This window comes from Mucilaginibacter sp. dw_454, assembly GCF_018449775.1.
GTDB lineage: Bacteria > Bacteroidota > Bacteroidia > Sphingobacteriales > Sphingobacteriaceae > Mucilaginibacter.
Genome location: NZ_JAAVVB010000003.1, coordinates 230,687 through 288,357 on the forward strand (window position 1 = coordinate 230,687; position 57,671 = coordinate 288,357).

General features: G+C 42.7%; 57 protein-coding genes (2 of these 57 running past the window's edge). 38 read left to right on the top strand and 19 right to left on the bottom strand.

The features are described 5' to 3' along the window. The 15 genes from HB679_RS11440 to HB679_RS11510 form a co-directional block, all read left to right on the top strand. Positions 1-154: the end of a DUF3341 domain-containing protein gene (locus HB679_RS11440; protein ID WP_214072117.1), read on the top strand. It extends 383 nt beyond the left edge of the window; 154 of the gene's 537 nt are visible here — the last part of the coding sequence; its start codon lies beyond the left edge, outside the window; its stop codon occupies positions 152-154. Continuing rightward, entirely contained in the window at positions 147-722 is a 576-nt protein-coding gene (locus tag HB679_RS11445; RefSeq protein WP_346345153.1) for a cytochrome c, read from the top strand. The genes HB679_RS11440 and HB679_RS11445 overlap by 8 nt, the downstream gene beginning before the upstream one ends. A 12-nt stretch (positions 723-734) precedes the next feature. Continuing rightward, positions 735-1,994 (top strand): quinol:cytochrome C oxidoreductase, encoded by a 1,260-nt coding sequence (locus HB679_RS11450; RefSeq protein WP_214072119.1) that lies wholly within the window; start codon positions 735-737, stop codon positions 1,992-1,994. A 48-nt stretch (positions 1,995-2,042) separates the two neighbouring features. Further along, positions 2,043-3,227, top strand: coding sequence for a cytochrome c oxidase subunit II (locus HB679_RS11455; protein ID WP_214072120.1), 1,185 nt, complete (start codon positions 2,043-2,045; stop codon positions 3,225-3,227). 9 nt (positions 3,228-3,236) lie between these two features. After that, a complete protein-coding gene (locus tag HB679_RS11460; protein ID WP_214072121.1) occupies positions 3,237-5,120 on the top strand; it encodes a cbb3-type cytochrome c oxidase subunit I in 1,884 nt (627 codons plus the stop codon). Between the two features lie 153 nt (positions 5,121-5,273). After that, positions 5,274-6,335 carry a COX15/CtaA family protein gene (locus tag HB679_RS11465; RefSeq protein WP_214072122.1) on the top strand — a complete coding sequence of 354 codons (1,062 nt, stop codon included), beginning with the start codon at positions 5,274-5,276 and terminating at the stop codon, positions 6,333-6,335. Next, on the top strand, positions 6,332-7,222 hold the full coding sequence (cyoE, locus tag HB679_RS11470; protein ID WP_214072123.1) for a heme o synthase: 891 nt from the start codon (positions 6,332-6,334) through the stop codon (positions 7,220-7,222). The genes HB679_RS11465 and cyoE overlap by 4 nt, the downstream gene beginning before the upstream one ends. After that, positions 7,222-7,803: a cytochrome c oxidase subunit 3 gene (locus HB679_RS11475; protein WP_255547589.1), complete on the top strand. Its 582-nt coding sequence runs from the start codon at positions 7,222-7,224 to the stop codon at positions 7,801-7,803. Before cyoE ends, HB679_RS11475 begins: the two co-directional genes overlap by 1 nt. Before the next feature lie 25 nt (positions 7,804-7,828). Continuing rightward, the gene (locus tag HB679_RS11480) at positions 7,829-8,554 is read left to right on the top strand and encodes a cytochrome c oxidase subunit 3 (protein WP_214072124.1); all 726 of its coding nucleotides are present in this window, start codon (positions 7,829-7,831) and stop codon (positions 8,552-8,554) included. Positions 8,555-8,576: 22 nt separating this feature from the next. After that, on the top strand, positions 8,577-8,924 hold the full coding sequence (locus HB679_RS11485; protein ID WP_214072125.1) for a cytochrome C oxidase subunit IV family protein: 348 nt from the start codon (positions 8,577-8,579) through the stop codon (positions 8,922-8,924). Positions 8,925-8,965: 41 nt separating this feature from the next. Further along, entirely contained in the window at positions 8,966-9,625 is a 660-nt protein-coding gene (locus HB679_RS11490) for an SCO family protein (protein ID WP_255547590.1), read from the top strand. Positions 9,626-9,733: 108 nt separating this feature from the next. After that, entirely contained in the window at positions 9,734-10,309 is a 576-nt protein-coding gene (locus HB679_RS11495; RefSeq protein WP_214072127.1) for a DUF420 domain-containing protein, read from the top strand. A 122-nt stretch (positions 10,310-10,431) separates the two neighbouring features. Then, positions 10,432-10,707 (top strand): hypothetical protein, encoded by a 276-nt coding sequence (locus HB679_RS11500; RefSeq protein ID WP_214072128.1) that lies wholly within the window; start codon positions 10,432-10,434, stop codon positions 10,705-10,707. A gap of 73 nt (positions 10,708-10,780) precedes the next feature. Then, positions 10,781-11,440, top strand: a complete 660-nt coding sequence (locus tag HB679_RS11505) for a DUF2461 domain-containing protein (protein WP_214072129.1) — start codon at positions 10,781-10,783, stop codon at positions 11,438-11,440. A 22-nt stretch (positions 11,441-11,462) separates the two neighbouring features. Further along, positions 11,463-12,311: an OmpA family protein gene (locus HB679_RS11510; protein ID WP_214072130.1), complete on the top strand. Its 849-nt coding sequence runs from the start codon at positions 11,463-11,465 to the stop codon at positions 12,309-12,311. A gap of 161 nt (positions 12,312-12,472) precedes the next feature. On the opposite strand, the gene rfbC is transcribed toward HB679_RS11510, so the two are convergent. Genes rfbC through HB679_RS11525 form a run of 3 tightly spaced genes read right to left on the bottom strand, consistent with a single transcriptional unit; the run spans position 12,473 to position 15,179 of the window. Continuing rightward, positions 12,473-13,027, bottom strand: coding sequence for a dTDP-4-dehydrorhamnose 3,5-epimerase (gene rfbC / locus HB679_RS11515; RefSeq protein WP_214072131.1), 555 nt, complete (start codon positions 13,025-13,027; stop codon positions 12,473-12,475). A gap of 3 nt (positions 13,028-13,030) precedes the next feature. Then, positions 13,031-13,333, bottom strand: coding sequence for a DUF4286 family protein (locus HB679_RS11520; protein WP_214072132.1), 303 nt, complete (start codon positions 13,331-13,333; stop codon positions 13,031-13,033). A gap of 43 nt (positions 13,334-13,376) precedes the next feature. Then, positions 13,377-15,179 (bottom strand): tetratricopeptide repeat protein, encoded by a 1,803-nt coding sequence (locus HB679_RS11525; RefSeq protein ID WP_214072133.1) that lies wholly within the window; start codon positions 15,177-15,179, stop codon positions 13,377-13,379. A gap of 155 nt (positions 15,180-15,334) precedes the next feature. On the opposite strand from HB679_RS11525, the gene HB679_RS11530 reads away from it, so the two are divergent. The 3 genes from HB679_RS11530 to HB679_RS11540 are packed head-to-tail and all read left to right on the top strand — an operon-like array spanning position 15,335 to position 19,576. Further along, entirely contained in the window at positions 15,335-17,224 is a 1,890-nt protein-coding gene (locus HB679_RS11530; protein WP_214072134.1) for a prolyl oligopeptidase family serine peptidase, read from the top strand. Between the two features lie 12 nt (positions 17,225-17,236). Then, entirely contained in the window at positions 17,237-18,880 is a 1,644-nt protein-coding gene (locus HB679_RS11535; protein WP_214072135.1) for a HAMP domain-containing sensor histidine kinase, read from the top strand. 3 nt (positions 18,881-18,883) lie between these two features. Next, complete coding sequence (locus HB679_RS11540; RefSeq protein WP_214072136.1) at positions 18,884-19,576, top strand: response regulator transcription factor; 693 nt, start codon at positions 18,884-18,886, stop codon at positions 19,574-19,576. A 135-nt stretch (positions 19,577-19,711) separates the two neighbouring features. Here HB679_RS11540 and HB679_RS11545 read toward each other — a convergent pair whose 3' ends face one another. The 5 genes from HB679_RS11545 to HB679_RS11565 form a co-directional block, all read right to left on the bottom strand. Then, complete coding sequence (locus tag HB679_RS11545; RefSeq protein ID WP_214072137.1) at positions 19,712-20,335, bottom strand: class I SAM-dependent methyltransferase; 624 nt, start codon at positions 20,333-20,335, stop codon at positions 19,712-19,714. A 29-nt stretch (positions 20,336-20,364) separates the two neighbouring features. Then, positions 20,365-21,246 (bottom strand): UbiA family prenyltransferase, encoded by an 882-nt coding sequence (locus tag HB679_RS11550; RefSeq protein WP_214072138.1) that lies wholly within the window; start codon positions 21,244-21,246, stop codon positions 20,365-20,367. Between the two features lie 26 nt (positions 21,247-21,272). Beyond that, positions 21,273-22,535 (bottom strand): metallophosphoesterase, encoded by a 1,263-nt coding sequence (locus tag HB679_RS11555; protein ID WP_214072139.1) that lies wholly within the window; start codon positions 22,533-22,535, stop codon positions 21,273-21,275. A gap of 8 nt (positions 22,536-22,543) precedes the next feature. Next, positions 22,544-24,049 (bottom strand): sigma 54-interacting transcriptional regulator, encoded by a 1,506-nt coding sequence (locus HB679_RS11560; RefSeq protein WP_214072140.1) that lies wholly within the window; start codon positions 24,047-24,049, stop codon positions 22,544-22,546. A gap of 84 nt (positions 24,050-24,133) precedes the next feature. Then, a complete protein-coding gene (locus tag HB679_RS11565) occupies positions 24,134-25,231 on the bottom strand; it encodes a VWA domain-containing protein (RefSeq protein ID WP_214072494.1) in 1,098 nt (365 codons plus the stop codon). A 593-nt stretch (positions 25,232-25,824) separates the two neighbouring features. On the opposite strand from HB679_RS11565, the gene HB679_RS11570 reads away from it, so the two are divergent. Together HB679_RS11570 and HB679_RS11575 are read left to right on the top strand one after the other, a co-directional pair. Continuing rightward, positions 25,825-26,106, top strand: a complete 282-nt coding sequence (locus HB679_RS11570) for a GNAT family N-acetyltransferase (RefSeq protein ID WP_214072141.1) — start codon at positions 25,825-25,827, stop codon at positions 26,104-26,106. Positions 26,107-26,108: 2 nt separating this feature from the next. Then, the gene (locus HB679_RS11575) at positions 26,109-26,477 is read left to right on the top strand and encodes a hypothetical protein (RefSeq protein WP_214072142.1); all 369 of its coding nucleotides are present in this window, start codon (positions 26,109-26,111) and stop codon (positions 26,475-26,477) included. A 1-nt stretch (position 26,478) separates the two neighbouring features. Here HB679_RS11575 and HB679_RS11580 read toward each other — a convergent pair whose 3' ends face one another. Beyond that, the gene (locus HB679_RS11580) at positions 26,479-27,354 is read right to left on the bottom strand and encodes a carbohydrate kinase (protein ID WP_214072143.1); all 876 of its coding nucleotides are present in this window, start codon (positions 27,352-27,354) and stop codon (positions 26,479-26,481) included. A 54-nt stretch (positions 27,355-27,408) separates the two neighbouring features. Between HB679_RS11580 and HB679_RS11585 the strand changes: the two genes are divergently transcribed. Further along, positions 27,409-27,834, top strand: coding sequence for a DUF4440 domain-containing protein (locus HB679_RS11585; protein WP_214072144.1), 426 nt, complete (start codon positions 27,409-27,411; stop codon positions 27,832-27,834). A gap of 654 nt (positions 27,835-28,488) precedes the next feature. On the opposite strand, the gene HB679_RS11590 is transcribed toward HB679_RS11585, so the two are convergent. The 7 genes from HB679_RS11590 to HB679_RS11620 all read right to left on the bottom strand — a co-directional run bounded on the left by HB679_RS11590 (position 28,489) and on the right by HB679_RS11620 (position 33,810). Next, the gene (locus tag HB679_RS11590; RefSeq protein WP_214072145.1) at positions 28,489-29,367 is read right to left on the bottom strand and encodes a cupin-like domain-containing protein; all 879 of its coding nucleotides are present in this window, start codon (positions 29,365-29,367) and stop codon (positions 28,489-28,491) included. A gap of 231 nt (positions 29,368-29,598) precedes the next feature. Further along, positions 29,599-30,480 (bottom strand): cupin-like domain-containing protein, encoded by an 882-nt coding sequence (locus HB679_RS11595; protein ID WP_214072146.1) that lies wholly within the window; start codon positions 30,478-30,480, stop codon positions 29,599-29,601. Positions 30,481-30,687: 207 nt separating this feature from the next. Continuing rightward, complete coding sequence (locus tag HB679_RS11600) at positions 30,688-31,230, bottom strand: fasciclin domain-containing protein (RefSeq protein WP_214072147.1); 543 nt, start codon at positions 31,228-31,230, stop codon at positions 30,688-30,690. A 154-nt stretch (positions 31,231-31,384) separates the two neighbouring features. Beyond that, complete coding sequence (gene hemW, locus HB679_RS11605; RefSeq protein WP_214072148.1) at positions 31,385-32,506, bottom strand: radical SAM family heme chaperone HemW; 1,122 nt, start codon at positions 32,504-32,506, stop codon at positions 31,385-31,387. Positions 32,507-32,621: 115 nt separating this feature from the next. After that, positions 32,622-32,948 carry a metalloregulator ArsR/SmtB family transcription factor gene (locus HB679_RS11610; protein ID WP_214072149.1) on the bottom strand — a complete coding sequence of 109 codons (327 nt, stop codon included), beginning with the start codon at positions 32,946-32,948 and terminating at the stop codon, positions 32,622-32,624. Next, a complete protein-coding gene (locus HB679_RS11615) occupies positions 32,929-33,378 on the bottom strand; it encodes an SRPBCC domain-containing protein (RefSeq protein WP_214072150.1) in 450 nt (149 codons plus the stop codon). Before HB679_RS11615 ends, HB679_RS11610 begins: the two co-directional genes overlap by 20 nt. Positions 33,379-33,384: 6 nt before the next feature. After that, a complete protein-coding gene (locus tag HB679_RS11620) occupies positions 33,385-33,810 on the bottom strand; it encodes an SRPBCC domain-containing protein (RefSeq protein WP_214072151.1) in 426 nt (141 codons plus the stop codon). A 150-nt stretch (positions 33,811-33,960) separates the two neighbouring features. Between HB679_RS11620 and HB679_RS11625 the strand changes: the two genes are divergently transcribed. From HB679_RS11625 to HB679_RS11700, 16 genes are all read left to right on the top strand, one after another. Beyond that, positions 33,961-34,974, top strand: coding sequence for a LacI family DNA-binding transcriptional regulator (locus HB679_RS11625; protein WP_214072152.1), 1,014 nt, complete (start codon positions 33,961-33,963; stop codon positions 34,972-34,974). Positions 34,975-35,175: 201 nt separating this feature from the next. After that, positions 35,176-36,558, top strand: a complete 1,383-nt coding sequence (locus HB679_RS11630; RefSeq protein WP_214072153.1) for a sugar porter family MFS transporter — start codon at positions 35,176-35,178, stop codon at positions 36,556-36,558. Between the two features lie 132 nt (positions 36,559-36,690). Continuing rightward, positions 36,691-38,169: a family 43 glycosylhydrolase gene (locus HB679_RS11635; RefSeq protein WP_214072154.1), complete on the top strand. Its 1,479-nt coding sequence runs from the start codon at positions 36,691-36,693 to the stop codon at positions 38,167-38,169. Between the two features lies 1 nt (position 38,170). Further along, on the top strand, positions 38,171-39,136 hold the full coding sequence (locus tag HB679_RS11640) for an ROK family protein (RefSeq protein ID WP_214072155.1): 966 nt from the start codon (positions 38,171-38,173) through the stop codon (positions 39,134-39,136). 232 nt (positions 39,137-39,368) lie between these two features. Beyond that, positions 39,369-40,955, top strand: coding sequence for a glycoside hydrolase family 172 protein (locus HB679_RS11645; RefSeq protein WP_214072156.1), 1,587 nt, complete (start codon positions 39,369-39,371; stop codon positions 40,953-40,955). A gap of 46 nt (positions 40,956-41,001) precedes the next feature. After that, on the top strand, positions 41,002-41,811 hold the full coding sequence (locus HB679_RS11650; protein WP_214072157.1) for a hypothetical protein: 810 nt from the start codon (positions 41,002-41,004) through the stop codon (positions 41,809-41,811). A gap of 79 nt (positions 41,812-41,890) precedes the next feature. Next, positions 41,891-42,859 (top strand): DUF4271 domain-containing protein, encoded by a 969-nt coding sequence (locus tag HB679_RS11655; RefSeq protein ID WP_214072158.1) that lies wholly within the window; start codon positions 41,891-41,893, stop codon positions 42,857-42,859. Between the two features lie 23 nt (positions 42,860-42,882). Then, positions 42,883-43,641 carry a uroporphyrinogen-III synthase gene (locus HB679_RS11660; RefSeq protein WP_214072159.1) on the top strand — a complete coding sequence of 253 codons (759 nt, stop codon included), beginning with the start codon at positions 42,883-42,885 and terminating at the stop codon, positions 43,639-43,641. 271 nt (positions 43,642-43,912) lie between these two features. After that, entirely contained in the window at positions 43,913-45,268 is a 1,356-nt protein-coding gene (locus tag HB679_RS11665; RefSeq protein ID WP_214072160.1) for an SUMF1/EgtB/PvdO family nonheme iron enzyme, read from the top strand. A gap of 47 nt (positions 45,269-45,315) precedes the next feature. Then, positions 45,316-46,119 (top strand): gliding motility protein GldL, encoded by an 804-nt coding sequence (gene gldL, locus HB679_RS11670; RefSeq protein ID WP_214072161.1) that lies wholly within the window; start codon positions 45,316-45,318, stop codon positions 46,117-46,119. A gap of 51 nt (positions 46,120-46,170) precedes the next feature. Beyond that, positions 46,171-47,709: a gliding motility protein GldM gene (gene gldM / locus HB679_RS11675; protein ID WP_214072162.1), complete on the top strand. Its 1,539-nt coding sequence runs from the start codon at positions 46,171-46,173 to the stop codon at positions 47,707-47,709. Between the two features lie 6 nt (positions 47,710-47,715). After that, positions 47,716-48,708 carry a gliding motility protein GldN gene (gene gldN, locus HB679_RS11680; protein WP_214072163.1) on the top strand — a complete coding sequence of 331 codons (993 nt, stop codon included), beginning with the start codon at positions 47,716-47,718 and terminating at the stop codon, positions 48,706-48,708. A 187-nt stretch (positions 48,709-48,895) separates the two neighbouring features. Next, positions 48,896-49,639 (top strand): 3-oxoacyl-[acyl-carrier-protein] reductase, encoded by a 744-nt coding sequence (gene fabG, locus HB679_RS11685; RefSeq protein WP_214072164.1) that lies wholly within the window; start codon positions 48,896-48,898, stop codon positions 49,637-49,639. Positions 49,640-49,787: 148 nt separating this feature from the next. After that, positions 49,788-50,342 (top strand): hypothetical protein, encoded by a 555-nt coding sequence (locus HB679_RS11690; protein WP_214072165.1) that lies wholly within the window; start codon positions 49,788-49,790, stop codon positions 50,340-50,342. Positions 50,343-50,433: 91 nt separating this feature from the next. After that, positions 50,434-52,521, top strand: a complete 2,088-nt coding sequence (locus tag HB679_RS11695) for a hypothetical protein (protein WP_214072166.1) — start codon at positions 50,434-50,436, stop codon at positions 52,519-52,521. Between the two features lie 177 nt (positions 52,522-52,698). Further along, a complete protein-coding gene (locus HB679_RS11700) occupies positions 52,699-52,917 on the top strand; it encodes a hypothetical protein (RefSeq protein ID WP_214072167.1) in 219 nt (72 codons plus the stop codon). A 76-nt stretch (positions 52,918-52,993) separates the two neighbouring features. Here HB679_RS11700 and gldB read toward each other — a convergent pair whose 3' ends face one another. Beyond that, complete coding sequence (gene gldB, locus HB679_RS11705) at positions 52,994-54,028, bottom strand: gliding motility lipoprotein GldB (protein ID WP_214072168.1); 1,035 nt, start codon at positions 54,026-54,028, stop codon at positions 52,994-52,996. A 67-nt stretch (positions 54,029-54,095) separates the two neighbouring features. Here gldB and HB679_RS11710 point away from each other — a divergent pair, with 67 nt between their 5' ends. After that, positions 54,096-55,745, top strand: coding sequence for an NAD+ synthase (locus HB679_RS11710; RefSeq protein ID WP_214072169.1), 1,650 nt, complete (start codon positions 54,096-54,098; stop codon positions 55,743-55,745). Positions 55,746-55,882: 137 nt separating this feature from the next. Here the strand turns inward: HB679_RS11710 and HB679_RS11715 are convergent, their stop codons facing one another. Both HB679_RS11715 and HB679_RS11720 read right to left on the bottom strand, forming a co-directional pair. Then, positions 55,883-57,040, bottom strand: a complete 1,158-nt coding sequence (locus HB679_RS11715; protein WP_214072170.1) for a TlpA disulfide reductase family protein — start codon at positions 57,038-57,040, stop codon at positions 55,883-55,885. Positions 57,041-57,094: 54 nt separating this feature from the next. After that, positions 57,095-57,671: the 3' end of a formimidoylglutamase gene (locus tag HB679_RS11720; protein WP_214072171.1), read on the bottom strand. Its footprint extends 605 nt past the window's final position; the window shows 577 of its 1,182 coding nt (coding positions 606-1,182); its start codon lies off the right edge, out of view; it ends in the stop codon at positions 57,095-57,097.

Consider the following 57,671-nt stretch of genomic DNA (forward strand, 5'->3'; position numbering starts at 1 on the left):
AAGGGTAATGGACCTGAGAGCAACTAACGACCGTTTCGTGATAGCTATTGATGCTAAAGGAAGTACTCCGCACGAAGACATTACTAATATCCTGAAGGAAGCAGGAGCAGTTGAAATTAAGCATAACGACAGAAAATATGTTAGCTATGAATAAATATAAAGTATTGGGTATTGCGGTTGTGACCGTTGTTGCCACGATTGTTACTTCATCGTGCAACGATAAAAGAAGCACCGGCTGGGAATATGCCCCCAATATGTATGAAAAGATAGCCTTTGATCCGGATCAAGCTAATCCGAATTTTAAGGATGGTAAAACGGCACAGTTGCCGCCGGCAGGTACAACCCCGGTTGGTTTTACAAGATTTGATTATCCAAAAACAATGGATGGCTACAACCAGGCCAGTATTGAGGTTAAAAGCATGATTTTAAATAATGCTAAAAATTATACTGATGGTAAACAACTGTTCTTGGCATTTTGCTCGCCATGCCATGGTGCAACCGGGCAGGGTGACGGTACAGTAGTGGCACACGGTTTCCCGGCGCCACCATCATACTCTAAAGGCCAGTCATCACGCGGTGGTGCAATGAAAGACTTAACCGATGGTAAAATATACCACACCATTACTTACGGCTTAAATGCGATGGGTTCATACGCATCACAACTTAGCCCTGAAGAAAGATGGAAAGTAGTGCTGTATGTTCACCATTTACAAACTTTATAAGCATTGAATTTAATGGAAACTCATAATACTATAAACGAACAATTTGAATTTAGCGGCAAGCTAAAAACCTACAGCTTAATTGCTATAGTGTTAGGCGTAATTGGCATCGTAGTAGGTTTCATACTGGGGCCTGAGCGCGAATTTGCTAACCTGCTGCTAAATGGTTATTACTTTACTTGTGTATGTACTGCCGGTGTGTTTTTTTGTGCATTACAATATGCTGCACAAGCTGGTTGGTCTGCGTCTTTATTACGCGTACCACAAGCATTTGCTAAAGTATTGCCTTATGCATCTGTGATATTGATCATAGTTGTTTTCTGCGGCATTCATTTCACCCAGAAAGTAGTTACTGAAGAAGGGCACCAAACCATAACCGGTACTTATTTATATAAAGAGTGGGCCCCAAAAGCTATCACTACCCCGGGTAATGAGGCATATAACAAAGTAATTGCAGGTAAATCTGGTTACTTAAATATCCCTTTCTTCCTTATCCGTTTGGCATTTTACCTGATTGCTTACAGCATATTAGGTTTATTATTGGTGAAATACTCAAACAATGAGGACGAATTAGGCGGTATGTTTAACTATAAAAAGAGTTTTAACATAGCCTGTGCTTTCTTAGTGATATTTGGTTTTACTGTTCCATTGTTTGCTTTCGATACGATTATGTCGTTAGATGCACATTGGTTCTCGACCATGTTTGGATGGTATAACTTCGCTGCTCTTTGGGTTGGCGGTTTATCAGTAATCACTTTGATAATCATCACCCTGCGCAGACAAGGTTATATGCAATGGATCACAGCAGATCACCTGCACAACTTAGGCCAGCTGATATTCGGTTTCTCCATATTCTGGACTTACCTGTGGTTTGCTCAGTTCTTACTGATCTACTATGCTAACATTCCTGAAGAGGCCGCATATTTCTATAAAAGATGGGAGCCTGAGTTCCAGCCTTGGTTCTGGTTAAATATTGTGATTAACTTTTTAGCACCATTCCTGGTATTGATGTCCCGCGACTCAAAACGCCATGAAGGTGTATTAAGAACTGCCTGTATCATTTTAGTGTTTGGCCATTGGCTTGACTATTACATCATGATCATGCCAGCTACTGTAGGCCCTAAAGGCAGAGGTTTCGGCGTACAAGAGATTGGAACTTTTATAGGATTCGCCGGGTTATTCAGCTTCCTTGTATTTAGCGCTTTAAGCAAGTTTAAATCAATGGTGCCTAAAAATCACCCTTTCCTACAGGAGAGTTTACATCATCACATATAATAATTGTTAAATTTGCAACTCAATAAAGAATACCAAACCATCAATACAATGGCATTCAAAAAAATGATAAATTCTAAAAAGTTACTGGCGTTTTTAGCGGTGTTTATGCTTAGCGGCACAAACCTGCTGATGGCTCAAACAGTAACTACTGATGCTACCGCAAAACCGGGTGTTAACTGGTTAGGTGTAGGTTTTTATATACTGCTTTTCTTAGTAGCAGCGGTAGTAATTGCTATCATCGGTAAAATATTAAAGGTATATGATCTAAGCCAGCAGATCAAAGGCAAAAAAGGCATCCACTGGAATACCATCATGGGTGTTATATGCCTGATATTCCTGGTAGTGGGTATGTATGGCGCGTATTGGGACATCACGGTACAAGGCAGCATGACCTTACCGGAGGCTGCTTCAAAACACGGTGTACGTATTGATGCTATGTTCCTGACAACAACCATCATCACCCTGATAGTTTTTGTTATCACGCAGATATTGTTGTTTACTTTTTTGTTTAGATATAGACACTCAGACAAACGCAGAGCATACTTTTTACCTCACAACAATACTATCGAGAAAGTTTGGACCATTATCCCCGCTATTGTTTTAACTGTATTAGTAATCTTTGGTTTCTTTACCTGGCAGGATGTTGAAAACAGCAGCGATATTAAAGGTCAGCCTGCGTCATTGAATATTGATATTACCGGTCACCAATTTGCATGGGAATTACGTTATCCCGGACCTGATGGTAAATTAGGTAAAAAGGATTTCAGATTATCTGCAGGTTCTAACAAGTTAGGTATCGATTTTAAAGATATCAATAGCATGGACGATTTGCAGGCAGATACTTTAGTATTACCGGTAAACAAAACCATACGCTTAAACATATTTGCGCAAGACGTAATACATAGCGTTTACATGCCACACTTCAGAGTACAGCAAAATGCGGTACCTGGTTTGCCAACCTTCTTCAAATTTACACCTACTATTACTACCGAGGAAATGCGTAGAAAGGTAGATGATCCTAAATTTGAGTACTTGTTGTATTGCAACAAAATTTGCGGAAGCGGCCACTACAACATGCAAAAAGTTGTACGTGTTGTTACTCAGGACGAGTACAATCAATGGGTTGCCAAATTGAAACCTTACTTAACCCCTGCGTTACGTACAGAGTTAAAACTGGCTTCAGCAGATCAGAATAAAAGTATTACACAAAATAGGTTAGCGTTAAACAATTAATTAGCGATTATGTCAACATTAGCAGTTCAAGATCACGGAGTAGCACATCACGAAGAGGGTCACGAGCATCATCACGATACATTTCTGACTAAATATGTATTTAGCCAGGATCATAAAATGATTGCCAAGCAATTCCTGATCACAGGTATTACTATGGCGGTTATTGCCATGCTACTTTCTATCCTGTTCAGGATCCAGTTAGCATACCCTGATAAAACTTTCCCTTTATTAGAAACTTTATTGGGCCGTTTCGCTCCCGAAGGTCGTTTGGACCCGGAGTTTTACCTGTCGTTGGTTACTATTCACGGTACCATCATGGTATTCTTTGTGTTAACAGCAGGTTTGAGCGGTACTTTCAGTAACTTATTAATTCCATTGCAAGTAGGTGCACGCGATATGGCATCGCCTTTCATCAATATGTTATCGTACTGGTTCTTCTTAACCGCTTGCGTTATCATGCTATCATCATTCTTTGTGCAAAAAGGCCCTGCAGGACCGGGATGGACTATTTATCCGCCGCTATCTGCCTTGCCTCAGGCCATGAAGGGGTCTGGTTTAGGTATGACCTTGTGGCTAATCAGTATGGTTTGCTTCGTAGCATCATCATTAATGGGTGGTATCAACTACGTAAGTACGGTATTGAACATGCGTACAAACGGTATGGATCTTTGGAAAATGCCTTTAACTATCTGGGCATTCTTCTTAACCGCTATCTTGGGTGTGTTATCATTCCCGGTATTGGTAGCAGGTGTAGTATTATTAATTTTCGACCGTAGCTTCGGTACCAGTTTCTATTTATCAGACATTGTTGTTAACGGCCAGGTTATGCCTTTCGAAGGTGGTAGCCCAATCTTATTCCAACACTTGTTCTGGTTCTTAGGTCACCCGGAAGTATATATCGTAATTATGCCTGCGATGGGTATCTCATCAGAGGTTATGTCTGTAAACTCACGTAAACCAATCTTTGGTTACCATGCAATGGTTTACTCATTGATCGGTATCACCGTGTTATCATTCATTGTATGGGGTCACCACATGTTTATTACAGGTATGAACCCGTTCCTGGGTGGTGTATTCATGATCACTACTTTAATTATCGCGGTACCATCGGCAGTAAAAACATTTAACTGGCTGGCTACTTTATGGCGCGGTAACATCAGGTTTACGCCTGCCATGTTATTTGCGGTAGGTATGGTGTCATTCTTTATCTCTGGTGGTTTAACAGGTATCTTCTTAGGTAATGCTGCGTTAGACATCAACCTGCATGATACTTACTTTGTTGTAGCTCACTTCCACCTGGTAATGGGTTCGGCGGCGATATTTGGTATGTTGGCCGGTGTTTATCACTGGTTCCCTAAAATGTTTGGCAGATTAATGGACGAAAAATTAGGTTACCTGCACTTTTGGTTAACTTTCATTGGCGCTTACCTGGTATTCTTCCCAATGCACTTTATGGGCCTTGACGGTGTGCCACGTCGTTACTATGCATTTACCGAGTTTGCTTCAATGCAGCGTTGGTTATCTGTAAACATGTTTATTACCTGGGCCGCTATCATGTCTGCTTGTGCGCAGGTAGCGTTCTTGTACAACTTTATACACTCTATTTTCTGGGGTAAAGAGGCAACTCAAAATCCTTGGCAAGCAAATACATTAGAATGGACTACACCTGTTGAGCGTATCCATGGTAACTGGCCTGGCGAAATTCCAAGCGTTTACCGTTGGCCTTATGATTACAGCAAGCCCGGAGCAGAAGAGGATTTTATCCCGCAAACTACGCCGCTATCAGAAACCATGAGTTCAAACGTACCGCATGATTTTGAAGATAATCCTGCAGGTTTAGAAGCGTTAAGCAAGTGGTCAAGTACACAAAAAGCAAACGAAGAAGTAAAATAATATAATTTACCGATCTGATTTTTTAGGGTATCTGCGCCCGTAAGTCAAAAGTGAAAAGTCTTAAGTCAAAAGTGAAATCTTTACTCAGGACTTAAAACTCAAAGACTCCAGACTAACGGCGACAGATACCCTACTTTTTTAGAAACATTTTCAATGAGCAACCCAAAGTCAAAAAACAGATTCAGAAAGACCAACCTTCTAAGTGTCGCTCTGCTATTTGTATTGATATTGGCAGGCGGTGTTGTGCGTAGCACGGGTTCGGGCATGGGTTGCCCGGATTGGCCCAAATGTTTAGGCTGTTGGATTCCGCCGACCTCGGCTACTGATCTGCCGGCTAACTACAAAGAGACGTACGTAGAGCGCCGTATGAAAAAGAACCAGCGCTTTGCCAAAACATTAGACTTATTTGGTTACACCGATCTGGCCCGTCGCCTGCGCGAGGACAAATCTATCCTTATCCCTGAGGAATTTAACGCCGGCAAAACCTGGACAGAATACATTAACCGTTTAATTGGTGCAGCATCAGGTATATTGTTGTTATTGACCGCCATCTACTCCTTCAGTTATAGCGCCGATAATAAGCTTATCCCATTCTTAAGTGTTTTTAATTTAGTGCTGATATTTTTCCAGGCTTGGTTAGGTTCGATCGTTGTATCTACCAATCTGGTGTCATGGATTGTAACGGTACACATGTTGCTGGCTTTGGCCATACTGGCGATAGCAATTACGACTTATCATTTGGCCAAAGTGGTTGGCCGACCGGGTTTAAGAGTTAATGCTATTACGCACATGGTGACGGTATTAGCTTTAATAGTCAGCATATTCCAAATAACTTTCGGTACAGAGGTACGCGAGAAAATAGACGAGGTAGCTATGCGTTTGCAAGGTGGCTACCGCAACGAGTGGATCAAAAATGCCGGCGATATTTTCACGCAGCATAGAGACGTAGCTGTTTTTGTGCTGGTGATCAATGTGATGTTATACGCGTTGATACGCAGAGCGTTTAATAAACATTCGCTGCAGCAACAGATCATGAGCTTTACTTTTTTGATGCTGATTTTGCAGATAGTTACCGGGATACTGTTATCATACTTGGCTTTGCCGCCTTATGCGCAGGCCGTGCATATATTGTTGGCAAGCCTTATATTTGGCGCTCAATACTATTTAATGCTCAATCTATACAAATCAGTTAATATACACGGGGGAGCAAGATGACGAGAGCAGATTTTTCAAAACTGATTAAATTCAGGCTTACCTTTTTGGTTGTCTTTTCGGCATCGATATCATTCATCATCGCCGTAAAAGCTAATGGAGGCAATACCTGGGGCTCTCTGTACAGTTCAACCATGTGGATAAACTGGGGTAAGCTGGTAATAGGAGGCTTCCTGGTTACAGCCGCCGCTAACTGCTTTAATGAAGTAATTGAAGTTGACCTGGACAAGCTGATGAAGCGCACCATGGACCGCCCAATGCCCGCCGGACGCATGACTACAGGCCAGGGTTTGGTACTGGGTTTAGGTATGGGCATGGCTGGTACTTACCTTTTGGGGACTTTGAATATATTAACGGGACTACTTTCTGTATTCTCGATCTTATTATATGCATTTGCTTATACGCCATTGAAGCGTAAATCGCCTATAGCGGTATTTGTTGGAGCTATACCTGGCGCATTACCAGCTTTGATAGGTTACGTAGCCGGGCAACCACATGGCCGTATAGATGAGATCGCGTTAATATTATTCTCCATACAGTTTGTGTGGCAGTTTGTACATTTCTGGGCTATAGCCTGGGTGCTTGACGACGATTACAAACTCGCTGGATTCAGATTATTACCTACGCACAAACGTGATAGGGGCAGCGCTGTTATAACCGTAATTTTAGCTATTATTTTGGTTCCGGTAAGTTTATTACCAACTATTTACCATTATGGAGGTTATTACGTGGGCGGCGTGTCGCTGGCGTGTAGTTTGATATTTTTATTCCAGGCAATAAACCTGCTGCGTACTCTGCAAATTAAAGAAGCACGCAAGCTGATGTTTGGATCTTTCTTTTATTTGCCAATAGTGCAATTGATGTTTTTATTTGATTTTATAGCGAAGTAATGATGGCGACGATACAGCAAGAAGATAAAGTAAACCTGGGTGCCAAAAAGTTTATCATGTGGATTTTTATATTCACATCATTCATGCTTTTTGCAGCTTTAACCAGCGGATTTATCGTTTACATTGGCGGCAGCAAAGCGCATGGGCTTAATATTACGCTACCAATATCATTCAGATACAGTACACTGGTGTTAATTGCCAGTAGCGTTACGCTGTTTATAGCATCAAGATCGGCTAAGAGGCTTGATTTTGCTAAACAGACAACTATGCTTTGGATAACCATAGTTTTGGGTGTAGCATTTTTAATATTACAGGTTTATGGTTGGTATACTATGGCCTACAAAATGCATATCTACCTGGTTGATCCAAATGCAACCCGTTCTTTTGTTTATGTAATGACTTTGTTGCACGTGTTGCACATTATTGGCGGCCTTGTCTGGCTAATAAGTGCATTAAGCGGCAGCATAAAACGTATACCACAGGTAAAGAATTTATATAGAATGGAGATGACATCTATTTTTTGGCATTTTCTCGATATTATATGGATTTATCTGTATGTTTTTTTACTTTTGAACCAATAATTTTATAACTCTATAGCTAGAACAAATGAGTGCAGCAGTATCACAAATTGATGAACTAAAAACAACGCCATGGTCGGGCGGCAGATCGCCGTTTAATGTTGAGTATGGTAAGATGATGATGTGGTTTTTCCTCCTTTCGGATGCGTTTACCTTTTCGTCTTTATTGATAGCCTATGGTGCTTTACGTTTTAGTGCGCCAACCTGGCCGGTACCCTCATTGGTATTCCAATCGGTACCCGGTACCTCGATAGAGCACGGTGCTCCGCTGGTGTTTGTAGGTTTGATGACTTTCATCCTGATCTTAAGCTCTGTTACCATGGTGTTAGCGGTTGAGGCCGGCCATCGTATGGCTAAAAAGGAAGTGGTAGGCTGGATGATAGCTACCGTAATTGGTGGTTTGATGTTCTTGAGTTGCCAGGCGTTAGAGTGGAATCACTTACACAGCGAAGGCTTTTGGTGGTCTGCTATCCCGAATGCAGAAACCTTAAAAGAATTCTTTGAAGGTAACGTACCGCTGGGCCAGCAACAAATGACAGCGCACCAGTTTGCTAACCTGTTCTTTACCATTACCGGTTTCCACGGTTTCCACGTATTTAGCGGGGTAATCATCAATATCATTATTACTTTAAATGTACTTGCCGGTACATATGAAAAACGCGGCAGCTACCTGATGATTGAAAAAGTTGGCCTTTACTGGCACTTTGTAGATTTGGTATGGGTATTTGTATTTACTTTCTTTTATTTAGTTTGATCATTATTTAACCTGATATATTATGTCATCAGAACCAACAGAAGTTCATCACGCCGAAGGCGAACACGGGGAAACAATGACCCGCAAAAAGATAGTAAGAGTGTTTTTGATATTGCTTGCTATTACCTGCGTTGAGTTTTTTATAGCACTTTATTTAGTGCCAAATCATCATATGCCAATCAATGTGGCTAACCCGGTATACATTGTTTTAACATTGCTTAAGGCATTTTATATTGTGGCATTCTTCATGCACCTTAAGTTTGAAAAAACGGCCATGGTTTACACCCTGATCGTACCTATTTTGTTTATTATCGGTTTGATCCTTGTATTGACAAATGAAAGTCACCACTGGATTACACTGAGACATTAATGGGCAATTTAAGTTCGTCTAAAAAGATTATAATCCTGGTAATGATTTTAGCATTACCGGGATTTTTATATTATTTGCTAACCGCCGAGGGCAAAAACAGGTATCAACCTCTGTCTTTTTTCGGTCCTAAACAGTTGGCAAAAACAAGCCATAAGTTTCATGGCCAGGTAATTCCAGATACCATCTATCATAAGCTGCCAGACTTTAAATTGGTTGACCAAAGCGGTGCCACCATAACTAACAAGAGCTTTGACGACAGAATCTTTGTCGCCAGCTTTTTTTATACGCATTGCCCAACAGTCTGTAATACCATTAATAAAAATGTTAATGCATTGCTGTCTGACTATGCCAAGAATAACATGGTCTGCTTTGCATCGATAACCGTCGACCCGCAGCGCGATTCGGTAGCGGTATTGAAGGCTTATTCAAAAAAATATAATCCGCCGGGCATTAAATGGTATTTCCTGACGGGCGATACTTCGACCATTTATCCCTTGGCACGTAAAGGCTTTTTGGTAGATGCAATGAAGCTTAACGATGATGATTTTATCTACAGCGATAAGCTGATCCTTATAGACAAAGAAAAACGTATCAGGGGATATTACTCGGGCACATCAACCAAAGATATTACTAAACTCAACGACGAAATCAAAGTACTGATTGCCGAAGAGTTGAGAAAGAATGATAAACCGCTTTACTAGATTCAAGAGGCAAGAGTCAAGAATCAAGATTAGAGCGGGTTTAATGATAGATAGTATATAGAATAATAAAGTCTTGATTCTTGCATCTTGATTCTTGTTTCTTTCAAAATGACAGATAAATTTATATTCCGTTTTGTAGCTGTTGTATCTGTAGCGGTATTTGCGGCTGTAGTTGTTATCAACCAAAAGATATTGCCTATCCCGGCTGTTACCCCTTCATTTACACATTACCTGCCCGTGTTGAATGCTGTCTTGAATGGCACCTGTAGTGTGCTGTTGGTAATTTCATTATACCTGATCACGCATGGAAATGTGTTATGGCATAAGCGTGTTAACATTGTGGCGTTCTGTTTGTCATCACTGTTCCTCGTATCGTATGTTACTTTTCACTACCTGATGAAGCATGAAACTGTTTATGGCGATTTGGATGGTGACGGACTATTATCGGCCACAGAACGTGGTGCGGTAGGCAGTTTACGTACCATTTACCTGACTATATTGATAACGCACATTATACTTGCAGCCTGTGTTTTGCCGTTGGTATTATTGAGCTTTTATTTCGGTTTGCAAATGCAGGTAGAAAAACATAAAAAGCTGGTGAGATGGACTTTCCCAATCTGGCTGTACGTAACAGTAACCGGCGTGATAGTTTATATTTTGATATCGCCTTATTATCATTTTTAAAACAGAGATTGTCACCTCGACCAAAGGGAGAGATCTATACACTGCTAATGAAAAATCATATTAGTGTATAGATTTTAAACGATCGTTCGAAATGACAAGAAGTTATAAGTAAATTTGCAACGATGAAAATCTACAGAGTATTTTTGATCCTTTTTGTAGCAGGCATTTTAACCTGTAGTGTATTGCCCGCGGTTGCGCAATGCGCCATGTGTACCGCTTCGGTCGAGTCGAACGCGAAGAACGGCAGCACTACGGCTAATGGCTTAAATCATGGCATTATGTATCTGCTGGCTGCGCCTTATTTAGCAGTGGCGGTAGTTGGATATATCTGGTATAAAAAATATCGCCGCAAAAACGTCGACCTGAATATGCGCGACGAGAAATTACATTTAAACTAAGCCTTATAGAGGTTTTAGTTCGCCCATTTATTTCTGGTTTCCTGCATTGCAAAATCTACTATATTAGCCGCAGATGATACAACAACCAACACTTGATTTTTTAAGCGAGCTTGTTGACAACAACAACCGAGATTGGTTCATGGCTAACAAAAGCCGCTTTGACGCTGCGCGCGAAAACGTGATTGCACTCACAGACGGGTTGATTAAATTCATGCACAAAATAGATCCGGCGCTGCCCGAGCTGGAAGGAAAAAAATGTGTGATGCGCATTTACCGTGATATCCGTTTCAGCAAAAATAAAACGCCTTATAAAAATAACTTTGGCATAAGTTTGCCTACTACCAGCACTAAATTAGGTGGCGCCGAGTATTACCTGCACATTCAACCCGGTAAATCATTTATCGCCGGCGGCTATTGGATGCCCGAAGCAAGTCACCTTAAAGCTATCCGCCAGGAGATTGATTATAACGCGCATGATTTAAAAGCGATTATTGATGAGCCTGAATTTGTGAAACTTTTTGGCGATTTTAGAAATGGAGAGAAGCTCAAAACGGTTCCGCGCGATTATAGCCCCGATAATGAAAACATCGAGCTCCTTAAGCTAAAAAGCTTTATTGTAATGCGCGATTTGAAAGACGAAGAGATCATGCATCCAAAAGCTGCCGAAACGATAGCTGAATTATGCGGCAAGATCTATCCGCTTAATGTATTTTTACGCAACGCAATTGTTTAACCCTTATAAATCCCTAATACTAATGAAAATAAAATATTTGTTGTTTGCCCTGGTTGTGATGTTTAGCCTGCACTCGTGCGTAGTATTGTCAACTAAAAAATATAAAGGGATGCTTGCCACGCAAGATTCATTGACTACACGCACCCAAACCCTGGAGGCCCAGGTATCTGCTTTGAAAGGCGATAGTACCCGCTTGAGCGACGAGATAGCTAAATTAAAAAACGAGCTTGCAGGATCGCAGGATGATTTGGCTAAGCTAAAAGGCAATTACAATGATTTAAATAATAACCTCACTTCGACAAATTCAAAAGTCAGCAAGCTATCTGCCGATTTACAGAAACGCGAGCAACGCCTTAAAGAGGTTGAAGATATTTTGCGCAAGCGCGATGAAGCAACCAATGCACTGAAAGAGAAATTGCAAAAAGCGCTATTAGGCTTTCAACAAAGTGGGTTGAGTGTTGATATTCGCGATGGTAAGGTTTATGTATCACTGACCGACAAATTGCTGTTCCCATCGGGTAGTATCGTGATTGATGAAAAAGGCAAGGCTGCACTTAAACAATTGGCTGCAGTACTTAATAAAGAACCGGATATTAACATGGCTGTTGAAGGCCACACTGATGATAAGAAGGTAATTAATTTGGGCCAGATCAAAGACAACTGGGATCTGAGCGTATTGCGTGCCACATCAGTAACCCGGTATTTAACCGAAACTGAAGGTATTGATCCAAAACGCTTGACGGCTACCGGTAAGAGCCAGTATCAACCTATTGATGCAACAGACAGTAACGATGCGCGCGCCAAAAACCGCCGTATAGAAATTGTGTTGACTCCGAAGTTGGATGAGCTGTATAATTTGATCAAGAATTAAATTGTATCTCAAAAGTCTTTGTCATCCTGAGCATAGCGAAGGATCTTGTAAAAGCGATTAGCATATCGTATATGATTCTTCGCTATGCTCAGAATGACAACGGGTTTTAAACAAGAAAGGCTAACCAAAACGGTTAGCCTTTCTTGTTTAAGAGAAATATCTTAGTAAGTAAATGGACTATCCAAATCCGCAAACTTTATCAACAATTCGTCCTTGGCTGATACTATAGCTTCTGAAGACGCAATGCCCCAATCAATACTCAATGTAGGGTCATTCCACACAACGCCCAGCTCACAATCTTTAGCGTAGTAGTTATTTACTTTATAGGCAAAAATGGTATTGTCCTCCAATACGGCAAAGCCATGTAAAAACCCTTCAGGAATTAGAAATTGACGTTGATTTTCGGCGCTTAGTTCGATGGTTTCAAGTTTGCCATAAGTAGGTGATCCTTTACGGATATCAACAGCTACGTCAAGCACTTTGCCTTGTATTACGCGTACCAGTTTAGCCTGTGCATGTGGAGCCGATTGCGCATGTAAACCCCGCACGGTGCCTTTTTGCGAAAACGATTGATTATCCTGAACAAAATCTATATGAATACCGGCTACTTCAAATTTACTTTTACTGTAGCTTTCGAAGAAGTACCCGCGGTCGTCTTTGAAAAGCTGCGGCTCAATAATCAGTAAACCCTCTATACCGGTTTTTATAAATTTCATAGGTTAATTTACAGTTTGCATTAAGGTGCTAAATAATACAAATTGGTTTTCAAACCGTTGCTGATGTATAGCTTGTAACCCCATCCAATGACGAGCGTGAAATTGATCGTATTTTTCTCGCTTATCAGTGTGGTATTGCACGCAGTAGGTTACACCTTCATTAGGCGAATCTAAAACGTTCAATATTTTGTAGGAACTGAAAAAGCCAGTTTTCATCACCATAGGTATGTATTCGGTTTGCATCCAGCTTAGCCATTGCTTGTGGGTACCCTCGTCTACAATGATGGTTTCATTATAAATGATCATATCTCAAAAGTACAAAAATTAAGCCGACAGGGATGATTAATTGTTAAGAAGACACATCGCCGCGTAGTATTCTGAACCTTTTGCGCGCATCATTAATATAAAGGCTGCCCGAGTAATCGGTAATTATTTTTTGATAATAGCTCTTTGCCTGTTCTTTATCATTTAGCTGGTTCTCATAAATATCGCCCAACATAAAAACAGCATCATCTGCCCAAAGATCGTTTGGGTGTTCGGCAACTATTTTCTTAAGATCAGCCACAGCGTCATTATAATTTTTCTGTTGTATGGCGATGCGTGCTTTAGCCATCAATATATCATCGCTCAATTGATTGTTAGGATATTTCACGTCGATACTATCCAGTATTTTAACGGCTTTATCCTGTTGCTCTGCAAATATCTGTAAGTCTGCGCGGGCATATATTTTTAATGCGGCACCTGTACTGTCAACGGTACTGTTATCGGCAATTAATAATGATAGATTAAGCGCGTCATTGGCTATCAATTGCGAGGTAGCTGCCTTTAACACATCTAATTGGCCTTTGGCCCAGGTAAAGTCGCCTGTGTAATAAGCAAATTTTGCATTTCTGAATTTGGCATCCTGGCCCATGTTGGTGTTGGGATAATCTTTTTCAACCTGGCTATACAAAAGGGTAGCTTCCCAGGGCTGGCCGTTTAGCAGATATACATCCCCCAAATCAAGTTTACAACTTGCCAGCAGGGTAGGTTGTATACCGTTAATTTTTACTGCTTCTTCCAGTATTTTTTGAGCCTCGGGTAGTTTGTGTAACTTAAATACTTCAAGGCTGGCCAGGCGTTGCATAGCAAATGCAGTAGCCGACGTTTTGCCAAATTCGGCAAGCAGATCGATATAGTCTTTTTCTAACTGTGCTAAATCTGCCGGTACATATTTGCCTGCGGTGACCTTTAAATTTTTGGCGTTAATCAACTCAATGCGTGACGATACGTAGTAGGGTTTATCCTTACCCAAACTAATCAGGTATTCATATCCACGAATGGCCACATCATAAGCATCATTAGCTAAAAGTGTGCTGCATAACTGAAAAATATCGCTGCCATCGCCATTGGTACGCCGGTTTAAAGCCAGCGATTGGTTAAGCGCCTGATCAAAGTCTTTTTGCTGCAAAAACTGCCAAACCAATAATTCAACATAAATTATTTGCTCGGGGTCTTTTTGAATGCGTTTTAATAAGGCAACCCGCAGTATTTCATAATCGGCATCATTTTCAAACAAGGTGGCAAAAGCATTTTCTGCCTGGCTTCTGAATAAAGGGTTATGTGGCAAAAGGTTCAGATATTCTTCAGTCAGCGCTGCCTTATCGCGTTTAAAACGATACATGGTAATCAACTCATAACTAAACAGATCTTCGCTGTGCAAAAGCTTGCGGCCCTGCAAGAAAGTTTTTATCGCAAAGTCGGCATTGCCTAACTGGTAAAATTGCGATGCCAGCAAGGACACCGCACCTTGATCTGCCGGTAAGGCTTTGATCAGGTCATCATATAGCGCATTTGCCTTATCTAGTTGTGAATGTTGGGTATAAACTGATCCCAGGACAATGACATATTCTGTCATACCGGGATGTTTGCGAATTATCTTTTTAGCCGTACTCTCGGCTTCGTCATATTTTTTGAGCGATATCAGCGTATTAACGTAGGCGCTAAAGTAAGTTTCGTTATCCTGTTTATATAGCTTTTGATAAATGTCCAGCGCTTTTTGATATTCGCCATTGGTACTGAACTGTTTGGCCAACGCCGCATCGGCATTTTGGGCCCACGCCGTTGATAAACAGCAGGCAGTCAAAAAAACAAACACCAAAAATCGCTTCATTGTATAAAAATAAAAATTAAAAAGCTAACGCAGGCGCATCTCAACGCATTATTTCTATAACGCTTAATGAGGGTAAAATTGTAGTGACATACCCCCGAAACCTAAGTTAATTATATAATTTAACTGATTGTAAAAATGCCCCGTATAGAATAATAATGTTGAGGAGTATAAAGAGTTTAGTTTTGGTTTTTGCGGTAATTGTATTGTATGCATGTAACAGCAAGAATACTAACGAGATACCTATCAGTGATTTTTTTAAGAGCCCCGAAAAGGTGGCCTTCAAAATATCGCCCGACGGTAAATATATTTCTTATTTAAAAAGTGTAAACAAACGGCAAAACCTGTTCATCGAGTCGATAGACGACGGCAGGGAGATACAGGCTACTGCCTACACTGATTTCGCGGTTCGCGGTGATTATACCTGGACCTATGATAACCAGATCCTTTTTTCGCAAGCAAATGACGACGATCACAACATGATGGTTTATGATCTGGGCACCGCGAAGATCCGCAAGTTATTATCTGTGGGTAAAGCAGGCTTACGGGTAATGAACAAAAGCAGGCTTACGCCGGATGTTGTTACCATCAGCATGAATATGCGCGATTCGGCCAATTTTGATGTTTATCGCTTAAACCTTAAAACTGGCGAACTCAAAACTTACCTGGTAAACCCGGGCAATATTACCGATTGGCTGGTTGATGCGGATGGCGGTATCCGCTTGGTAAAATCAACCAATGGAGTTGATGAAACTATTCTTTATCGCCCCAATGATAATTCGAAGTTTAAGCCTATCATCAATAACAATTTTCGCAACTACGTGCGTATGATAGCATTTAATGGCAAAGGCGAAAATTTCTATGCGCTGTCAAACGTAGGGCGAGACAAAACTGCTTTTGTAGAGATCAATGCAGCTACCGGCAAAGAAGAGCGTGTTGTTTTTGCCGATCCGCATGTTGACATTACCAGGGTTGACTATTCAAAATCCAAGAATAGGCTGGAACTGGCGCAATGGGAAGAAGCTAAAATTCAAAAGCATTTTTTTAATCCTTATATTAAAGACTGGTATACCAATTTGAGTTTGCAGCTTAAGGGTTACGAAGTAAATATTACCGACCGCGATACTGCCGAACATCGTTTTATTGTTCAAACCTATACAGACCGTAGCCGGGGCGCTGTTTATTTGTATGAATGTACTAATAACAAGCTAACCAAGCTGATTGATAATGGCGTTATAGATCCCGAACAATTATGCGAAAAAAGGCCCATAAGCTACGTGGCCGGCGATGGTGTGGTAATTAACGGTTATTTAACCCTGCCGAAAGGCGACAATCAAACCAATTTGCCTGTAGTAGTTATACCGCATGACGGGCCCTTCGGCGCGCGCGATACCTGGGGCTACAGCGCCGATGTGCAGTTTTTTGCCAATCGCGGCTTTGCGGTGCTGCAAATAAATTATCGCGGATCAAGTGGATACGGTAAGGTGTTTTATAGCGCAGGCTTTAAAGAGGTAGGCGGTAAAATACAGCAGGATATTACGGATGGTGTTAACTGGCTCATTGCCAAAAAAATTGCTAACCCTAAAAAAATCGCCATTTATGGCCGTGGGTTTGGCGGTTTCTCTGCCTTGTATGCCATCTCATTTAACCCTAAATTGTATAGCTGCGCCATTGTACAAAACGGATTAATTAACCTGTTTACCTATATCAAAACGGCGCCGGCTTATTATCGCCCACAATTACAAAAAATGTACGCTACCATTGGCGATCCTGAAAAAGATGCAGAACTATTGCGCTCTATATCGCCGGTTTTTCATCCCGAAAAGCCCAAAGTGCCTATCATGTTTTTCCAGGAAGCTAAAGACCCGCGCGCCAATATTAGCGAAGTAAATCATTATATTCGTGAGTTACAGAAACGTAATGTTACTGTAAAATACTTCCTTAATAAAGATGAGCACGGAAGATCACAGGACGGCGAAGGCAAGCGTAAGCAAAACTATTTGGAGATCGAGAAATTTCTTGACGCCAATCTGCATGTTAAACCGTAATCCCATTTGGCGATGACAGTGCAGAAAACGGTGTTCCGTAAAAATTTTTCGTTAATTATTGCCTTTCTGGTGCTGGTGTCGGCAACGCTTATTGTTGGGCTTATTGTTGCTTATCAATTAACAGCAAAAAATGTCGAAAACGAGTTTGAATCCAAAAAAACAAACGTTGCCGATCAAACCATCGGCCCTTATATTGACCTTTATAAAAACAAGATATTTGAGATAAACCTATACTCTGGTTTGCTGGATTCTGCATCTGCAGGCAATTATGCCGATTCGGTTTTTCATACTTATCCCTTTGTAAACAAACTTGTTTTCTTTCAGATAGTGGTAGATAGCCATGGTCATCTTTTTGGTAATAATTTAAGGATTACGCCCAAATCTGTTTTTGAATATCGTCCGCATCAAAAAAAGTTTAAAGAAAGCCGTATAGACGATGAAGCTAATGTGAATGATTTCAGGCAAATGTCTGACAAACTGAATGCCTACATTGCCCGCTACGATACTTTAAAAGGACCGGGCACCGATCAGCAGGCGCCATTTTACAATACCCGCCCCGGCAAGGTAAGCTTCTTGAATATCCCTTCAAATTCAGATTTAAAAGCCTACCACGATTTGCAAAAAGGGGCCGGAGATTCGCAGGCTTTTTACAAGCAAAACATGATGACCTTTTATCTTGATCCGTCTAAACTCAAGATCAAGAATGTGCATCCCGAATTGTATAGCTCGGTTACCATCCGCCAGATCTCTTATGACCCGCCGGACATAGATCATACCAAGATATTGACCGACGAGGTTGCTTTACCCGGCGCTTTTGCAGATTATAAATTATACTTCAGTTCGCCTACAGAATATTTAAACAGTGAGACTTATCATCGCTTTTTACCGGTAGCCGGTGTGTTGTTATTGATTTATTCGGTATTTATGTTGATTGGCTGGTTGATCTTTCGTAACCTGAGCGTTAATCTAAAGCTATTTAAACTGCAGTACGATTTCATTAACAACTTTACCCATGAATTTAAAACGCCGGTAAGTGTGATCAAGATAGCTGGCTCAAACCTAAAAGGGGATAACGAGCTTACCGACAGGCAGCGTAAACACTATGGTAAGATACTGGACGAAGAGGCAGACAAACTCAATGAGCTGATGAACAAGCTGCTGTCATTCACACAGCTCGAAAACAAATCCATCACTATTAAAAAGGATAAAGTAAAGATAAACACCTTTGTACAGGGTTATATTGATACATTCAAGATCAAATATCCGCAGTTTAAACTAAGCTGCGCGATAGACCCCGAGGCCAGGTTTTTTTATACCGATACTGTATTGCTGGGTAGCGTTTTCCAAAACCTGATTGAAAATGCGTACAAATATTCACATCCCGACAGGAAAGAGCTTTTCATCAATATCGCCCTCGAAAAACGTAATATCATATTTTCGTTTATTGATAAGGGGATAGGGATACCAAAAAATGAATTGAATAATATATTCAGGAAATTTTATAGATTAGAGAACCAATATAATCAAAACGGAAGCGTGGGCCTTGGCCTGGCATTTTGTAAAGAGCTGGTTAACTTTATGGATGGCGATATCGCTGTGAAAAGTAGGGTTGATGTAGGTTCTGAATTTGTGGTAACGCTCCCTTATGCAAATTAAACTATGAATAAAGAAATTAAGATAGCGCTGGTTGAAGACGATGAAAACCTGCGTTTTTTGGTGTCAGAAAGATTAGAGTCTGAAGGATACAAAGTGCTTGAAGCCAGCAATGGCGACGATGCTGAAACCATGATCCTGGCAGAGCAGCCTGACATTGTTTTGTTAGACTGGATGCTTCCGGGTAAACAAGGCGCCGAGGTTTGCACCAATATTCGCAATAAAGGTTATGAAGGTGTGGTGATTATGACTACCGCCAAGCAACAGGATATCGACAAGATCTCGGCCTATGGCTTTGGCGTATCAGATTACGTGACCAAGCCATTTAACATGGATGTATTGGTTGCGCTGATCGAAAATAAAATCAAGTTTACTTTAAACAGCGATAAATCTGAAACGTATAGCTTCGCCAACATGGAGCACCATCCAAATACACACCTGCTGATACGTGACGGCCGCAAAGTTGAGCTGACTATATTAGAAAACCGTATTCTGCTGTACTTTCTAAAAAACAAAAACAAGGTTATTAACCGTGAAGAGTTGATGATGGAAGTTTGGGGTTATAACGCTGATGTTAATACCCGTACGCTGGATATGCACATTGTGCGCCTCCGCAAAAAAATAGAAACCAATCCAGATTATCCGCAATATCTGCAAACTGTTAGGGGGATAGGTTATAAGTTTGCTTATCAGCCATAATTAACCAATACGTCATTGCGAGCGTAGCGTGGCAATCTCCGGATAAGCGATAATACACTACTTGCGAGAGATCGTCACGCTCGTTCCTCGCTCACGATGACGTGGTGGGAAAGCAACGTCATCTTATTTTAATTGTCAATCCCGCTTCCTTAATGCCGTTGAGATTACAAATGTTCCGAAAAAGGTCTTTTCGGCAATTACTTCATAGTCGCTTTTTTTAAACTGTTTGTTAATATCCGGCAGTACAGAAGTCTCTATCCGGCAAAGCAGCCTGAAAAACAAAAACATACTTTTTAGCAATATATTTTGCCACCATTTACCGGTAAGCTGGAAATCTGTATTTAACCAGATACCGCCGGGCTTAAGCCTTTGATGTAGTCGATCAAATACTTTTTGCAAAGTGTCTTCTCTGAAATTATCGAATAGAAAAGGCGTGAAGACAACGTCAAATTGATTGCCTATTGCAATTTCTTCAACCGGGCCGATAATAAAGGTTACCTCGTTATTACCCCAGTTCCTCTTTTTTGAAAGCGCCATCATATTGGCCGAGATCTCGACGTATGTTATTTTTAATCCGGATGAATACTGTTTTGCCAGTTCATCTAAGATCCAGCCAGTACCTCCCCCCGCGATCAATATAGAAGAGTTTGGTTTGACGAACTGCAACAAATAAACCTGTGCATTTACCAGTGCGTTGCCATAAACCACCTTAGACAGGCGATCATAAAACCAAGCCGAATTATCATAGTTTGATGGCATAGCTTTTATAAAAAGAGATAACGATGGATTTATTTAGGCAGCGCGTAGTTAAGCGCCAGTAAGAATATATATTGTAAGATTAACACCCCATCTAAATAGAAGAAGTAATAGTACTCATTACGTTTCCATTTTGATTTAAAGATAAGCCAGCCAGCTAACAAAGCAGTACTGGTAAGCGCAAAAAAGTTGGCATTAAACCCACTATTACGATACAGAAATAAAAGAATGACGTAGCCGGCCAGCAAGAACTGGCAGAACAAATAAGCTCGCTTTTCGCCTACTACAACGGGCACAGTTTTGAGTCCCGATTCGCGATCCTCAAATAGATCCCGGATATCAAACGGTATAGTAAGGGCTCCAATAAATAAGAATCGTTTAGCTAGTAAAAGCGTAGTGTCGCGCATGGTGATATTGGTAAGGTGCATGTCTTGCGCCTCTAAAATGGGTAGCAATACAATACTCATCGTCCACACCAGGGTAATCAGAAACTGTTTCAAACCGGGGATATTGCGCAGGCCGAATTTCTGATCGCCCAAAGTAAATAGCGGCAGACTATATGCTACAGAGATCAACCCCAAAAAAATCAACAACAATTTAGATGGTGTCGACACCAGAAAAAACAAAGGCACCAATGACAGGGCAGACACAATGGTAAACGTAACCATTAACCTATGATGCGAAAAAAACCAACGTGTGCGCCGGTTTTCTGAATTTGTAAGCTGAGGTTTGTATAATAAAATGGATAAATTATAAATGCCGATAGTTGAGGTAAACAGCAAAGCCGAGACCGTATAAACCGGTTTGGCACCTATCAGATAGAAAGTTACCGCGCCCTGCGCGACAGCACACAACGCTATAAAAACATTGCTGAATAGTATAAAGTCAAAAACAGAGTTATATAGTTTTTTCATTTATGACGAGCTGCCCACCTTACGGGTTAAATTGTTAGTGAAGGCTTATGAGCAGATCTAAGTGTAAATATCGTAATCTCCGGCAATATTCCAACCCTTCCCGGAAAACCTAAAAAGCCATAGCCCACATTTACATATAATTGCTGATTGCCTTCATGGTAAAGCCCTGCCCATTCTTTATAAACATACTCTACCGGGCTCCACTGAAAATGCTCGGTGCGTACACCAAACTGCATGCCGTGGGTATGGCCCGAGAACATGACATTTATCTGTGGGTAATGCGGCAATACCTGCGCGCGCCAATGCGAAGGGTCATGAGATAATAAAAGCTTCACCGGTAGCTCCTCTGTGCCTTTTATAGTAGGCTCCATTTTGCCGTATTTAGGAAACCGTGTTAGCTCGCCCCAGTTTTGGCAGCCTAAAATGCCTATCTCTTCGTTGCCTACTTTAAGTCGTCTGTTTTCGTCGAGCAGTAAATCCCAGCCCAGGTTTTTATGGGTGACGATCAGATCGTCCAGGTTTTTCTTTTTAGCAGCAGGCGACAGCCATTTTTGATAATAGTCGCCATAGTCATGATTACCCAGGATAGAGAAAACCCCTAATGGCGCTTTTACTTTTTTGAAGATGTCCTGGTAGCCATAAACTTCGTTGGTACGCTCATTAACTAAATCGCCGGTAAAAAATATAACATCCGGCTTTTGGCCCAGCAACATTTCAACACCGCCCAATACTGCTTTTTTGTTATAAAAGCTGCCTGAGTGGATGTCTGAGATCTGACCGATAGTGAGGCCATCAAATGCTTTTGGCAGGTTAGGGAGATAAAGGTTTTGTCTGCGAATGCGATAATCATATGCCCCGGCGAAGATGCCCGCGCCAATACCTATCAGCGGCACGGCCCCTGTAGCCAATCCTGCCTTCATCAAAAACTCTGAGCGGGGCATAGTGCTTTTTACAGGCTTTGCAACTGTTTGAGGCTTAGCGTTTGATCGGGCAATTAATCGCCTCATATCATCGATTAGCACAAAAGGCAAGAACGTTACCTTCACAATCATCAGCACAAAAAATACCATTAAAAACCCTGCCCTTACACCAACCGGCAGGTTTACATAGATACTGCAAATAGTGCCTGCAATCAGTATCAACGAAAAAAGCGTATAGCCTAACCAAGATAATTGATGGTTAACTATACGCTTATTTTTGAATGCGGCCCTAAAGCCGCTAAACAAATATTGATCAAATAGAAAAAGGCCTGCGCCTAGTAGAATTATAGTAAAAAGCTGACTTTGCATTTATCGTTTTAATAACGATCGTCGTCTATATCCAGATCGTCGTCATCGGGCTGCAAATTAAACAAACTGTTAAACATATCCGAAAATGCGAAGCCATTATCTAAAAACCCTTTGTTTAGTTGTGAGAATTCGGCCAGGCCGTGCAATACAAATTCCATAAGTAGTAGCTGCTGGCTCTCTGCCAAACGCGGGTGAAACTGTTTTACAAATTCTTTGAGTCCGGTTACCGAATTTAGTGCTTTTTTGTATTCAGCTAAAGGCAGATCGTCCAATACAGAAAGCGTATTGCCATCACCAAACCAACTAACGATCTGTGCGTATGGATTTGGTGCTTTAGCTTTCTTGGCCTTTTCAGGATCAGGGAAAAATTTAACCAGCAAGGTCTTAATAGCTTTGCCAATGAGGATATTGGCCACTTTACCCGGGCCTTCCAACTCACCCTCATACACCAATTCTATTTTGCCGGTAATAGCCGGAATCACCCCTAGGAAATCGGTAATCCGTACAAAGGTTTTGTCCTCGTGATTAATGATCATGCGGCGCTCGGCGTTGCTGATCAGGTTTTCATAGGCCGATATAGTTAAACGTGCAGATACGCCTGATTTTTTATCAATATATTCGGAGTTACGCGCCTCAAAAGCAATTTGCTCAACCAAATCTTTTACCAGTCCGTCGGCTTCTACAGTTGCGCGTTGCTCAGTGGTCAAGCTGGCTTCCTGTTGGGTTATCTTACGAGATATCTCCACCGAACGCGGGTAATGTGTCAGTATCTGGCTTTCTATACGGTCCTTTAACGGCGTTACGATAGATCCACGGTTGGTGTAATCTTCAGGATTAGCGGTAAACACAAACTGGATGTCTAGCGGTAAGCGCAGTTTAAAACCACGAATCTGAATGTCTCTTTCTTGCAGGATATTGAATAACGATACCTGGATACGCGCTTGCAGATCGGGCAACTCATTAATCACAAATATGCCACGATGTGCACGAGGGATCAACCCGAAGTGGATCACACGTTCGTCAGAATAAGTAAGTTTTAATGTGGCAGCTTTAATCGGGTCAACGTCGCCAATTAAATCGGCAACGGTTACATCCGGCGTAGCCAGCTTTTCGGTATAACGCTCGCTGCGATGAATCCAGGCGATAGGGGTGTCGTCACCGTTTTCTTTCACGATGTTTGCGCCGAACCACGATATAGGGTTCAGCGGATCATCAAATAACTCCGATCCTTCAATATAAGGTACATACTCATCCAGTAAGTTAACCAATAAGCGCGCAATACGGGTTTTAGCTTGTCCGCGCAAGCCTAACAGCAAGATATTATGGCGAGACAGGATAGCAGTTTGCAAGTCGGGGATTACGGTATCTTCAAAACCGATGATCCCCTCGAAACCACCTTCTTCTTTCTTCTTTAATTGTGCAATCAAATTGCGACGAAGCTCATCTTTAACCGACTCGCTTTTATAGCCGCTTTGTTTAAGTTGGCCTAAAGTCTTTATATCCGTTTTATTCATATAGTAGTCATTGTGTCATTAAGTCATTTGCCTTTCGGCGTCATTAGGTCATCTGCATATCCGCACATTCGCATATTTGCACATCTACTTCACATTCTTTCTTCTGTTCCGGGCGTAATCCTCAAAGATGTACTCGCCGAGGTTATTCAATGAGCTGTAAAATGCCTTGCCACCATTGGTTTCTGTAAACTGGCGCACAAACTGTTGCAGGTAGGGGTCCTTAGCTATCATGAATGTGGTGATAGGGATCTTCAGCCTCTTGCATTGCGCAGCCATGTTCAACGTTTTGTTAACCACCTTACGGTCAAGGCCTATGCTGTTCTTATAATATTTGGCGCCTTCCTTTAAGCAGGTCGGCTTCCCGTCGGTAATCATGAAGATCTGTTTATTTGACGTTTTGCGGCGACGCAGCAGATCGGTAGCCAGCTCCAACCCTGCATAGGTATTGGTATGGTATGGGCCCACTTGCAAATAAGGCAGATCTTGTAAGGTTATCGGCCAGGCATCATTACCAAAAACCACAATATCTAAAGTGTCCTTAGGATACTTGGTGCGGATAAGTTCGGCCAGTGCCATGGCTACCTTCTTGGCAGGCGTGATACGGTCCTCGCCATACAAAATCATGGAGTGCGATATATCGATCATCAACACGGTCGAGGTAAGGGTTTTGTAGTCCATCTCCTCCACCTCCAGGTCGCGCTCGGTCATCATGAAATCGCCGATGCCGTGATTAACCTGCGCGTTATGGATAGACTGCGTCATGTCGATCTGATCCAGGCTATCGCCAAACTCAAACTCGCGACGCTCTGAATTGCGCTCATCGCCCTGCCCGCTTTGCGGCGAACGGTGGTTGCCCTTGCCCGATTTCTTGAGTTTGCCAAAGATCTCCTCTAGTGCCGATTGCCGGATGCTCTGCTCCGTCTTAGCAGTAATGTTAAAACCGCCGGTCTGGTTGTCGTCGCTCAGGTAGCCTTTCTGCTTCAGCTCGTCTATGAAATCGCCAATGCCGTACTCGTCGTTGGTTAGCTTGTATTGCTTATCCAGCTCGTTCAGCCAGGCCAAAGCTTCGCCTGCATCGCCCGATGTATAATTGAGCAATTCAAGAAACAACTTTAGTAACTCTTCAAATCCGCCTTTAGGGATCTGGTTGGGGGTAAACTTCGAAAATCCGAAACCACGCATATTTTGCCTTTCAGTCATAAAGTAACGGATTATTTAGCGCAAAAGTTTGTAGGTACGGGCATTAAGTTGAATTGTTAGGCTGCCGTGACAGTTGGAGGCAATGCAATAACGTAGAGACGCAATATTTTGCGTCTTTGTGCTGCTGCCCGGGTTCCATCTAACACATCTGGGCTTTGCATGGTTGGAGACGCAAAATGTTGCGTCTCTACAGGACTGTGTTTTGTTTCACGTGTGCGCGCAACAAATGAAACAGGTGAAACAAAATTTTAACATATCTTTCTGTTTAACAATAGATTAAGAAAATTTAGTGAAACAGAATGAAACAACAAAAAATACTTTTAAGTCATTTTTTGTTTCACAACCAATGTCGGGCATAACGCCATTTTTATTATATTTAGGCCAACTTGTACTTAGCTGGTGTCGTCCTCCGCTATTGATCATAACCGACACAAACCTGTGCAAACGGCATGTTTGTTTTTGAAGCACTTTGCAACGTGGTGGGTGCCTTTGTGTTTTTTGGATTCCAGGCTATATTATTGCAAAAAAAACCAAACCTTGCGGCCACCAATTAGTTATCTAAACAGCAATAAATTATGTACGAAGACATCCCACTAAATAATAATACCGCTATTCACAATTTTGAAATATTTGTAGATGGCCAGCGGGCTTTTATAGACTACAAGGTGCACAATGGCGTGTATTTCCTCATCCATACCGAAGTGCCTATTGATTTAGAGGGTCACGGCGTAGCGGCCGCACTGGTTGAAAAAGTATTCAAATACCTGGAAGATAACGGCTTTAAAATGGTTCCGTATTGCGCCTATATTAAAGCTTATTTAAAACGCCACCCAGGGTGGGATCGACTAATTTTATAGCGATGAAAGTAATATTCACTATCGGTTTGCTGTTACTGGCAGCAGGCTCCGTATCGGCACAAAAAGCTTATGATGCAGCGTATTATCACAGCAAAACCGGCAACAGGACATTTAAATTAGAATTGGGGATGGGTTACTTTGCCGCCAGTAATATAAAGCGTGCAATTGGCTCTGCACGACCGATTACTTTTTACCCGGATACTGCTGTGCCTGATGATCAATATCAAATGACTTTTCATGCCAAGGCCCAACCAGACTATTTTATTCTGGACGATATGCAGGAAAGTTATGATACCGCACCGCCTGTTATAACAGGGCGATATTGGTCTGGCAAAAAATGGTCGGCAATAAAATTTGTTTTGGGGCGATAGCTTAGCGGGCTATCAAATCAACAATGCCATCAACATATCTGGGTGTAGCACCGCGTTTGCTGGCCACATAAGCGCCAACTGCACATGCACGCTCCAACACCTGCTCCATGGGTAGTTTGTTTAATAAACCCACGATAAAAGTTGCCAGGAAGGAATCGCCGGCACCCACGGTATCTGCCACTTTAACCTCAAAGCCAGGATGCTCATAAAATTTATGATCATGCCAAACTATGGCGCCATGTGCACCGCGGGTAACGCAAATGGTTTGCGCGTGATATTTACTGCGAAACTCGTTTATCTTTTCTTTTAAGTCGCCTTTGTTGGTGTTGATCAGCAAGTCGGCTTCCTCTTCATTCATTTTCACCACGTCGGCACGTGCTGCCAAATTTTCAATAGTTTGCAAAGTATAATGCGGCGCACGCAGATTTACGTCAAATATTTTAAGTGCGTTAGTTTCATTCAGCAGATTTAAGAGGGTGTCGCGCGTTTTTTTTTCGCGACAAACCAGGCTGCCAAACACAATAGCCGTAGCGCTTTTGGCACATTTGGTCAAGGCAGATTTAGTTTTAATATTATCCCAGGAAACGGGTTGCGGAATAATATAAGTTGCTTGTTGCTGCTCGTCCAGTTGCACAGTAACTTCGCAGGTAGGCAGGTGTTCGTCGCGCTGAATCAGATCGCTAAACAGGGCATTGTCCTTTAAAAAATCTACCAGTTCATTTCCCGAAGCATCTGTACCTACGCTGCTGGCAAAAGCTACACCGGCGCCCTGCTGGGCCAGATGGAAAGCCACATTCATGGTAGCGCCACCAGCTACTTTTTCATCGCCGAAGGCGTCCCACAATACTTCGCCTAAACACAGTATATTTTGCTTCATAAAAACGGATTTTAACCGGCGCCAAAGCTAATGGTAAATAGCTATATTTAGATCATGAAAAAGTATTTGCTCTTATTTATATTCACTTTAAGCTCGTTCGCGCTGGTAAAGGCACAAGACCGACAGGCCATTATCAATGTCATGAACACCCAACGCGAGGCCTGGAACCGAGGCGATGTTGAAGGTTTTATGCAGGGCTACTGGAAATCAGACTCGCTGATGTTTGTTGGTAAAACTGCACCCACTTACGGCTGGCAAAACACGCTGAATAACTACAAACGCGGCTACCCCACTAAAGATGCCATGGGTGTACTAACTTTTGATATTTTAAAGGTCGATGTGCTTGATCCTAAGAATGCCTTTGTTTTTGGCGGCTGGCATGTAAAGCAAGCCAGTGGCAAAATATTAGAAGGTTATTATACTTTGTGGTTTAGAAAGATTGAGGGGAAATGGGTGATAGTTTGTGACCATACGAGTTAACCTTGTGTTGATTTCCGCATCGCTCGTTTAGCTTGTCGCTCGTGTAGCGCTCTTGGCCGCTAGGGCCCATTACTTTTTCCTTGATGAAAAAGTAACAAAAAATCAAGTCAGTCGCAATGCTTCTTTGCGCTCTGGGCCTTTGCCCTGCAAAGCGGGTAAAACCTGGGCAGGGGCCTGTTGCCGCCATTTGTCGCACAGTACCACCGCTTCAGGCAACATTCCCGACAGCCCTGCAGCCGCACAAGGCCACCATTGTTTTACCCGCTTTCACCCGAAGCTCTGCGTCTGACGTTTTCGTTCTATTGAAGATTCTGCAAATTTTATTGAATCAAAAAAGCGCGTAAGGCCTATCAGGGCACGCGGCCGGGAGTTTTGCCTTGAGCGGTGGCAGCGATTGGCCTGACTTGATTTATTCACAATTGTTTGTTTTTAATAGGTGTGAATGAGGTCGCTACGCTTAGTTTTGATTACTTTGTATCAAGGCAAAGTAATAGCCCTAGCGGCGAATGAGCGACACCAAGCGACAAGCTAGACAAACGATAAGTCACGAAGCAGTAATTCAACCGAGCGATCTGGAGATCGTCACGCTCGTACCTCGCTCACGATGACGTGGTGGTGATGAGATTGCCACGCTACGCTCGCAATGATAAAAACTTACAACTTACTCTTCGCCAACGCTCTGTTAGCCCTCTTTACCGCCAAACGTTCACGGTACCTGGCATAATCACCTTTAAACGCCATTTTCAAAACACTGTCAATACCACCTTTAACGGCTAGATTATACAGGCTGGCAATTTTACGGGTAGTCGAGGCGTCCCAGGCGCGCAAGCTTAACGAGTAACCGCCTTCTACATATTTCATCCAATGCCAGTAGCCGGTTGGCATAAATAATGTGTCGCCATGCTCCAGGAATACTTCGGTACCTTCAATGCCTTCTAATGACGGGAATTTTTTAATGTCCGGATTGGCCACATCATAATCCTCCAATGCATAAGTGGCATTAGGGATACAATACAGGCGGGTTTTCCATTTATTCTCGAACAAAATAATATGTTTCTTCCCGCCAAAATGAGTATGGAAAATGTGCGGCAAATCAATATCGTAATGTAAAAAAGTAACCGAGTTTGAGCCGCCGAAGAACATAGCCGGCATACTTTCTATAAAACCGCCCATTAAATCTTTGGGTATTTCTATATCGTTTAATAGTTCAGGCGCTTTCTTGAAAATATTGAAAAAAAAGATGCGCAGCTCAGTCGGCTTGCTCATGATCAGATCCATATACGCATCAAACGGCATTTCAGAAGCTTTGGAATTGATAGGTTTTGAAGGATCAGCTTTTGTATTATCATATAAAGGCACTATCTGGCTGCCTACTACTTGTTTTAAATATTCAGGCGTCCACTTTTCGCGGGCGGGCCAGCTGGCAGTCAGGTTTTTTATGACTAATGGGCGACGTTTGTCCAGGTAATTTTTCTTAAAATCTTCGGCAGATATTGTATCGACAGTGTCGATAGCACTTAATATAAAGCTCATGTTAGTATGATCAGGATCATATCATCCTGCAAAAACACTTTGCAAAATCTACACCTAATACAACAAAATAACGGAATAAAAAAACGATATATATTAACCTACTGTTATTTTTTGGTGATGGGACTTAAATTTTCATCTGTCATTGCGAGGGTAGCGTGGCAATCGCGAACATTGCATCCTTGCGATTGCTTCGTCGTTCCTCCTCGCAATGACATTTTATTCTTGCGATTTCTATCTCGGTGCCCCTTCGGCCAAAGCTTTGTCGGCACGCTTATAGGCCAGCTCCTCTTTCCAATCCATATAACGCGCTTTAAAGTTGCTTTTCATTACATCATCAAACTTGCGCTGTATGGTTAAATTGTACAGACTTTTTGCTTTAATGGCCCATGATCTATCCCAGGCGCGCAGTGATATGGAGAACGATCCGTCGAGATATTTCATCCAGTGCCAGTAACCGGTTGGCATAAATAAGGTGTCGCCATGTTCCAGGATGATCTCCTGGCCTTCTACACCATCCAATGCAGGAAATTTGCTAAAATCCGGATTTTCAATATCATAATCCTCTAAAGCATAAGTAGCAAAGGGGATCTTATACAGGCGCTCGCTCCATTTATTATCAAACAAAATAACGTGCTTGCGGCCGTTAAAATGGGTATGGAAAATATGCGCTAAATCGATATCGTAATGCATAAAAGTGATCGACCCCGCACCGCCAAAGAACATATTAGGATACTTATCTAAAAAACCACCCATCAAATCGCTCGGCGAACGGTAATCATCCAGCAAACCGGGGGCATGTTTAATCGGGTCGAACAGAAAGATGCGCAGGTCGGTCGGCTCTTTTTGTATCAGGTCAATATAATCGCCAAACTTCATTTCGGCGGCCGAGGCATTAATGGGCTTAGAAGGATCGGCCTTTGAGCTATCATAAAGCGGAACAATTTGATCGCCAACGGTTTCCTTTAAATAATCAAAGGTCCATTTTTGTAAAGCGGGCCAACTTTCGGTGGCTTTGCGTATCACCAGTGGTTTACGCGGCTTTAAATAATTGTTAATAAAATCCTCTTTTGATATGATATCGACCCTGTCAATCGAAGTTAAAATGATGCCCATGTTCGCAATTAATTAACATACAAAATTATTAAAGCGATAAACACGGGAAATTGTGGCGTTGTTTTATGATATTTTTTTGACAAAAAAAACCCGGCGTAAAGACGCCGGGCTTCCCCCTTTTTCACAAGGTTCTATGAGCTATAGCTACGGTTTCCAGTTCGACAAACGAACTATGTCAACTGCTTACCGCTAAACTATAAACTATCTTTATTTAGGCATTAATACTGTGTTAACTACGTGTATTACGCCGTTGCTTTGGTTAACGTCTGCAATAGTTATCCAAGATTTACCGCCTTTTTCGTCAACCAGGTATAATTTCTTTCCTTCTGCTTTTACCCAAAGTTTACCGCCTTGTACAGTAGTTAGCTCGCCTTTACCAGCTTTAACCTTGGCCCATAAATCGGCTGCGCTTAATTTGCCAGCCACGACATGGTACGTTAGGATTTTGGTCAAGGTTGCTTTGTTCTCTGGCTTTACCAAAGTCTCTACAGTACCTTTGGGCAATTTGTCGAATGCTTCATTGGTAGGTGCAAATACGGTGAATGGTCCGGCACCTTCTAAAGTTTCAACCAAACCTGCCGCTTTAACAGCTGCAACCAGTGTGGTGTGATCTTTTGAGTTTACAGCATTTTCTACAATATTTTTCGTAGGATACATTTCTGCGCCGCCAACCATTTTGGTTTGAGCGAAGGTTTTAGGAGCAATTGCAATAGCTGCTAAAGCAAACGCTGTGATGATGAATTTTTTCATAATTTTTGGTAATTGTTATTTGATGGAAGATACGGCGACCTCCCGCAGGCGGATTTATTTTTGTTATAACCCGTAGTTATAAATAGCTGAAAACCAAAGGTGTTTTTAGTGCGTAGGTACCCGCCTTTTAATAGCTGGTTTCAGGTATAACAGCCTAAAAAAACAGCTCGGCAGCTATGTGGTCGGCGTAGAGTTTGCCGGTTTGGGTAAGGGTGATTTTATTTTGATTTTGGGCGATCCAGCCTTTTTCGAGATAAGGTAAGGCGGTTTTGGCCAGTAAGGTAGCTGCGCCTGCGGCGACGCTATTTAAAACATCCAGATCTAAACCCCAACTGGTGCGCAATGAGGTCATGATATATTCATTCAGTCGATTTTCTTCTGTGAGTTCCTCAATTTCGGCAGGCAGTTCGCCTGCAAATATCGACTGGATGTATTTGGGATTGTTGGCGACGTTCCATTGACGTACCTGACCATTATAAGAATGCGCTGATGGCCCTATCCCCAAATAACTCACGCCACGCCAATAATTAGAATTATGGCGACTGTAATGACCGGGCTTGCAAAAGTTTGAGATCTCATAATGCTCAAAGTCTTGCGTTTGCATAGCATCCATCAAATAAGTAAACTGCCCGGCGCTTTGCTGCTCATTCATAGCGGGCTGTTTTTTACTGCGGATGAAGGAAGCCAGCGCGGTTTGTGGCTCGACAGTCATAGAATAAGCGGATACGTGCGGCACATTTAGCTCAAAAACTTTATTGAGGTTGTGCTTCCATTTGGTATCGGTCAGCAGTGGATAGCCATAGATCAGATCGACAGTAATGTTTTCAAACCCGCTATCCTGCGCGCGCATTACGGACGCCTCGGCTTCCTGCGCGCGATGTACGCGGTTCATCCATTGCAAATCGTCATCAAAAAAAGACTGTATGCCAATGCTGAAACGGTTAACGGGTGTTTGGCGCAGCGCTTGTAGTTTGGCTTTATCCAGATCATCGGGGTTAGCTTCGAGGGTGATCTCAGCATCTGCCGATACCGTATGTAGCCCTGTAATAGTATCCAGCAGCAAATTAATCTCTTCAGCAGACAAAACCGACGGCGTACCTCCACCAAAATAAATGGTCTCGATGGTTTGGCCCTGCAGGTAGTGTTTTTGTAGCTGTAGTTCTTTCACCAGTGCCTGCAACAGCTCGTCCTTATATTTTAAAGAGGTGCTAAAATGAAAATCGCAATAATGGCAAGCCTGTTTGCAGAAGGGGATATGTAAGTAGATGCCGGCCATGCCGCAAAGGTAAGCAGCCCCCTCTAAATCTCCCCCGGAAGGGGAGACTTTATTTTACGCTAAATAAGTGCAGATACAGCTTGTTAAAAACCATACCTGCACTTTACGCCGTTTTTCATTTTTTCTCTATCCTATCTTTTAGCAAATCTCCCAGTTTCTGTAATTTACTACCCCAGAAGTTATCATAATAAGCCAGCCACTCATGCAGCTGATTAAAGCCATCCTGTTTTAAAACACAATGCCTTTCACGGCCGATGTCTTCAATAGATATAAAGCCGGCGTTGTTTAGCACTTTAATATGTTTAGACACTGCGGGTCGGCTCATCTCAAAATTTTCGGCAAGCGAGTTAATGGTCCGGCTATCTTTGGATAACAGGAATAAGATCTGCCGCCGGCTGGGGTCTGCTATCACCTGGAAAGCATCAAGCCTTTGCTGTTCCATCTGTTTCGGGGTTTATGGTTAGTAAAAGTTTCTGGATCTGTTTAGGCCAGCCTGTGCTCATTCCGGTAAATAGATCTATAAAACTAGCGCCTTCAAATCCGCGGTGAATTAGCTCTAACTGCGTACCGTTATTAAGCGGGGTCAATGTCCAGTCTACCACAGAAGTGTTCAAAGTGCCATCACCGGGGCCGAAGTGCCATGAGTACGACAGGCTTTTTAAAGGTTCAATCGCCAAAACCTTACAGTAAAATATGCCATCAAATTGAATATCGGGCATGGGCTTAGTGGTAACCTGAAACTCATAACCCAAAATTGGTTTGAAATTGTTTTTCATCAACCACAGCGCTATCAAGTCAGCGTCGGTAAGGTATTCCCAAACAACCTCGGGTGGGTTAGGGAAAAATAAATCGTATTTAATGATCTTTGCCATATATCTTTATTTATTTAGTATCTGTAAAATTTGGCCGACATGTTTTGGCCAGCCTTCGTTCATTGAGTTGAACATGTCTATAAAATTTTGTCCCTCAAATCCGCAGTGTACCAGCAGCAAATCGGTGCCACCGTCTTTTGATGTCAATGTCCAATTAACTACCGAGGTTGTCGAAGTTCCGTCGCCCGGCCCAAATTTCCAGGAATAACAAAGGCTACTGAAAGGTTCGACGACCAAAACTTTGCAGTAAATATTGCCGTCGAAACCCATTTCGGGCATAACAGGGGCCGACAGTTTAAACTCGTGCCCAACTATAGGTAAGAAATTGCCGGGCATGAGCCACTTTGCAATCAGGTTAGCATCTGTGAGGTATTCCCACACCACCTCAGGCGGATTGGGAAAGGAAAATTGATGTTGAATAATCTTTGCCATAATATAATAAGTAACTTGTAGGTTACGCAAATATATATGTAACTTACGGGTTACGCAAATATATTTTTAATTATTTTTATTTTTTGGGCGATAACGCTTGCTTTAATCGTTTAAAGTGATAATTTTGATCTAACCAATTATTAAATCTTCATGAAAAAAGTAGGACTCAAGGATATTGCTGAGCACGTAGGTGTGTCTATAGCGCTGGTGTCTTACGTATTAAACGGGCAGGCCGAACTGAAACAAGTAAGCAAAGAAAACGCTGAAAAGATCAAGAGGGCGGCTGAGGAGCTGAACTATCGCCCCAACCAAATTGCCAAGAGTTTAAAGATGCTTAAAACCAATACCATTGGTTTGGTGGTGGCCGATATCAACTATCGTTTCAGCACAGGCATTACCCGCGCTGTCGAGGCCGAAGCCAAGAAAGCCAACTACACTGTACTTTTTGGCAGTTCGAACGAGAGTGAGGATACCTTTGAAGAATTGGTAAACGCGTTAATAAACCGCCAGGTAGATGGTTTGATCTTAGTACCTGTAGAAAACTCGCAGCCACAGATCAAGATGCTGCAAAAGTCGGGCGTGCCGTTTGTACTGCTTGACCGTAATTTTCCCGAGATTCAGGCTAACCACGTTACGCTGAATAATCATAAAGCGGCCTATGATGCTACTACTTACCTCATCAAACAGGGCCATAAGCGTATTGCTTTCTTTAATTATCAAACCACATTTTATCATTTGCAGCAACGCAACCAGGGATACTTGGACGCGCTGAAGGATAACAACATCAAGTTTCAGGAACATTGGCTGCAAGAAGTAAAAAGCAGCGACAGGGCAGGAGATATCAAGCGAGGCATCGGAACTATACTAACCCACGCCAAACCTTGCGATGCCGCCTTTTTTGCCACCGATACGTTGGCCATTACCGGATTGAAATATCTGAACAAGCATAACATTAAAGTGCCAGGGCAACTATCGGTACTGAGTTTTGATGAGTCGGAAGCATTTGAGCTGTTTTATTGCCCGGTTACCCATTTACAGCAACCACTGGCCGAGATGGGCAGGGCGGCGGTTGATACAGTGGTTGGGCTAATTGATCATAATAAAATTAATAGGCAGGTGAGTTTAGAATCCAAACTCGTCAAAGGTAAATCTTGTAGAGAATAGTTTTTTTTGAAGTATACTTTAAACGTTTAAAGTAAAAGGAATATACCCAACTCCACCACGTGATTGCGAACGAGGTACGAGTGTGGCAATCTCCGGTAAAGCGACTTGCAGGGCGCTTAGAGGTCGTCACGCTACGCTCACGATGACGTAATTGGGAGAGGGCTGCAATAGTCAATCATATAACCAAAAAAGAGAAGATAAATGAAACCAACAAAAACCAAATCAAACGTGCTGCTTATCTCGGTGGTGGCTGCCACGGGCGGGCTGCTATTCGGGTTTGATACCGGGGTAATATCCGGTGCCTTGCCTTTTATGAAAGAGTACTGGAAACTGCCCGACTCTAGCATAGCCTTAATCACTACCACCGTGCTCATTGGCGCGGTTATCGGCGCTATCACCAGCGGTAAACTGTCAGATTACCTGGGCCGCAAAAAAATGATCATCGTTAATGCCATCATTTTCGCAGTAGGGGCAGTGGGCTGCACCTTTGCAAGCGATATCAACTTTTTAATGATCATGCGGGTCATTATCGGCTTTGCTATCGGTATCACCTCATATGTGGTACCTATGTACATTGCCGAGATAGCACCTACCCGCCGCCGCGGGGCCATGGTTACCTTGAACCAATTGATGATCACTATTGGCATCCTGGTATCGTACATCACCGATTATGCTTTGGGTAACGATGCCAACCTGCAGTCATGGCGCTGGATGTTTTTTGTGGGATTGTTCCCTGCTTTGATCTTGCTGATCGGTATGTTCTTCCTGCCGGAGACACCGCGCTGGCTCATTAGCAAGGGCCGTTGGGCCGAAGGCGAGGCTGTACTGAATAAAGTAGAAGACGCCGACCTGATCCCTCAAACACTGGCCGACCTGAAACGCGATATCGAATTAACCGCAAAAAACAAAACCAACAGCGGCGAGATCTTAAAACCATGGTTGCGCCCGGCGCTTATAATTACTATGGGTATCTTTTTCTTCCAGCAATTCTCGGGCGTAAATACCATTATCTACTATTCGCCTATCATATTTAAAATGGCGGGTATCGTTAGTAATACTGCCTCTATTTTGCCGGCTATTATCATCGGCACTGTAAACGTATTGGCTTGCTTTTTATCGGTAATGTTGTTGGACAGAGTGGGCCGACGCAAATTGTACATGATTGGCATCTGGGGCATGATCCCATCATTGGCTTTGCTGGGTATTTGCTTTCACTTTAAAGAAGCACTGGGTGCTAGTCTGCCGATATTTGCTGTACTCAGCATCGTTTGCTATATCATTTTTATTGCTATCAGTCTGGCGCCGTTGGGTTGGTTGTTGATCTCAGAAGTGTTCCCATTAAATGTTCGCGGCGTGGGGATGAGCATAGGTTCCTTATCGCATTGGGGCTTTAATGCCATTGTAGCCTTTACTTTCTTTAAACTGGTTAATGCTTTCGGAGTGTCTAATACTTTCTTTTTCTATTCGGCTATTTGTTTGATAGGGATGTTTTGGGGTAGGTATTATATCCCTGAAACCAAAGGGAAATCATTGGAAGAGATTGAGGAGCACTGGCGCAAAGGCGGCAGCCCAAGGGATTTGTAATAAATTAAATTGTCATTGCGAGCGAGGAACGAGCGTGGCAATCGCAAGGAGAAAAGCGTGGTGATTGCACAGTTCGCGATTGCCACGCTTCGCTCGCAATGACAAGTACTATTAAACATAAATATCACACACATGAAAAAATACATCATACTCCTAACACTCGCACTCGGCACACTAAGCCTGAGCGCGCAAAAACTGGGCGTTAAGTACGACCCAACCATTCAATCAACCAAAAACCTGCAATACTGGCGGCCCAAAGGCAATTTATTTGTGGGCGATTGCATGCCCTTTTACAAAGACGGTGTATTCTCTATGTACTGGCTGCTCGACTCGGCGCACCATGCCAGCCTGGGCGGACTAGGTGGACACCAATGGGTATTAAGCACCACTACTGATCTGAAAAATTGGAAACAAAACCCTATTGTATTAGGTATAGACGAGCCCTGGGAGAAATCCATCTGCACCGGCTCGGTAGTGTTTTATAAAGGCAAGTATTACGCGTTTTATGCTACGCGATTAGTGAACGACGGTAAGATCAATGAGCAATTAAGCTATGCTATCAGTAACGACGGTATCCATTTCGACAAACAAAAGCCTAACCCATTTTACACTTCGGCGCCTGGCTATAGTAAGCGCGACTTCCGCGACCCTAAAGTTTTTGTGGACGAGAAAACCGGCGAGTTTCACCTGTTTGTGGCCAGCTGGCAAGAGAATACGCCGCTGCGCCACTCCGGCGGAGCGTTGGTACATATGGTATCCAAAGACCTGAAAAACTGGACGGTACTTGATCCGGTGTTAACCGGCCAGGGATCTGTACCCGAGTGCCCGGATTACTTTCTGTGGAACGGCTGGTATTATTTAGTTTATGGCGATAATGGGGATACTTATTATGTGATGTCGCACAGTCCATACGGCCCGTGGCAGGAGCCAAGATACCAGGCCTTGAACGAATCGTGGATCAACGTAGCCAAGACGGCAGCGTTTAAAAACGGTCGCCGCATTGTGGGTGCGTGGATCCCTAGCCGCGATCAGAATAAAGACAACAACGGCGAACGCTTTGGTGGCAATATGGCTTTCCGCGAAGTGAAACAAGAAGCTGATGGAACGTTATCTACCAGTTTCCCTGCGGAAATGATTCCGGCTACCAATGCAGCTTTAAGTTTAAGTATTAAGGCTGATATGGATGCCAAAGCAGAAGGCACAGACGGTATAAGCATCAGCACTACCAGCGGCATGGGTTCTGCTCATCTGGAGAATTTGCCGTTGAATTGCCGGATTACCATGGAGGTTGACCCTACCACGCCAATTGCCGAGTACGGCTTTTATTTAAGAGCTGATAACCAGGCAGACAACGGCTATCGCGTAGACTTCCTGGCTGGCGACCGCGACGTTTGGTTAGGCAATACCATGATTCGCGTGGTGGAAGGTTTGGATAAACCGATGAAGCTGGATATTATTATGAAAGACGATATTATTGATATGAATATAAATGGCAAGCGCACCATTGTGAACCGTTGCCCCGAGCAAAAAGGTACCCAATTGCATTTCTTTGCAAAGCATGGTAATGTTAAGTTTAGGTCGATAAAAATTAGTCCGCTTAAAGAAGATTAGTATGCTGTTAGGATTTGATATTGGGGGTACCAAATGTGCCGTGGTTTTGGGTAAGACAAGTAGTGACGGGCTGGAGATTATAGATAAAGTGGCCATGCCAACGGTACAACCACCTTATGACATGATAGAGGTGCTGTTTATAACCGCCGAGAACTTGCTGAAAAAGCACGGTTTGCAAAATGCCGATCTGCAGGGCATCGGCATCAGTTGTGGTGGTCCGCTGAGTAGTAAAAAAGGGTTGATATTGTCGCCGCCAAATTTGCCTGGCTGGGATAACATCCCTATGGTGCAACTAACGACCGAACGTTTCGGCCGTAACGCTTTGCTGCAAAATGATGCCAACGCCTGCGCCGTGGCCGAATGGAAATACGGTGCCGGTAAGGGTTTTGAAAACGTGATCTTTTTAACTTTTGGCACTGGCATGGGTGCGGGTTTGATTCTAAATGGCAGGCTATATTCAGGCACTTCGGACTTTGCCGGCGAGGTGGGTCATCTGCGCCTTTCAGATATGGGGCCGGTAGGTTTCGGCAAAGCCGGCTCATTTGAAGGTTGGTGCAGCGGCGGTGGGATAGCACAATTGGCGCAGATCAAGGTTAGAGAGCGATTGCAGGTAGGCGGGAAGGTTTCGTTTTGCGATAGCCTGGACGATCTGGGTAAACTAACCGCCAAGATCGTAGCCGAAGCCGCCCACAGCGGCGATGAACTGGCTATTGATATTTACAATACCTGTGCCGAATATTTGGGTCGTGGTCTATCTTTATTGATAGATATTTTAAACCCGGAGGTGATTATTATGGGGAGTATTTATGGTCGCGCTAAATCTTTATTAGATGAGCGGATGATGAAAGTGATAGAGCGGGAAGCTTACATAGGTGCACACGAGGTTTGCAAGATCGTACCGGCAGGTTTAGGTGAAAACATTGGCGATATGGCGGCATTGAGCTTGGCGGTGATGAGTGGGGAATAGTCAGCAAATCGCACTATTGCAGGCGGGGAGACGCAAAATGTTGCGTCTCTACCATAGCCCCAAAATGTAGAGACGCAATATTTTGCGTCTTATGCAGATTCCTCTAGTTTCTGGATCTTAAACCACCACGTCATTGCGAGCGTAGCGTGGCAATCTCTGAAGCGATCAGTAAACGCTGGCCAGAGATCGTCACGCTCGTTCCTCGCTCACGATGACGTGTAATAAAAGAATAATGGTGAAAAAAATAGCGGCAATAATCCTCCTGGCTCTAATCGCCCACGCATCCATCGCGCAGCAAAAAGTAATAAGCATTGGCACGCTGTTAAACGACATGGTGAACAGAAGCCTTGACGTGCTTTGCCCATCGCCATACTACACCTCCAAACTGCAAACCAGTCATGATCGCCGCTCGCTGATCCCCGGCACACCCTCATGGCATGCTAACGATGATGGCTCGGGTTTCATCAGGTACGAGGCTAACAAGGGCCGTGTAGAGAAGGTGCTGTTTGACGAAAAAGGCCCTGGCGTGATTACCCGCATTATTACTACAGGCGGGGCCAAAGGCACTAACCTGCGTTTTTATTTTGACGGCGAGAAGGAGGCCAGTGTGGTCATTCCGGCTTATGATATTGCTAAATTACCTATCCATTTGCCCGACGGACTGTTGCTGTTGCACGAACATTATAATACCACCCAGGGTAGCTCGCTTTATTACCCTATTCCTTATGGCAGGAGTTGTAAAATTACTGTGGATGATTTGAATCGGGCTTATTATTTCCATGCCAACTATCGTACTTATGCTAAAAGCATTAAGGTTAAAACGTTTACCGTAAAAGAAGCTAAAACTTACCAGAAACAAGCAGACGAAACGGGTGAAGAACTACTGTATTCTGGTGCCTATGTAATGAATGAGGCAGACACGCAACGCCAGCTTGTCCCCGGTGCGAGTTTGATTTTGTCTTTGCCTGCTGACCATAAAGCTATCCGGACACTGGCATTTAATCTTGATGGCTATGCGGAGGCTGACTACGGGCAAATGATGCGTGGCCTGATCGTCAAAATAACGTTCGACGGACGGCAAACGGTAAGCGTTCCGCTGAGTGATTTTGTAGGATCAGGCATGGGGGCGCCCGCTGTAAAAAATTATTATTTATTTTCGGATGGAAAGGGTAACATGAGTTCAAAGTTTATCATGCCCTATAAAAAGAGTGCTAAAATTGAATTGGTAAATATCTCTAACTATCCGGTCGAAGCCCAGATAAGGGCTTGTACCTCACCCTGGAAATGGACACCCAACACCCTTTATTTCCACGCCGCCTGGCGGCAGGAAACGGGCCTAAAAACTAATGCCGGGTTGGATTATAATATGGCGACTATTGTCGGACGAGGTGTTTTTAAGGGTGATGTATTGTCGCTGTACAACCATACCCCGCGCTGGTATGGCGAGGGCGACGAACATATCTGGGTAGATGATGAATCTTTTCCTTCGCACTTTGGCTGCGGTACGGAGGATTATTACAACACCACGTTTGCGCCTATCCATGTTTTCCAGACACCATTTGGCGGCGCCATGCGCGAGGATGATGAAGCATCGCGCGGTTACAATACCTTTTTGCGCACCCGCAACCTGGATGCGGTGCCCTTTAAAAAGAAACTGAAATTTGAGTTTGAGCTATTGAGTTGGGACACCGGTTTGGTTGATTATTCATCAACCGTTTTTTGGTATGGCGATCTGAATTCGAGGGCCATCACCGCGTCTGACGACCAGGAAGCCTTGAAGCCGCTGCCCAAACCTGTCTATACAGGTGATGAAAATTAATAGTTTGATAACCTGACTTTTGATTGAATTTTATAGTTTTATCGACATGAAAATTAAATTTCTACTGCTGCTATCTGCGGCTTTAACATTGGCCACTTTTAAAGGCGTCGCGCAAGCAAAATTTATCCACTCGCATAACGATTATGCCAATAACACGCCTTTTTACAAGGCCTATAACAATGGCTTCAATTCCATAGAAGCAGATATATTTTTGGTTGACGGCACGTTACTGGTATCGCATAGCGACAAGTATCTGTTCCCTGACCGTACGCTGAAAGGTATGTATATCGACCCCATTGCATACGCCTTGCGCCGGGATACTACCCGCCGCTTAAATTTATTGATCGATGTTAAAGCCGATTATAAAAAAATCCTGCCTGCGCTGGTAAAAGAACTGAAGCCGCTGAGCGCATATTTAATGAGTCCGGAAAATCCCACGGGCAGGCTAAAAATATTGATCAGTGGTAACCGTCCGCAGCCGGGCGACTATAAAGATTATCCAACCACGCTTTGGTTTGATGATGATCTGATTTACCCGCACACCCCGGCGCAGTGGGATAGAGTAGGGCAGGTGAGTTTAAACTTTGAGAATTGGTCTAAATGGAAGGGCCAGGGCGCTATTGCCGAGGCCGACCGCAAGCGTCTGCAAAAAACGGTGGACAGCGTGCATACCCATACCGGCAAACTGGTAAGATTTTGGGGCGCGCCGGATACCCAGGAGTCTTGGGATACCCAGGTTGCATTCGGCGCAGACATCATTGGTACCGACAGGATCGAGCAACTATCTACCTATCTGGGCGAAAAATCTTTACGCAAACCAACCAACGTTGCCATCCCCAATAAATTAGTTAAATAGTCTGTTTGATTTTTTAAAAACAATCAACTGAAAAGAAAAGATAATTAAGGTATTTTTGCGGCTTAATAAATGTTTTTAAATGCGTTTTGCTGCTTTTTGTATACTTTTTTTGATCGCCGGGGCATTTGCCGGCTACGCGCAGCAAGACACATCGGTGCAAACCAATCCGGTAATCTCTACTCCTCAACAAGGCGGGGTACAGGTGTTGGATTCGGTGATCATGGCTACGGCCAACCGCCAAAAATTCCTGGAAGACTCGCTGGCTTTTCTCTACATCAAATATCCAGACTCAACCACCTACAGCCAGGGCTCTGCCCAATTTGTGAAGGATAGTTTATACCATGGCAATGGTTTCCTGGATATTCCTTACAGATCTAAAAACTCATTACGCAGCGGCCATACCCGCCAAACCCGAGATCAATGGGTTATCGTCATGATCATCAGTTTGCTGCTTTATACGGCTATCCTGAATATACTGATGAATAAAGATATCAAGAATGTGTTCCTGTCGTTTTACAGCAAACGGGCCATGGTGCAAGCTAATAAGGATGATATACAAATCAACTTCTGGGCCTTTGTAGGGCTTTTCCTGTTATTCGGTTTAACCTTTGGTTTATTTCTGTACCAATTAGCTGGTTACAGAAATATTTACTATAGTATCAGTGGTTTCAGGCTGTTTAGCTCGCTGGTATTTATTATATTATTGCTTTTTGCCAGTAAATTCCTGGTGTTGAAAGCCTTAGGCTTTATTTTTGACATCCAGAAACTGGTAACAGAATATGTATCAGTGCTTTACCTGACATACTTTAACATAGCCTTTGTATTTTTGCCCGTTACTGTTTGTTTTAGCTTGATAGCGGCACAATTTATACCTGTTTTACTGGCAGTTGCCATTGTTTTAGTGCTGGTGATTTTCACCTGGTTATACTTAAGAAGCAGCGTTAGCATTATTTCTAATATTCGATTTCATAAATTCTATTTATTTATCTATCTTTGTGCCCTCGAAATTTGCCCCATTTTGATACTAGTAAAAGCACTGAATATATAAGTTTTAGGTTTTAAATTACAGCGTTGGAAGAAAGAAAGAAAAAGGTAAAAAGTATATTGGTTACTTTACCTAAGCCCGAGAACGATAAAAATCCATATACTGAATTGGCTAAAAAGCTGAACCTGAAAATTGATTTCAGGTCGTTTATTCACGTTGAGGGTGTACCGGCAAAAGATTTTCGTAAGGATAAAATTAACCTTGCCGATTTTACCGCGGTGATTTTCACCAGCCGTAATTCTGCCGACCATTTTTTCAGAATATGCGAGGAAATGCGTTTTGAAGTACCGGTAGAAATGAAATATTTCTGCCTTTCTGAAACCATTGCTTTATATCTTCAAAAATATATCCAGTACCGTAAGCGTAAAATTTTCTTTGGTAAACAAACTGCTTCAGATTTAGCCGAGGTGCTTAAAAAACACTCAAGCGAGAAATTCTTATACCCTTGCTCTGATGTAGCTGCCGAAGAAACTCAGAAATTCTTATTAGAAAACGGTTACGATTTTACCCCTGCAGTTTTATTCCGCACCGTATGCAGCGACCTGAGTGATCTGGCTGAAGTATTTTATGACGTTATTGCGTTCTTTAGCCCATCAAGCATACAGTCGTTATACAAAAACTTCCCTGAGTTTAAGCAAAACAACACCCGCATTGCAGCTTTTGGCGCTACTACACACAAGGCGGTACTTGAAGCCGGCCTGATTTTAGACATCCCGGCACCTACTCCGGCTGCTCCTTCCATGACTATGGCTATTGAACAATATTGCAAACAGGTAAATAAATAGTCTAAAAGGCTTTTTTTTTAATCTGATGTGCAACATTTTTCATATTTTGCCGTATAACGCTTAAGTAAAAACTTACTGTTATAACTAGTTAATTTAAAAACATTTGGTGTTATAACCCATCTTGTTCTATCGTTAATAGATTTGCTTTGCAGTTTAAAAAGTGTTATTTTTAATTATAAAAAACATTTTTTACGATTTGATTTGGCAAATTTTATATATTCGGGGGTCATTTTGTGTTTATTGATGGCATGTTTTTTTTGATTTGTAAAAAATGAAGCAGATATACTTTGTAGTAGCAATTTTAGGTACAATGGCTTTAGGCAGCTGTGGCATTTTTGGCGGCGGTGGTGGTAAAGGCGCAGACAGAGGAGAGGTGATTGGCGCCAGCAGCAGAACACCCCGTGCCGAAATACCTTACGGTATGGTGTACATCCCCTCGGGCACTTTCTTAATGGGCCAGACAGACCAGGACGTTACCTTTGCACAAATTGCACAAACCAAACAGGTTACTATCCCGGCCTTTTTTATGGATCAAACAGAAATATCAAACAGTCAGTACAGGCAGTTTGTAAACTGGGTTCGCGATTCAATTGCTATCACCAGCTATCTGAACGATCCTAAATACTTTATCGGCGGTAACGGTACCAGAAAAGCCGCCCCTGCTAACGCAAATCCAAGCGGTCAAAAATACATTGACTGGAACTACGTAAAAAAATTCCCTATCTGGGGTGCCGGCACCAAAAAAGGCGGTAACGCCAATGCTCAGAAATTACAAAGTATGTACTATCAAGGTCTGGATCGTGTGTTCGATCGTAATGAACTTGACGTACGCTTGTTAAAATATAACTATGCATTGCCGCTGTATCGCAGAGCTGCAGAGCACAGAAATGATAAAAACTTCAAACGTTCTGACGCGATATTCCGCGATACGGTAGCTGTTTACCCGGATACACTGGTTTGGCTGGCAGATTTCTCATACGCAGCAAATGAGCCAATGGTTGAAGGCTACTTCTCTCACCCATCATTTAAAGATTACCCGGTAGTGGGTGTTAACTGGTTACAGGCCCGTGCCTTTACCATGTGGCGCACACGCTACAACGAAGCTTATAAAGATTCAAGACACCTGGCACACCGCTCGCCTTACGATTTACCAACCGAAGAGGAGTTTGAATATGCGGCACGTGGCGGCAGGATAGGTACGGATTACCCTTGGGGTGGTCCTTACATCCGGAATGCCAAAGGTTGTTTGTTGGCTAACTTTAAACCAGGCCGTGGTAACTACTCTGATGACGGCGGTACTTATACAGTAAAAGTAAGATCTTATCTACCTAACGATTACGGCTTGTATTGCATGGCCGGTAACGTAGCCGAGTGGACCTCATCAGCATTTGATCCATCTGCATCAACCTTTGTGAATGATTTAGCTCCAACCTTCAATTACGAGGCTAAAAAGAATGACCCTGAAGTTATGAAACGCAAAGTTGTGCGCGGCGGTTCATGGAAAGACGTAGGTTATTTCCTGCAAAACTCAACACGGGCTTATGAGTTTCAGGATAGCGCTAAATCTTATATCGGTTTCCGTTGCGTAACTCACTTCCAGGGCCGCGACTTGAGAGACAAACGGTAATTTGAAAAACTAATCAAAAACTAAGAGAATATTTTATAACACATTTTATGGCAGGGAAAAAACAACCATGGGGTATTAATAACGTTGTATCCTGGGGTGCAACCGTAGTTATTGTAGGTTTATTGTTTAAGATACAGCATTTACCTTTTGGCGGCTTATTTATTTCAATAGGTCTGGGTGCAGAAGCGATATTGTTTTTTATACTGGGCTTCCAGAGAGAAGACGTTGAAATTGACTGGACAAGAGCTTATCCGGAATTGGCTCATGATTATAAAGGCGAATTGCCGCAATCATCACAAAAAGCTGTTGGCGGTGGTAACTTCTCGCAAACTGCAGCTTTAGACAAAATGATGGCCGATGCTAAAATTGGTCCTGAATTAATTGGTAGCCTTGCCGATGGTTTAAGAACCTTTGGCGATAAAGTTAATGCTATATCAAAGGTTACTGATGCCGGTGAGGCCACTATAAATTTCACCAATAAAGTGAAACAGGCAACTGAAAGCTATGATAATCTGTCTGCATCTTTCGAAAAAGCATCTGGTAATTTGTTAGAGTTGGCTAATACCAACGTCGACTCAAAAGCATATCATGATCAGGTAAACAGCTTAGCTAAAAATTTATCAGCATTAAACGCTGTTTACGAATTAGAACTGCAAGACTCAAGCGCGCATTTAAAAGCAATGAACAAGTTTTATCAAAACCTGTCATTAACTATGGGCAACTTTACAGAGTCTATCGAAGATTCAAAACAGTTTAAAGAAGAGGTTGGTAAGTTGGCTAAAAACTTATCGTCATTAAATTCAATTTATGGCAATATGCTAACCGCGATGAATGCACCGCGCCAAGCTTAATTTTGGTGAATAAACAGGATTTTGATACTAACAAAGAAAGATATATAACAAATGGCTGGAGGTAAACAAACCCCAAGGCAGCGGATGATGGGTATTTTATACCTGGTATTGCTTGGCCTTATCGCCCTTGATGTACCCGATAGCTTGCTTGATGCATTTAAAAACATCAGCGATAGCTTGTCGGCATCAAAAACAAATGTGCAAAAAGGTATTGATAACACCTTTGAGGCATTTGAAAAAACTAAGCTGAAGGAACAGCCGGAGAGAGCGAAGCCTATTTATGATAGAGCAGAGAGAGCAAAAAAGCTGGCCGATAATCTGAATACGTATGTAGACTCATTGAAAAAAATGCTGGTTGACGCCAGCGGTGGTTTTGATGATGCAACACAGGATTACAAAGGACGCGAAAACCTGGACGTATCTGTTGATTTGATGGTTAATCGCAAAAGAAATGCTTACGATCTGCATAAAAAAATTGATGCTACCCGTGATGAGTTAATAGGGTTATTGAGCCCTAAAGACCGCGAAGGCGTTAAATTACCGCTAGAGGCTGCCGCACCGCCGCACAGAACTGGTTTTGAAAATAAAACCTGGGAACAGGCAACTTTTGGTGAAGGCATGCCGATGGGCGCGGTAATGACATCATTAACCAAAATACAATCGGACACTAAAAATGCCGAAAATGAAGTGGTTAAAAAGATATTAGGAGAAGTTGATGTGGCTGTTGTTAATCTGGATCAATTTTCGGCGGTGGCAGTGGCGCCAACCAGCTATGTACTAGTTGGCCAGCCTTATACTGCTGAAGTATTCTTAACTGCGTCTGACTCTAAATCATCACCTGATATTAGTGTTGAGGGATCAAGATTACCTACAGAGGCCGGACGTGGTAAATATAACGGCAGCACCGGCAGTGAAGGTGTACATACCTGGATAGGTACTATATCCGTTAAACAGAATGACGGTACCATGAAGACTTACAAAACCGAGCCGCAAACTTATACTGTTGCAAGGCCATCGGCAGTTGTATCGCCGGATAAAATGAATGTGTTATACATAGGTGTGCCCAACCCGGTATCGGTATCGGCGCCAGGTATTGCCAAGAAAGATTTAAAAGTAAGCATGAGCGGTGGTACTATTACCCCGTCAGGCAATGGATATATTGCTACCGTCACTGCGCAGGGAACTGCTACCGTAAATGTATCGGGCGAAGTGTCAAAAGGAAAAGTAATGGCTTTAGGCTCAACTTTATTCCGTGTAAAACGTATACCAGACCCTAAGGCAGAGTTTGCCGGTAAATCTGGCGGAACAACAAGCTCGGCTAATATTAAATCGCAGGACGCAATATTTGCCCGCTTAGAGAATTTTGAATTTGATGCAAAGTTTAGTGTTACACGTTTTACTTTGTTAGTGATAAAACCACGCCAGGATCCATTGAGCTTTACCGGAACCGGCAACCAGTTAACCAGCGCTATGCACTCTGCAATGAACAGTGTATCGCCGGGATCTACTGTGGTATTTAAAGACATTGTTGCTGTTGGCCCTGACGGTACCCAACGTGGCTTAGATAATATTGTATTGTTTGCAAATTAGAAGCATATGAAAAGTAGATTTTTGATTGTGGTACTCTGTTTAGCTTGCGTGGCATCATTTGCGCAAACTAAAAAAAGAAAGGCTCCGGCCAGGAAACCGGCAGCTACCAAACGTGCAACAACGGCAGGTAACAATGCGGCTAATAAACAAACCTCAGTGGTTGATACTACTAAGAAACCAACAGATGCGCCTATTACTGCAGACGCTACACCGGCTAAACCGTTTGACAGACCGTTGGATGGCTATTACAAAAAGACCAATATTCAAAACAATCGTGTAACGCCGTATGCTAACGTTCGTGAGGCGGACGCGGTGTTTGCAAAACGTGTTTGGGAAGAAATTGATTTGCGCGAAAAAGTAAACGCTTACCTAGGCTCGCCAAAAGCAAGATTAATTGATGTATTGATGGATGCCGTAGCTGCAGGCGAATTGACTGCTTACGACCCGATCCCTACAAAAGACGACCCTAACGGCGATGGTTTTGCTGTGCCGTTGACCCCTGCAAAGGCAAAAGCAAAAATGGCTGACAGTGCTTTAGTAAATATTATTAATGCTAACGGCGAAAAAACCGGTTCAAAAATGGTAGCTGGTGATTTTCAACCTGACAGTATCATTAAATATCGTATTAAAGAAGACTGGATCTTTGACAAGCAGCGTTCTGTATGGGAGCCACGCATCATAGGCATTGCACCAATGATCAAGCAAAAAGTGGATGGTGCTAACCTGGCGTTAGATTATCAGCCGGCCTTTTGGATCTATTTCCCGGCTGCACGCCAGGTATTGGTTACACACGAAGCCTTTAACAGAAACAATGATGCTACAGATCTGAGTTTTGATGACGTTTTCTTGAAACGCTTATTTCACGGTTATGTGGTTAAGATATCTAACGATAAAGACGAGCGTATCAAAGATTACGCACAAGGTATAGACAGGCTTTATGAATCTGAGCGAATTAAGAAACAGCTCATGGATTGGGAGCTTAATTTATGGCAGTACTAACCAGCTATTACAACATAAATTTATTGGCCCTTGCAGATCTGCAAGGGCTTTTTTGTTGAATTAAAATCTCGATGAGGGTTTATAAAATAAGCATCGACAACTATCGATGAAACGTATGTGTCCCTTTCATTAACTTTTCATACTAAATTATTATCTTCGCTGCCCGTAACTGGACTGATTGAAGTTTATGAAATTATTAGAAGGAAAAACCGCGTTAATAACCGGAGCGTCAAAAGGAATTGGACGCAAGATTGCTGAAAAATTCGCCGAGCACGGCGCTAATGTGGCTTTTACTTATTTGTCATCTGTAGAAAAAGGAGAAGCCCTTGAGCAAGAACTGAAAAGTTTTGGTACCCAGATAAAAGGTTACCGCAGCGATGCCTCTAAGTTTGACCAGGCAGATAAACTAATTAATGATATCATAACTGATTTCGGAACCCTGCACATTGTAGTGAACAATGCCGGTATTACCAAAGACGGCCTGTTAATGCGCATGACCGAAGAGCAATGGGACGATGTGCTGGAAGTTAACCTGAAATCGGTATTTAACATTACCAAAGCGGCATCAAAGATCATGATGAAAAACCGTGATGGTGTATTCATCAACATGAGTTCTGTGGTTGGTGTTGATGGTAACGCTGGTCAATCTAACTACGCTGCTTCAAAAGCCGGCATTATTGGTTTCTCAAAATCAATAGCTAAAGAGCTGGGTTCGCGTAATATCCGTACCAATGTGATAGCGCCGGGCTTTATCCGCACCGAGATGACCGAGGTTTTAGATCCTAAAGTAGTTGAAGGCTGGGCGGCAACAATCCCGCTTAAACGGGCCGGCGACACCGAGGATGTAGCTAACGCTTGCGTTTTCTTAGCATCTGATATGGCTACCTACATTACCGGCCAGGTTATCCCGGTTGATGGTGGGATGCTTTAAGATTTCGGAAGTCGGAATTTTGATTTCGGATTTTAATAAATAATAAAAGATAATGGCCTGTAATGCTGAGACACTCGAAGCATGAGCTCAGGCCTTTGCAAATCATATTAAAAACAGCATATTTGATATACAGATATGCTGTTTTTTTATGCCTAAACTTTTACTATTTGTTGGATTGCTGTTGATGTTTGGATGTCACGATCCTGAAAAGGAATATTCAATGCCGAATAAGAAGGATATTAATGAGGTTGTGAAAGCAGTGATTACCCAAGGCAAAATATTTCGTGATACATTGCCTTTGTCGATTGATCTGTATCGTAGAGGTGGGCCGCGTAAAGATTTTTTTGCTTTCGAAATAGATTGGCTTTTAAATAATAAGAAGCCTTTTCATTTTCAACGTGCTGACTCGGCTTATTTCATTTATCAAATTCATCATTTACATCACCTCCTGATAGACACGACGGGGCTTTCAAAAATAAAATTTACCAGCGCCAAGCAGATAGGCGACAAAAAATGGGATGAACGGCAGCATTTTTTCAACAACGCTATCATGATACCGGTCTTTTCGTTAGATCAAAAACAAGCTTACATATTGATGGACAGTTATTATAATATTATGGCTGGCGAGGGATATTCGTTTACGCTTAGGAAGGTAAACGGTAAATGGTATATAGTGCATGAAGAACTTGCATGGCAAAGCTAACTCACCAACATTATTACACCAAACATTCACATTATTTTCGCATTTTGCACAATAACGTAAAGCGTATTACGTACAACGTTTAACATCTAAAATGCTGCTATTTTCTATTACATGGGGGGCTGTTTCGGGCTGGTGGGTTATACCTTGCCTGCTGTTGGGCTTGCTGTATGCCTGGATCATGTACCGGCAACCACTAAACCTGTCGGATAAATTCAGATACCTGCTGTCGGCATTTAGAACCCTGGCGGTTTTTATCATTTCTTTGCTGTTGGTGTCGCCATTAGTTAAATCCACTAATTATCAGCCCCAAAAGCCCTTGATTTTGGTGGCGCAGGATAATTCGCAATCGGTCAATACCTTTCATTCTAAAGACTTTGATGCCGGTAAATTTGTTGATGAGCTTGGTAAGCTAAAACAACAACTGGGCGACGGCTACGATGTGCAGGAATTTAATTTCGGGCATGATTTAAATAGCGGTTTGTCAAAGACTTTTAGTGCTAAACAAACTAATATATCGGCCACCTTGCGCCAGTTGAATGACCGCTTTGTGAATCAGAATATCGGCGCACTAATATTAGCCACCGATGGCTCATACAACCAGGGGGCCGATCCACAGTATGAGGCCCGTAACTTTAAAACCAGTATTTACACCGTAGCCCTTGGCGATACCGTTGCCAAACGCGATTTGCTGATAGGCAATGTTAACTATAACAAAACCGCCTTTTTAGGTAATGATTTTGAGATAGAGGTATTGGCACAGGCTTACCAAAGCAAAGGCGAAACTATGCACCTGTCCGTTACCGAAGATGGACGGCAGGTAAACACGCAGATCATCCCGGTGGACAACGACGCCTTTAAAAAAAATCTAACCATAAAACTGAATGCCGATAAAAAAGGCGTCCATAAATTTAACATTAGCATCACCCCGGTTAAAAACGAGCTGTCTACCCAAAATAACATTGAAACTATTTATGTTGAGGTGCTCGACTCGAAAGAAAAGATCTTATTGCTCTATGACGCCGCCCATCCAGACATCAGCGTTATTAAAGAGGCTATTGAGGCCCATAAAAACTATGAGTTGAAGACAAGTTTAACTTCGGATCTCGGATCGCTTAAATTAAGCGATTATAGCCTCATTATGCTGCATCAGCCTATGGCGGGTACTTTTGGTGCCTTAAAGGATATTATTGCCAAAGGCAAAACGCCGCTCTGGTATTTCCTGGGCGATCAGGCCGATCTCCAGGGCTTTAACAAAGTGCAAAAATTGACCAACATCAGCGCTACCCGCATGGATATGCAGGAAGTATTTGCTCAACCAGCATCTGAGTTCAGCTCATTTGTATTAAGGGACTCGACTGTACAAAAGCTAACTAAAATGCCGCCACTGTTGGCCGCTTTTGGTACTTATACTTCTTCAGTACCCAACGGGGTACTATTCAAACAACGAATAGGTGCGGTAACTACCAGTTATCCGTTATTATTATTTGGCGACGAAAACGGCCGCCGTATCAGTATTTTAACCGGCGAAGGACTATGGCATTGGCAACTGGCCGAGTACCAGCAATATGGCAATCACCATGCTATGGAAGAGCTGTTTAGCCAAAGCGTGCAGTACCTTACGGCCAACGCTAACAGGCAGCGCTTTAGGGCCTATCCCTCTAAAAACATTTTTGACGAAGGCGAGAACGTGCTCTTCAACGCCGAGTTATACAACGATGCACTCGAACTGGTTAACACGCCCGATGTAAAAATCGAGCTTAAAAATACCGAGGGTAAAAACTACAGCTTCCTGGCTACCCGAACGGGCCAGAGCTACCAGTTAGATGCCGGAGTTTTACCGGTTGGCGAATACACGTATACCGCGTCTACCAAATTGGGCGATCGCCTGTTTAATGCTAACGGGCAACTAACCGTCAAGCCGCTTAACCTGGAGATTAGACAAAGTGCCGCCAACCATCAGCTATTAAGAGCTATAGCTACCCAAAGTGGTGGTAAAATACTTTATCCTGCTCAACTGAACCAACTAGCCGATCTGATCCGTAAGAATGAGAACATCAAAACCCTGGTGTATGAGGATCGCCACTACAGTGACATGATCGACGTGAAATGGATCTTTGTACTGATTGTAGCTTTACTGGGTGTAGAGTGGTTTTTAAGGAAGCGTGAAGGAGAGGTGTAAAAAAATGGCTTGTCACCTTGAGCCTGTCGAAGGGTGAGCATAGGCCTTCGCCCGTTATACTTCGACAGGCTCAGCATAACAGCGCACTTGTATTAAACCACCAAAATATTTAACTTTAATTTATTAGATAATTACCCAAACATTTCTATTTTTGTAGCGATAAAAAACACAAGTATTATGAGCCAAACGCAAGACACCAATTCAGAACGTGTAAAATCAATGCAAGAAGCAAATGCAGACCGTCATTACATATTATTAGTTATTGCTATAATTATTGGTTTAGTGGGTGTTTATTTACGTTTTGCAGACTTTAGACATGCTTCTGCAGTGGCAAATGTAATTTTGGCTCTTGGCGCTGGCGTTGCTTTAAAAGCAGTATTCGATATTATTAGCTAAATTTAGCTTAGAGTATAAAAAAAAGCGTTGGGCAGGTTATCTGCCGGACGCTTTTTGTTTTTATAATCAGCCTGCTTTATTTAGGCCGGTATTTTGATTCGTTCAGGATCTTTTGCGCATCGTTATTCATCATCAGCTCTGGCAGCGTAACTTCCGGGTGTTTATCCATATACTCCTTCACAATTTGCCAGCCGGTCCACACGCCAATTTTGGGCGCCGAGTCATTGCCTAGTTGAGCCGTAAACGGAGCTTCGCCAATAATATTGGTTATCTTTTGATCATCGGTTTCATACAGCAAACTTTGGTCTAATAAATAGGCCCAAATGGTCGATTTAAAATCTGTACACCATTTTAGTTGTTGAGGCGTGTAGCCAATCTTGGTCGAATCGGGTACATCGGGTAATATTTGGTCCATAAAGTAAAGTATCTTACCATTATACACCATTTTTGAAAGTAATGTTTTATCATTATCGCTTTCGGGGAACATATCTTCGCGGGCTATGCCTTCTATCACTTTCGGGGTGATATATTCTGGCGTAAAATGCCTTGAAATATAGCGCGGAAAGACATCTGTTAATGCCGGGTAGAACCTGGACTTAGCACCCAAAAACAAGTCAAGCCCAATACCAAAATAGCCATCGCCAACAGCGGTCTGTGCTTTAAAGCCCGAGAAATAAGCATACATTTTGGGTAGCTGTTTTTTAGGATAGTAATACTTTATCCGCCTGAAGGCATCTGTTAGCTCTGCCTCCTGTTTTACCAGGGGGCCGGGGTAAATTGAGTCTACGTCATGTTTAACATCCAGGTAGGGGCGGCCCGCAAATACCGGGCGTAATGTGCCGAAATAGTTGGTATCTTTAATACTGCCTGCCTCCAGGATCTGTTCGGTATAGTTGGCGTAGAATGCGCCATATTTTTTTATCATGAACATGGCTTGCTGCTCCATGGGTTTTGTCCGTAAGCCGTCAAAATCGTGATCAAAACGCTCAATTTTAACATCAATTGGTATATTGCTTACGTCAACTTTTTTATCGTGTCCGCAGGCAGATAGTAGCACAGCCGCAATAAAAATCAAATAAATTTGTTTGAACTTATACAAGGTTGATATCATTTTTATACTTTCAACAAAATTAATCTATTATTTGCATTTAGCTGCAAATCGGTACTTGTAATATCTTATGAAACTAGCATTAGCCCAGCTTAATTATCACGTTGGTAACTTTGAGTCGAACACAGAGCATATCATCAAACACATTAAGAAAGCAAAGCAAAATGGCGCCGACCTGGTGGTATTTGCCGAGCTGTGTATTTGCGGATACCCGGCGCGAGATTTCCTGGAGTTTAGCGAGTTTATTAATCAGTGCGAGATAGCTGCGCAAAAAATTGCTGTTGAGTGTATCGACATAGCTTGTATCATTGGGTTACCTATCCCCAATCATAAAACAGAAGGTAAGGATCTAAACAATTCGGCTTATTTTATTGAGAACGGAAAAGTTAAAGCCATTGTAAACAAAGCGCTGTTACCTAACTACGATATTTTTGACGAGTATCGTTATTTTGAACCGTCGACCGAATTTAATTGTATTGAATTTAAAGGCAAGCGTATAGCGCTGACCATTTGCGAAGACTTGTGGAACACCATAGAAAACCCACTATATATTACCCGCCCCATGGATACGCTGATTACGCAAAACCCGGATGTGATGATCAATATCGCCGCGTCGCCGTTTGCCTATAATCATGACGAGGAGCGGATAGAGATCTTGAAGGATAATGCCTCGCGCTATAAACTGCCATTATTTTACGTAAACCATGTAGGCGCGCAGACAGAATTGATTTTTGACGGTGGATCATTAGTATTTGACAAAACAGGTAAACTGGTTGATGAGCTGCCTTACTTTGAAGAGTGCCTGACTTATTATACGTTAGATGATAATGGTGAGATAAGTTTTGATCATACGTCAACCGTAAAAGCCGAACGCGAGAGCGACATAGCACAAATTCACGATGCATTGATACTAGGTATACGAGATTATTTCCATAAATCAGGCTTTAGCCGTGCGATATTGGGCTTGTCGGGAGGGATTGATTCGGCAGTGGTTTGTGCATTGGCTGCCGAAGCATTAGGGCCTGAAAACGTGATGGCAGTATTATTGCCATCGAAATTCTCCAGCGATCATTCCATTAAAGACGCTGTGGACCTGGTAGATAACCTGGGTTGCATGAGCGAAACCATCGCCATAAAAAGCATTACCGAAGCATTTGAAACGGCGCTACATCCGCAGTTTAAAGATTTGCCGTTTAATATAGCCGAAGAGAATATCCAATCGCGCAGCCGTGCCATTTTGCTAATGGCTATGTGTAATAAGTTTGGCTATATCTTATTGAATACCTCGAATAAAAGCGAAGCTGCAGTAGGCTATGGTACTTTATACGGCGATATGTGCGGTGGTATTTCTGTTATTGGCGATGTATATAAAACGCAGGTTTTTGAGCTGGCGCGATACATTAATCGCGATAGCGAGATAATCCCTGAAAACTCCATCATCAAACCACCATCGGCCGAGTTAAGACCGGGTCAAAAAGATTCTGACTCATTGCCTGAGTATGATATCCTGGATCAGGTGTTAGCCCAATATATCGAGCATCGTAAATCAGCTAATGAAATTATCGGTATGGGGTTTGAAGAGACGACCGTTCATCGCGCCATAAAATTAATTAACCTGGCCGAGCATAAACGCTATCAGACCCCGCCAATCCTGCGGGTATCGCCAAAAGCTTTTGGCATGGGCCGTAGGATGCCTATTGTGGGTAAGTATTTGCAGTAAACCCCTCTGGATCTCCCCGAAGGGGAGACTTTAATAAAATATATCTAAACAAAAATAGATCTAAACAAGAAAGGCCTCACATTGTGAAGCCTTTCTTGTTTTAAAGCCCTCCCTAAGGGGAGGGTTGGGAGGGGTGCTTATATCTTCCCAAACAACTCTTCCAACTTATGCTCTAAATCTGCACCGCGCAAATCTTTGGCGATGATCTTGCCGCTTGGGTCAAGCAGGAAGTTAGCCGGGATAGCTTGCACTTTATATAGCGCAGCCGCATCGTTATACCAGGCTTTTAAGTCTGATACTTGGGTCCAGCTTAGGCCATCGTGCTGAATGGCTGCCTGCCATTTATCTTTTTCATTCGGGCGATCTAACGATACGCCAATGATGGTGAAGTTTTTGACCTTATATTTATTATAAGCTTTTACCACATTAGGGTTCTCTGCACGGCAAGGACCGCACCATGACGCCCAAAAATCAATCAGTACATACTTACCTCTTAAAGATGATAGCTTAACCGGTGTGCCGTTAACATCAGGCTGAGTAAAATCAGGTGCTACAGAGCCTATTGCGGTAACCATGGCATCGTCAATGGTTTTCCGGATTATTTTACCTACTTCCATTTCCTTCAACGGCTCATCCAGTGTGCCAAATAGCTGGTTAACCTCTATAGGGCTTGCGCCCTGGCGGGTCATTAAGTTCAATACCATCAAGGTTTCATAACTATGCGGATGTGATACAGCAAACTCTTTCAGCATAGCATGTTGCTTGTCTTGCAAAACTTTAAACCTGGCCTGCATTTGCTCCTGGTATTCGGGCGAGTTTTGTTTGGCGCTGGGCTGGGCTTTTATCTCGTCATTTAATTTTTTCGCCTCATCATTTATCGCAGTGATCTGCTGCGTCAAATATTTATCCTCATCATTCAGTGTAGAACCGGTTATTGTACCGTATTTAATGGAATCTTTCTCGGTAGAAAGAGTAGTGGTACCTTTGTCTAATACAAACTCCAGCATATCCGGGGCGTTGCCCAGTTTGGCTATGCCAACACCTTTATGATCTAATACCAATAAAGAATTTGAGGGATTAGGCAATGAGCCGGTAATTATAAAATGGCCATCTACAATCAGGGTTGAATCAATTACTTTATTAGCGCCGGCCTGGTACATCAGGTAAACCCAGGCAGGTGTAGTCACGGTGCCTATTTTGCCTTGTACCGTGAAACTGCCATTAACGGCGGGCGCAGTTTGAGCAAAGGCCAGGGTAGGCAGCAGTGCCATTATATTAAAAATTACTTTCTTCATTATTTTTTTAAACGTTCAGCACTTATAACGGATAATAACCCGCACAATTATAATTTAACTTAATTTTTGATAGGTGCGCCACCAAAGGTCGGGCATTTCGCCCGAGGTAGCAAGTTGATAATCCTCATAGCGGCAAGGCACCAAATGAAAACGCTCATTTTTTGAGCCTCCGCTTGGGTAAGGCACCTGCATCCACCAACGGTCAGATTTTTTGCTTTTTACAAACACCAGTTCATGATCATCATGCACCAGGCTGGTTTTGTAGATAAGGTATTGTGATTTCGGACTAAGTGGAAAATCTTTCTTGCGGTTATAAACCCCATCAATAAAATACCATATCATTTGCGATAGCAGCGCGGCGGTTTGCCCATTGTTGTCGTAAGCCGGGTTAAACTCGTAGAAACCTATCGAGCTTAGTTTATCGTTGAATCCCGCGTAGCGGCAAATCTGGCAAGCTTCCTCGCCATAAAAACCATTGGGCGTAGCGTTTGCGTTTGCGCCTGCATCAGACGATTTAATGGCGCTGATATCAAAGCTGACCATGTTAGCATTGCGGATAACCGGCTCGGCAACGGCTATATTATAGCTTAACGCGCCTAAACGATGAACATCAAAATAGAGTTTCTCCATC

Excerpts from the sequence above, each read along its gene's own strand:
- HB679_RS11445 (WP_346345153.1), top strand. The coding sequence starts at position 147 with ATGAATAAATATAAAGTATTGGGTATTGCGGTTGTGACCGTTGTTGCC.
- HB679_RS11450 (WP_214072119.1), top strand. The coding sequence starts at position 735 with ATGGAAACTCATAATACTATAAACGAACAATTTGAATTTAGCGGCAAG.
- HB679_RS11455 (WP_214072120.1), top strand. The coding sequence starts at position 2,043 with ATGGCATTCAAAAAAATGATAAATTCTAAAAAGTTACTGGCGTTTTTA.
- HB679_RS11460 (WP_214072121.1), top strand. The coding sequence starts at position 3,237 with ATGTCAACATTAGCAGTTCAAGATCACGGAGTAGCACATCACGAAGAG.
- HB679_RS11465 (WP_214072122.1), top strand. The coding sequence starts at position 5,274 with ATGAGCAACCCAAAGTCAAAAAACAGATTCAGAAAGACCAACCTTCTA.
- cyoE (WP_214072123.1), top strand. The coding sequence starts at position 6,332 with ATGACGAGAGCAGATTTTTCAAAACTGATTAAATTCAGGCTTACCTTT.
- HB679_RS11475 (WP_255547589.1), top strand. The coding sequence starts at position 7,222 with ATGATGGCGACGATACAGCAAGAAGATAAAGTAAACCTGGGTGCCAAA.
- HB679_RS11480 (WP_214072124.1), top strand. The coding sequence starts at position 7,829 with ATGAGTGCAGCAGTATCACAAATTGATGAACTAAAAACAACGCCATGG.
- HB679_RS11485 (WP_214072125.1), top strand. The coding sequence starts at position 8,577 with ATGTCATCAGAACCAACAGAAGTTCATCACGCCGAAGGCGAACACGGG.
- HB679_RS11490 (WP_255547590.1), top strand. The coding sequence starts at position 8,966 with ATGATTTTAGCATTACCGGGATTTTTATATTATTTGCTAACCGCCGAG.
- HB679_RS11495 (WP_214072127.1), top strand. The coding sequence starts at position 9,734 with ATGACAGATAAATTTATATTCCGTTTTGTAGCTGTTGTATCTGTAGCG.
- HB679_RS11500 (WP_214072128.1), top strand. The coding sequence starts at position 10,432 with ATGAAAATCTACAGAGTATTTTTGATCCTTTTTGTAGCAGGCATTTTA.
- HB679_RS11505 (WP_214072129.1), top strand. The coding sequence starts at position 10,781 with ATGATACAACAACCAACACTTGATTTTTTAAGCGAGCTTGTTGACAAC.
- HB679_RS11510 (WP_214072130.1), top strand. The coding sequence starts at position 11,463 with ATGAAAATAAAATATTTGTTGTTTGCCCTGGTTGTGATGTTTAGCCTG.
- rfbC (WP_214072131.1), bottom strand. The coding sequence starts at position 13,027 with ATGAAATTTATAAAAACCGGTATAGAGGGTTTACTGATTATTGAGCCG.
- HB679_RS11520 (WP_214072132.1), bottom strand. The coding sequence starts at position 13,333 with ATGATCATTTATAATGAAACCATCATTGTAGACGAGGGTACCCACAAG.
- HB679_RS11525 (WP_214072133.1), bottom strand. The coding sequence starts at position 15,179 with ATGAAGCGATTTTTGGTGTTTGTTTTTTTGACTGCCTGCTGTTTATCA.
- HB679_RS11530 (WP_214072134.1), top strand. The coding sequence starts at position 15,335 with ATGTTGAGGAGTATAAAGAGTTTAGTTTTGGTTTTTGCGGTAATTGTA.
- HB679_RS11535 (WP_214072135.1), top strand. The coding sequence starts at position 17,237 with ATGACAGTGCAGAAAACGGTGTTCCGTAAAAATTTTTCGTTAATTATT.
- HB679_RS11540 (WP_214072136.1), top strand. The coding sequence starts at position 18,884 with ATGAATAAAGAAATTAAGATAGCGCTGGTTGAAGACGATGAAAACCTG.
- HB679_RS11545 (WP_214072137.1), bottom strand. The coding sequence starts at position 20,335 with ATGCCATCAAACTATGATAATTCGGCTTGGTTTTATGATCGCCTGTCT.
- HB679_RS11550 (WP_214072138.1), bottom strand. The coding sequence starts at position 21,246 with ATGAAAAAACTATATAACTCTGTTTTTGACTTTATACTATTCAGCAAT.
- HB679_RS11555 (WP_214072139.1), bottom strand. The coding sequence starts at position 22,535 with ATGCAAAGTCAGCTTTTTACTATAATTCTACTAGGCGCAGGCCTTTTT.
- HB679_RS11560 (WP_214072140.1), bottom strand. The coding sequence starts at position 24,049 with ATGAATAAAACGGATATAAAGACTTTAGGCCAACTTAAACAAAGCGGC.
- HB679_RS11565 (WP_214072494.1), bottom strand. The coding sequence starts at position 25,231 with ATGCGTGGTTTCGGATTTTCGAAGTTTACCCCCAACCAGATCCCTAAA.
- HB679_RS11570 (WP_214072141.1), top strand. The coding sequence starts at position 25,825 with ATGTACGAAGACATCCCACTAAATAATAATACCGCTATTCACAATTTT.
- HB679_RS11575 (WP_214072142.1), top strand. The coding sequence starts at position 26,109 with ATGAAAGTAATATTCACTATCGGTTTGCTGTTACTGGCAGCAGGCTCC.
- HB679_RS11580 (WP_214072143.1), bottom strand. The coding sequence starts at position 27,354 with ATGAAGCAAAATATACTGTGTTTAGGCGAAGTATTGTGGGACGCCTTC.
- HB679_RS11585 (WP_214072144.1), top strand. The coding sequence starts at position 27,409 with ATGAAAAAGTATTTGCTCTTATTTATATTCACTTTAAGCTCGTTCGCG.
- HB679_RS11590 (WP_214072145.1), bottom strand. The coding sequence starts at position 29,367 with ATGAGCTTTATATTAAGTGCTATCGACACTGTCGATACAATATCTGCC.
- HB679_RS11595 (WP_214072146.1), bottom strand. The coding sequence starts at position 30,480 with ATGGGCATCATTTTAACTTCGATTGACAGGGTCGATATCATATCAAAA.
- HB679_RS11600 (WP_214072147.1), bottom strand. The coding sequence starts at position 31,230 with ATGAAAAAATTCATCATCACAGCGTTTGCTTTAGCAGCTATTGCAATT.
- hemW (WP_214072148.1), bottom strand. The coding sequence starts at position 32,506 with ATGGCCGGCATCTACTTACATATCCCCTTCTGCAAACAGGCTTGCCAT.
- HB679_RS11610 (WP_214072149.1), bottom strand. The coding sequence starts at position 32,948 with ATGGAACAGCAAAGGCTTGATGCTTTCCAGGTGATAGCAGACCCCAGC.
- HB679_RS11615 (WP_214072150.1), bottom strand. The coding sequence starts at position 33,378 with ATGGCAAAGATCATTAAATACGATTTATTTTTCCCTAACCCACCCGAG.
- HB679_RS11620 (WP_214072151.1), bottom strand. The coding sequence starts at position 33,810 with ATGGCAAAGATTATTCAACATCAATTTTCCTTTCCCAATCCGCCTGAG.
- HB679_RS11625 (WP_214072152.1), top strand. The coding sequence starts at position 33,961 with ATGAAAAAAGTAGGACTCAAGGATATTGCTGAGCACGTAGGTGTGTCT.
- HB679_RS11630 (WP_214072153.1), top strand. The coding sequence starts at position 35,176 with ATGAAACCAACAAAAACCAAATCAAACGTGCTGCTTATCTCGGTGGTG.
- HB679_RS11635 (WP_214072154.1), top strand. The coding sequence starts at position 36,691 with ATGAAAAAATACATCATACTCCTAACACTCGCACTCGGCACACTAAGC.
- HB679_RS11640 (WP_214072155.1), top strand. The coding sequence starts at position 38,171 with ATGCTGTTAGGATTTGATATTGGGGGTACCAAATGTGCCGTGGTTTTG.
- HB679_RS11645 (WP_214072156.1), top strand. The coding sequence starts at position 39,369 with ATGGTGAAAAAAATAGCGGCAATAATCCTCCTGGCTCTAATCGCCCAC.
- HB679_RS11650 (WP_214072157.1), top strand. The coding sequence starts at position 41,002 with ATGAAAATTAAATTTCTACTGCTGCTATCTGCGGCTTTAACATTGGCC.
- HB679_RS11655 (WP_214072158.1), top strand. The coding sequence starts at position 41,891 with ATGCGTTTTGCTGCTTTTTGTATACTTTTTTTGATCGCCGGGGCATTT.
- HB679_RS11665 (WP_214072160.1), top strand. The coding sequence starts at position 43,913 with ATGAAGCAGATATACTTTGTAGTAGCAATTTTAGGTACAATGGCTTTA.
- gldL (WP_214072161.1), top strand. The coding sequence starts at position 45,316 with ATGGCAGGGAAAAAACAACCATGGGGTATTAATAACGTTGTATCCTGG.
- gldM (WP_214072162.1), top strand. The coding sequence starts at position 46,171 with ATGGCTGGAGGTAAACAAACCCCAAGGCAGCGGATGATGGGTATTTTA.
- gldN (WP_214072163.1), top strand. The coding sequence starts at position 47,716 with ATGAAAAGTAGATTTTTGATTGTGGTACTCTGTTTAGCTTGCGTGGCA.
- fabG (WP_214072164.1), top strand. The coding sequence starts at position 48,896 with ATGAAATTATTAGAAGGAAAAACCGCGTTAATAACCGGAGCGTCAAAA.
- HB679_RS11690 (WP_214072165.1), top strand. The coding sequence starts at position 49,788 with ATGCCTAAACTTTTACTATTTGTTGGATTGCTGTTGATGTTTGGATGT.
- HB679_RS11695 (WP_214072166.1), top strand. The coding sequence starts at position 50,434 with ATGCTGCTATTTTCTATTACATGGGGGGCTGTTTCGGGCTGGTGGGTT.
- HB679_RS11700 (WP_214072167.1), top strand. The coding sequence starts at position 52,699 with ATGAGCCAAACGCAAGACACCAATTCAGAACGTGTAAAATCAATGCAA.
- gldB (WP_214072168.1), bottom strand. The coding sequence starts at position 54,028 with ATGATATCAACCTTGTATAAGTTCAAACAAATTTATTTGATTTTTATT.
- HB679_RS11710 (WP_214072169.1), top strand. The coding sequence starts at position 54,096 with ATGAAACTAGCATTAGCCCAGCTTAATTATCACGTTGGTAACTTTGAG.
- HB679_RS11715 (WP_214072170.1), bottom strand. The coding sequence starts at position 57,040 with ATGAAGAAAGTAATTTTTAATATAATGGCACTGCTGCCTACCCTGGCC.